The organism is Labrys miyagiensis, assembly GCF_030160835.1.
Lineage (GTDB): Bacteria > Pseudomonadota > Alphaproteobacteria > Rhizobiales > Labraceae > Labrys > Labrys miyagiensis.
In genome coordinates this window covers 115344-172626 of record NZ_BSPC01000028.1, presented here as the reverse complement: position 1 = coordinate 172626, position 57283 = coordinate 115344, and the positions used below count along the sequence as shown (strand labels likewise).

General features: G+C 63.2%; 53 protein-coding genes and 1 tRNA gene (2 of these 54 only partly in view). 29 read left to right on the top strand and 25 right to left on the bottom strand.

Annotated elements, in window-relative coordinates; all coding sequences use genetic code 11:
• On the bottom strand, positions 1-483 hold the start of the coding sequence (gene gnd, locus QQL24_RS17040; RefSeq protein ID WP_284313484.1) for a phosphogluconate dehydrogenase (NAD(+)-dependent, decarboxylating). Its footprint begins 510 nt before the window's first position; only the first 483 of its 993 coding nucleotides appear in the window; the start codon lies at positions 481-483; the stop codon falls past the left edge of the window.
• Between the two features lie 216 nt (positions 484-699).
• Between gnd and QQL24_RS17035 the strand changes: the two genes are divergently transcribed.
• Together QQL24_RS17035 and QQL24_RS17030 are read left to right on the top strand one after the other, a co-directional pair.
• Positions 700-775, top strand: a tRNA-Lys gene (locus QQL24_RS17035).
• Positions 776-1362: 587 nt separating this feature from the next.
• On the top strand, positions 1363-2046 hold the full coding sequence (locus QQL24_RS17030) for an outer membrane protein (protein ID WP_284313483.1): 684 nt from the start codon (positions 1363-1365) through the stop codon (positions 2044-2046).
• Positions 2047-2320: 274 nt separating this feature from the next.
• On the opposite strand, the gene QQL24_RS17025 is transcribed toward QQL24_RS17030, so the two are convergent.
• The 3 genes from QQL24_RS17025 to QQL24_RS17015 form a co-directional block, all read right to left on the bottom strand.
• On the bottom strand, positions 2321-2479 hold the full coding sequence (locus QQL24_RS17025; RefSeq protein ID WP_284313482.1) for a hypothetical protein: 159 nt from the start codon (positions 2477-2479) through the stop codon (positions 2321-2323).
• Between the two features lie 352 nt (positions 2480-2831).
• A complete protein-coding gene (locus QQL24_RS17020; RefSeq protein ID WP_284313481.1) occupies positions 2832-5684 on the bottom strand; it encodes a phosphoenolpyruvate carboxylase in 2853 nt (950 codons plus the stop codon).
• Between the two features lie 151 nt (positions 5685-5835).
• The gene (locus tag QQL24_RS17015; RefSeq protein WP_284313480.1) at positions 5836-6747 is read right to left on the bottom strand and encodes a LysR family transcriptional regulator; all 912 of its coding nucleotides are present in this window, start codon (positions 6745-6747) and stop codon (positions 5836-5838) included.
• A 95-nt stretch (positions 6748-6842) separates the two neighbouring features.
• Between QQL24_RS17015 and QQL24_RS17010 the strand changes: the two genes are divergently transcribed.
• Positions 6843-7712 carry an NmrA family NAD(P)-binding protein gene (locus tag QQL24_RS17010; protein ID WP_284313479.1) on the top strand — a complete coding sequence of 290 codons (870 nt, stop codon included), beginning with the start codon at positions 6843-6845 and terminating at the stop codon, positions 7710-7712.
• A 129-nt stretch (positions 7713-7841) separates the two neighbouring features.
• Here QQL24_RS17010 and mntR read toward each other — a convergent pair whose 3' ends face one another.
• Positions 7842-8297 carry a manganese-binding transcriptional regulator MntR gene (gene mntR / locus QQL24_RS17005; protein ID WP_284313478.1) on the bottom strand — a complete coding sequence of 152 codons (456 nt, stop codon included), beginning with the start codon at positions 8295-8297 and terminating at the stop codon, positions 7842-7844.
• A gap of 178 nt (positions 8298-8475) precedes the next feature.
• Between mntR and QQL24_RS17000 the strand changes: the two genes are divergently transcribed.
• Entirely contained in the window at positions 8476-9846 is a 1371-nt protein-coding gene (locus QQL24_RS17000; protein ID WP_284313477.1) for an Nramp family divalent metal transporter, read from the top strand.
• A 233-nt stretch (positions 9847-10079) separates the two neighbouring features.
• Here the strand turns inward: QQL24_RS17000 and QQL24_RS16995 are convergent, their stop codons facing one another.
• The gene (locus QQL24_RS16995) at positions 10080-11093 is read right to left on the bottom strand and encodes a zinc-binding alcohol dehydrogenase family protein (RefSeq protein WP_284313476.1); all 1014 of its coding nucleotides are present in this window, start codon (positions 11091-11093) and stop codon (positions 10080-10082) included.
• Positions 11094-11240: 147 nt separating this feature from the next.
• On the opposite strand from QQL24_RS16995, the gene QQL24_RS16990 reads away from it, so the two are divergent.
• Entirely contained in the window at positions 11241-12119 is an 879-nt protein-coding gene (locus tag QQL24_RS16990; RefSeq protein ID WP_284313475.1) for a LysR substrate-binding domain-containing protein, read from the top strand.
• Between the two features lie 198 nt (positions 12120-12317).
• Here the strand turns inward: QQL24_RS16990 and QQL24_RS16985 are convergent, their stop codons facing one another.
• Positions 12318-13808 carry a hypothetical protein gene (locus tag QQL24_RS16985; protein ID WP_284313474.1) on the bottom strand — a complete coding sequence of 497 codons (1491 nt, stop codon included), beginning with the start codon at positions 13806-13808 and terminating at the stop codon, positions 12318-12320.
• A 15-nt stretch (positions 13809-13823) separates the two neighbouring features.
• Here QQL24_RS16985 and QQL24_RS16980 point away from each other — a divergent pair, with 15 nt between their 5' ends.
• Positions 13824-14255 (top strand): hypothetical protein, encoded by a 432-nt coding sequence (locus QQL24_RS16980; protein ID WP_284313473.1) that lies wholly within the window; start codon positions 13824-13826, stop codon positions 14253-14255.
• A gap of 27 nt (positions 14256-14282) precedes the next feature.
• Positions 14283-15104: a 3-methyl-2-oxobutanoate hydroxymethyltransferase gene (panB, locus tag QQL24_RS16975; protein ID WP_284313472.1), complete on the top strand. Its 822-nt coding sequence runs from the start codon at positions 14283-14285 to the stop codon at positions 15102-15104.
• 334 nt (positions 15105-15438) lie between these two features.
• Here panB and QQL24_RS16970 read toward each other — a convergent pair whose 3' ends face one another.
• Positions 15439-16917: an AMP nucleosidase gene (locus QQL24_RS16970; protein ID WP_284313471.1), complete on the bottom strand. Its 1479-nt coding sequence runs from the start codon at positions 16915-16917 to the stop codon at positions 15439-15441.
• A 175-nt stretch (positions 16918-17092) separates the two neighbouring features.
• On the opposite strand from QQL24_RS16970, the gene QQL24_RS16965 reads away from it, so the two are divergent.
• The 3 genes from QQL24_RS16965 (at position 17093) to der (ending at position 20230) form a co-directional block, all read left to right on the top strand.
• The gene (locus QQL24_RS16965) at positions 17093-18004 is read left to right on the top strand and encodes a DUF2167 domain-containing protein (protein WP_284313470.1); all 912 of its coding nucleotides are present in this window, start codon (positions 17093-17095) and stop codon (positions 18002-18004) included.
• 156 nt (positions 18005-18160) lie between these two features.
• Positions 18161-18823: a tetratricopeptide repeat protein gene (locus tag QQL24_RS16960; RefSeq protein ID WP_284313469.1), complete on the top strand. Its 663-nt coding sequence runs from the start codon at positions 18161-18163 to the stop codon at positions 18821-18823.
• 3 nt (positions 18824-18826) lie between these two features.
• Positions 18827-20230: a ribosome biogenesis GTPase Der gene (gene der / locus QQL24_RS16955; RefSeq protein ID WP_284313468.1), complete on the top strand. Its 1404-nt coding sequence runs from the start codon at positions 18827-18829 to the stop codon at positions 20228-20230.
• A gap of 3 nt (positions 20231-20233) precedes the next feature.
• On the opposite strand, the gene QQL24_RS16950 is transcribed toward der, so the two are convergent.
• The 5 genes from QQL24_RS16950 to radA all read right to left on the bottom strand — a co-directional run bounded on the left by QQL24_RS16950 (position 20234) and on the right by radA (position 26536).
• Positions 20234-21598, bottom strand: a complete 1365-nt coding sequence (locus QQL24_RS16950) for a CoA transferase (protein ID WP_284313467.1) — start codon at positions 21596-21598, stop codon at positions 20234-20236.
• A gap of 99 nt (positions 21599-21697) precedes the next feature.
• Positions 21698-22438, bottom strand: a complete 741-nt coding sequence (locus QQL24_RS16945; protein ID WP_284313466.1) for an SDR family NAD(P)-dependent oxidoreductase — start codon at positions 22436-22438, stop codon at positions 21698-21700.
• 278 nt (positions 22439-22716) lie between these two features.
• Positions 22717-24207 carry an amidophosphoribosyltransferase gene (gene purF / locus QQL24_RS16940; RefSeq protein ID WP_431310702.1) on the bottom strand — a complete coding sequence of 497 codons (1491 nt, stop codon included), beginning with the start codon at positions 24205-24207 and terminating at the stop codon, positions 22717-22719.
• A 146-nt stretch (positions 24208-24353) separates the two neighbouring features.
• Positions 24354-24986 (bottom strand): CvpA family protein, encoded by a 633-nt coding sequence (locus QQL24_RS16935; RefSeq protein ID WP_284313465.1) that lies wholly within the window; start codon positions 24984-24986, stop codon positions 24354-24356.
• Positions 24987-25126: 140 nt separating this feature from the next.
• Positions 25127-26536 carry a DNA repair protein RadA gene (radA, locus tag QQL24_RS16930; RefSeq protein ID WP_284313464.1) on the bottom strand — a complete coding sequence of 470 codons (1410 nt, stop codon included), beginning with the start codon at positions 26534-26536 and terminating at the stop codon, positions 25127-25129.
• A 197-nt stretch (positions 26537-26733) separates the two neighbouring features.
• Between radA and QQL24_RS16925 the strand changes: the two genes are divergently transcribed.
• The 4 genes from QQL24_RS16925 (at position 26734) to QQL24_RS16910 (ending at position 30921) form a co-directional block, all read left to right on the top strand.
• On the top strand, positions 26734-27045 hold the full coding sequence (locus QQL24_RS16925; RefSeq protein WP_284313463.1) for a polyhydroxyalkanoic acid system family protein: 312 nt from the start codon (positions 26734-26736) through the stop codon (positions 27043-27045).
• Positions 27046-27322: 277 nt separating this feature from the next.
• Positions 27323-28273, top strand: a complete 951-nt coding sequence (locus QQL24_RS16920) for a sugar-binding protein (protein ID WP_284313462.1) — start codon at positions 27323-27325, stop codon at positions 28271-28273.
• 126 nt (positions 28274-28399) lie between these two features.
• Positions 28400-29905, top strand: coding sequence for a sugar ABC transporter ATP-binding protein (locus QQL24_RS16915; protein WP_284313461.1), 1506 nt, complete (start codon positions 28400-28402; stop codon positions 29903-29905).
• Positions 29906-29916: 11 nt separating this feature from the next.
• Positions 29917-30921 (top strand): ABC transporter permease, encoded by a 1005-nt coding sequence (locus QQL24_RS16910; RefSeq protein WP_284313460.1) that lies wholly within the window; start codon positions 29917-29919, stop codon positions 30919-30921.
• Between the two features lie 3 nt (positions 30922-30924).
• Here the strand turns inward: QQL24_RS16910 and QQL24_RS16905 are convergent, their stop codons facing one another.
• From QQL24_RS16905 to QQL24_RS16865, 9 genes are all read right to left on the bottom strand, one after another.
• Complete coding sequence (locus QQL24_RS16905) at positions 30925-31311, bottom strand: VOC family protein (protein WP_284313459.1); 387 nt, start codon at positions 31309-31311, stop codon at positions 30925-30927.
• A complete protein-coding gene (gene alr / locus QQL24_RS16900; RefSeq protein WP_284313458.1) occupies positions 31311-32429 on the bottom strand; it encodes an alanine racemase in 1119 nt (372 codons plus the stop codon). Before alr ends, QQL24_RS16905 begins: the two co-directional genes overlap by 1 nt.
• A 161-nt stretch (positions 32430-32590) precedes the next feature.
• On the bottom strand, positions 32591-34099 hold the full coding sequence (locus QQL24_RS16895; protein WP_284313457.1) for a replicative DNA helicase: 1509 nt from the start codon (positions 34097-34099) through the stop codon (positions 32591-32593).
• A 173-nt stretch (positions 34100-34272) separates the two neighbouring features.
• A complete protein-coding gene (gene rplI / locus QQL24_RS16890) occupies positions 34273-34851 on the bottom strand; it encodes a 50S ribosomal protein L9 (RefSeq protein ID WP_284313456.1) in 579 nt (192 codons plus the stop codon).
• Between the two features lie 23 nt (positions 34852-34874).
• A complete protein-coding gene (locus tag QQL24_RS16885; RefSeq protein WP_284313455.1) occupies positions 34875-35840 on the bottom strand; it encodes a DUF2232 domain-containing protein in 966 nt (321 codons plus the stop codon).
• A 136-nt stretch (positions 35841-35976) separates the two neighbouring features.
• Positions 35977-36216, bottom strand: coding sequence for a 30S ribosomal protein S18 (gene rpsR, locus QQL24_RS16880; protein ID WP_284313454.1), 240 nt, complete (start codon positions 36214-36216; stop codon positions 35977-35979).
• Between the two features lie 2 nt (positions 36217-36218).
• On the bottom strand, positions 36219-36689 hold the full coding sequence (rpsF, locus tag QQL24_RS16875; RefSeq protein WP_284313603.1) for a 30S ribosomal protein S6: 471 nt from the start codon (positions 36687-36689) through the stop codon (positions 36219-36221).
• A gap of 295 nt (positions 36690-36984) precedes the next feature.
• Positions 36985-37944, bottom strand: a complete 960-nt coding sequence (locus QQL24_RS16870) for a TerC/Alx family metal homeostasis membrane protein (RefSeq protein ID WP_284313453.1) — start codon at positions 37942-37944, stop codon at positions 36985-36987.
• A gap of 257 nt (positions 37945-38201) precedes the next feature.
• The gene (locus QQL24_RS16865) at positions 38202-38759 is read right to left on the bottom strand and encodes a DUF4347 domain-containing protein (protein WP_284313452.1); all 558 of its coding nucleotides are present in this window, start codon (positions 38757-38759) and stop codon (positions 38202-38204) included.
• 346 nt (positions 38760-39105) lie between these two features.
• On the opposite strand from QQL24_RS16865, the gene QQL24_RS16860 reads away from it, so the two are divergent.
• Genes QQL24_RS16860 through QQL24_RS16850 form a run of 3 tightly spaced genes read left to right on the top strand, consistent with a single transcriptional unit; the run spans position 39106 to position 41607 of the window.
• Entirely contained in the window at positions 39106-39876 is a 771-nt protein-coding gene (locus QQL24_RS16860; protein ID WP_284313451.1) for a CDP-alcohol phosphatidyltransferase family protein, read from the top strand.
• Complete coding sequence (locus QQL24_RS16855) at positions 39857-40588, top strand: TerC family protein (protein WP_284313450.1); 732 nt, start codon at positions 39857-39859, stop codon at positions 40586-40588. Before QQL24_RS16860 ends, QQL24_RS16855 begins: the two co-directional genes overlap by 20 nt.
• Positions 40589-40632: 44 nt before the next feature.
• Entirely contained in the window at positions 40633-41607 is a 975-nt protein-coding gene (locus QQL24_RS16850; RefSeq protein WP_284313449.1) for a quinone oxidoreductase family protein, read from the top strand.
• Between the two features lie 16 nt (positions 41608-41623).
• Here the strand turns inward: QQL24_RS16850 and QQL24_RS16845 are convergent, their stop codons facing one another.
• Positions 41624-42856 carry an amidohydrolase family protein gene (locus QQL24_RS16845; protein WP_284313448.1) on the bottom strand — a complete coding sequence of 411 codons (1233 nt, stop codon included), beginning with the start codon at positions 42854-42856 and terminating at the stop codon, positions 41624-41626.
• Positions 42857-43245: 389 nt separating this feature from the next.
• On the opposite strand from QQL24_RS16845, the gene gyrA reads away from it, so the two are divergent.
• On the top strand, positions 43246-45900 hold the full coding sequence (gene gyrA, locus QQL24_RS16840) for a DNA gyrase subunit A (protein WP_431310701.1): 2655 nt from the start codon (positions 43246-43248) through the stop codon (positions 45898-45900).
• Between the two features lie 339 nt (positions 45901-46239).
• Here gyrA and QQL24_RS16835 read toward each other — a convergent pair whose 3' ends face one another.
• A complete protein-coding gene (locus QQL24_RS16835) occupies positions 46240-46527 on the bottom strand; it encodes a hypothetical protein (RefSeq protein WP_284313446.1) in 288 nt (95 codons plus the stop codon).
• A gap of 384 nt (positions 46528-46911) precedes the next feature.
• Here QQL24_RS16835 and coaD point away from each other — a divergent pair, with 384 nt between their 5' ends.
• The 11 genes from coaD (at position 46912) to QQL24_RS16780 (ending at position 57096) form a co-directional block, all read left to right on the top strand.
• The gene (coaD, locus tag QQL24_RS16830; RefSeq protein ID WP_284313445.1) at positions 46912-47430 is read left to right on the top strand and encodes a pantetheine-phosphate adenylyltransferase; all 519 of its coding nucleotides are present in this window, start codon (positions 46912-46914) and stop codon (positions 47428-47430) included.
• Positions 47431-47479: 49 nt separating this feature from the next.
• Entirely contained in the window at positions 47480-48031 is a 552-nt protein-coding gene (locus tag QQL24_RS16825) for a peptidylprolyl isomerase (RefSeq protein ID WP_431310696.1), read from the top strand.
• 51 nt (positions 48032-48082) lie between these two features.
• On the top strand, positions 48083-48553 hold the full coding sequence (locus QQL24_RS16820; protein ID WP_284313444.1) for a peptidylprolyl isomerase: 471 nt from the start codon (positions 48083-48085) through the stop codon (positions 48551-48553).
• A 138-nt stretch (positions 48554-48691) separates the two neighbouring features.
• A complete protein-coding gene (queA, locus tag QQL24_RS16815; protein WP_284313601.1) occupies positions 48692-49753 on the top strand; it encodes a tRNA preQ1(34) S-adenosylmethionine ribosyltransferase-isomerase QueA in 1062 nt (353 codons plus the stop codon).
• Positions 49747-50895: a tRNA guanosine(34) transglycosylase Tgt gene (gene tgt / locus QQL24_RS16810; protein WP_284313443.1), complete on the top strand. Its 1149-nt coding sequence runs from the start codon at positions 49747-49749 to the stop codon at positions 50893-50895. Before queA ends, tgt begins: the two co-directional genes overlap by 7 nt.
• Positions 50896-51074: 179 nt before the next feature.
• The gene (locus tag QQL24_RS16805; RefSeq protein WP_284313442.1) at positions 51075-51350 is read left to right on the top strand and encodes a metal/formaldehyde-sensitive transcriptional repressor; all 276 of its coding nucleotides are present in this window, start codon (positions 51075-51077) and stop codon (positions 51348-51350) included.
• Entirely contained in the window at positions 51347-52576 is a 1230-nt protein-coding gene (gene dmeF / locus QQL24_RS16800) for a CDF family Co(II)/Ni(II) efflux transporter DmeF (RefSeq protein ID WP_284313441.1), read from the top strand. Before QQL24_RS16805 ends, dmeF begins: the two co-directional genes overlap by 4 nt.
• A gap of 116 nt (positions 52577-52692) precedes the next feature.
• Positions 52693-53637: a protein-methionine-sulfoxide reductase catalytic subunit MsrP gene (msrP, locus tag QQL24_RS16795; RefSeq protein WP_284313440.1), complete on the top strand. Its 945-nt coding sequence runs from the start codon at positions 52693-52695 to the stop codon at positions 53635-53637.
• Complete coding sequence (msrQ, locus tag QQL24_RS16790) at positions 53637-54281, top strand: protein-methionine-sulfoxide reductase heme-binding subunit MsrQ (protein WP_284313439.1); 645 nt, start codon at positions 53637-53639, stop codon at positions 54279-54281. The genes msrP and msrQ overlap by 1 nt, the downstream gene beginning before the upstream one ends.
• A gap of 423 nt (positions 54282-54704) precedes the next feature.
• Positions 54705-56498 carry an ABC transporter ATP-binding protein gene (locus QQL24_RS16785; protein ID WP_284313438.1) on the top strand — a complete coding sequence of 598 codons (1794 nt, stop codon included), beginning with the start codon at positions 54705-54707 and terminating at the stop codon, positions 56496-56498.
• A 244-nt stretch (positions 56499-56742) separates the two neighbouring features.
• Positions 56743-57096, top strand: coding sequence for a COG4315 family predicted lipoprotein (locus QQL24_RS16780; protein WP_284313437.1), 354 nt, complete (start codon positions 56743-56745; stop codon positions 57094-57096).
• 56 nt (positions 57097-57152) lie between these two features.
• Here QQL24_RS16780 and QQL24_RS16775 read toward each other — a convergent pair whose 3' ends face one another.
• Positions 57153-57283 carry the 3' portion of an alanyl-tRNA editing protein gene (locus QQL24_RS16775; RefSeq protein ID WP_284313436.1) on the bottom strand. 583 nt of this gene lie beyond the right edge of the window, so the window shows 131 of its 714 coding nt (coding positions 584-714); its start codon lies beyond the right edge, outside the window — the gene reads right to left on this strand; its stop codon occupies positions 57153-57155.

Sequence of the window (57283 nt, the reverse complement as noted above, 5' to 3'; positions counted from 1 at the left end):
ACGCGGTACATCGCCCATGCCGGGGGCAAGGGTGGCGAAGATCGGGTCGAGGCGGGTGACGGTTTCGGCCTTGCCGCCGATCATCATGCAATAGCCGCGCTCCAGGCCCCAGACACCGCCGGAGGTGCCGACATCGATATAGTCGAGGCCCTTGGCAGCCAGGCTCTTGGCGCGGCGTACATCGTCCTTCCAGTTGGTATTGCCGCCATCGATGATGACGTCGCCCGGCGACATCAGGCCGGCAAGGGTGTTGATCGTGCCCTCGGTGATGGCGCCGGCCGGCAGCATCACCCAGATGGCGCGCGGCGCGGCAAGCTTGCTGACGAGGTCGGCAAGGTCTGCGGCGCCCACGGAACCATCGGCGGTGAGGGCTTGGACGGCCTGTTGCGCCCGGTCATAGACGACCGTGCCGTGGCCATTCTTCATCAGGCGGCGCGCAATGTTGCCGCCCATGCGCCCAAGGCCGATAATTCCCAATTGCATTGGCTGATCTCCTCTTGCCGCTCCACAGCAGCTGGTTGACAGCTACGTGCTTAGCACCCTTTTCGACGCTCGCAAGCTCATGTAATCAACAGCGCGTGAGGATGACACGGCTATGACGCTATGTTTTTGCATGGCGGATCGCCATTGTTGGCTTGACCCACCCGCGCGAGGCGCTTAGAGACACCGCACTCGCGGGTGCAACCACCCGATTGGTGAGAGCTCGTAGCTCAGTCGGTAGAGCACGTGACTTTTAATCATGGGGTCATGGGTTCGAATCCCATCGAGCTCACCAAAAACATCGATAAATTACAATCAGTTACGAGCGACTGAGGGCGCAAGCGTGGCGCCGTGGCCATCGAATATTGTATCGGGATGACGCAAGGGTAACGAAAGCGGGCCTTGTGCGCCGTTACCCTGGCCTGATTTGTTACCCCGACTGTCACCCCGCTTGATCAGCGCCCGCAATTCCCTGTTCGGCACCCTCACGTCTCTCCGTGCCGCCGGATCCGCTATCAACCATCGCCGACTACGATCTTGAACAGCGCGTGACCTACAATGGCGGCTCCAGGTACTAGACACTGCGCCAGGCCGTTGATGGCTATAGGCACGAGAGGTCGCAGCTAATCGCCCACGGATTATGTCGAGCTCCATACCGACGGTCATGGCGAAGACAGCATCACCACCGAGGACGAGCTGCAAGTGCTTATCGATCGCCCGGACTGCTCAGATCCGGACGATACCGCAGGCCAAGCAGTCGCTTCGGCGTGATATTCGACGCCCGGAACGGCGAAATTGAATCTAAGTGTTGCTTAACTGTGACATCAATTTCCTGCAACTTCTGGTAGGTATACGTTACCCTTTCATTGGATGATCGATATCATGAAGTCCCTTTTGATCGCCTGCTCCTTTTTCGCGCTTCTTGCTCCGAGTGCATTCGCTGCGGATCTTGCCCCTCAGCCTGTCGAGCCGGCTGTTCCTGTCGTGTTGCCGTACAGCTGGACCGGTTTTTATGTAGGCTTGCATGCGGGCGCTGTCTTCACCAATTCCTCGGCAAGGGTCGGGGCTGTCAACTTTAATGATCTTGATGATACCGGCTTTATCGGCGGTGCACATGCCGGCTACAACTACCAGTTCGATGGTGGCTTCGTTGTTGGTGTTGAGGGCGACATTGACTACACGAGCCTGGACAAGAGTACGAATACTGTTCTGGGCGGCGTCCTTTTCAAGGCCAATATCAAGAGCGAATGGCAGGGCTCCGTCCGTGCGCGCGTTGGCTATGCGTTTGACCGCTTCCTGCCTTACATCACCGGCGGCGTAGCGTTCGGTGACGAGAAGTTCAGCGCCATTCAGACAGTTCCGTTCGCCCGTGTGTCGAACAGTGATACTCGGACTGGCTGGACCATAGGTGGTGGCCTTGAATACGCTGTTACCGACAATTGGCTGGTGCGCGGCGAGGTTCGCTACACCGACTTTGGGCACAATTCGTTCACTGCCTCGGGCGTCCCAGGACGTGTGAAATTGGACGAAGTGTCGACGACAGTGGGCGTCAGCTACAAGTTCTGACATGTGGGTGCGTGACACTAAGGGCCCCGCTTCGGCGGGGCATTTATTTTGGCGGATAGATCGCTTGCGTTCACTACACCTTGCTATCCCTGATAATCCGACCGCCTTGCTGTAGCCTGATGCGATTGTTCTTCGGCCATTGCTCGACCAGGACTTCGTAGGTGGTAATCCAGCCCGCGCGGTGGATGCGTCGGCCGTCTTGGGCGCATCGTCGAGGGCAAGCCCTTGAGGAAACCTAGAGCAAAACGCGTTTAGGCGTAAACGCTGCTTTGCTCTAACTCTCTGTTTCGACGCGTCTTTGCGATTCTTGCCGAACCGTCGCCCGTCCTGTTGCCGGAATCGACAGCACCTCGCCTGAGGCATTCGCGACATAGGCCTCCTTCTGATTCTTGCCGAGCGTGCCTTTCGCCGCGCGCCCGGAAACATTGGCCACATCCGGCGCACCAATCAGCTTACGGATCTGCCGTAGGGCATATACGTGGGTATATGGACGCTATACGTGATCACGCTTGAGAGAGGCCCGGAGGGCTTCTACCGTCACAGGGCTTCATCGTAGATGAAGCAGGAGGCCCGGCACCTCAAGCCCCCCAGCCCAGCCGGGCCTCCCCAATCATTTTTCCGACTGTTCCCGCCACGCCTACATGGTGAGCAGATCAGAGGTTGGGCGGGAGCAGCGTAGCGGCGAATATCGATTGATCCGTCGCCCACGAGCGGAGTTCGGCCACTGGTCGGATCTCGGGCCTGGACGAGAAGGCGGGAGACAAGGCCGCTCCCGCCCTTGCCAGTTACCCATGCGCCCCGCATTCCAGCGCAATCGCCGTGCCGATAGCCAGGATCGTCTTGTACGTCTTCTCGATCGGATCGATCAGCGTGCGCGTCAGCGCGGCGTAGTTCGAGGGCGCGTCGCCTGGATAGGTGAAGGGCTCGGCCAGCGCGTAGCCTTCCATGTTCAGGGCGTTCACCGGATAGGCGTCGCGCAGCAGCGCCACGGCTTCGGAGATGCGCAGGCTGAAGATCAGCTCCATGATGTCTTCGCGCGAGATGTCGTTGCGGGTCGAGAATTTCGGCACGCGGGCGGCCATCAGGATGATGTGCTGCAAGAGAGCCAGGCGTACCGCCTGCAGCATGTCGAGACGCTCGCGGTTGTCGGAGACCGACTTGCCGAGTTCGAGGCCGGCGAGGTCCAGCACCCGGTGCAGGGTGATGGCGTCGAGGCGCAGCTTCACGGCCAGCTCGTTGAGCGAAGCGGCGCGGTCGTCCTCCTCCAGCAACTGGGTGATGAACAGGCAGGGCTCGGCCAGATGCGGCTCGGCGCCGGCATAGGGCCGCGTCGACCAGAAGGCGCGGTCGAACAGCGTCGAGAAGGCAGCCAGCGCCTTGATCGAGGAGCGGCGCTTCATATGGACGACATGCGAGGTCAGCCGGCGCAGGCGGTCCGACTTGGCGAAGGTTTCGATGAAGCGGTCCTCGTCGCCACGCAGCGCCGTGCCGAAGCCGGCGATCACCGTGGAGGGATGGCCGAGCTGCTGCAGGATGGCGTTGTGCGGAATGGCGCGGATGCGGCGCACCTGGTGCACCTCGCCGCCCGAGACGTCGAACTGGCGTCGCGATTTGCGCGAGCCGGTCTCGTTCAGCAGGCCCTGGGCGAAAGAGCCGAGCGCCCTATGATATGAGTGATCGTCGAGCAGCTTGCTATGAAAAGAGGCAAGCCGGCGGAAGAAGTCGAAGGAAAAGGTTGTGTTGGAATAGAAGGGATCGTTGGCCGATTGGTCGCGCCAGGCCACCTCCGCTTCCAAGAGCCGCGTGATGCAGGCGAGCGCCAGCTCCGGCGTCTCGAAATAGGTGAAGCCGTCGCCGCCCTGGAAGCTGATCTCGTGCTTGAGCGCGATGCCGCGGCTCTCGAATTGCCGCCGCGCCCAAGGGCTCATCACATAGAAGGCGCGATCCTCGAAATGGCCCTGGTGGGCGCCGCGGCCGGCGGACTCGCCATGGGTGTCGAAGATCAGCACCTCGACATCAGTGAGCTTGTGGCGCTCGGCGGCGCGGGCAAGCTGGCCGTGCAGGCGCTCGATGGCCAGCGCGGCCGTGATCTGGCCCATGAAGCGGCCGGAATCCGAAAAGCCGGTCTGGATCGCCAGCCTTCCGCGCCGGCGTACCGCCTGGCGATACTCCTCGATGCCGAAGAGCACGTCGAAGAAGCGCGAGGCGCTTTCGAGCGCGGTCGGCGTCTCGAACAGGGGCGAGACGTCGAGCTTGTCGTCCACGCCGAACAGGCGGGAGAAGTATACGGCCGCCATCACCGTGGCCGGCGCCTCGCATTCGGCGATGAGCAGGCGGATGGTGGAGTCGCGGTCGACATGCTTGAGGATCTGCGCCGCCAGCACGAACTGGCGCAGTGCCGTCTTCTGCTCGATGTCGACGGAACCGAAATTCACCGAAACCGGCTGCGCCTCGCGGATGAAGGTCGCCAGACGCTCCAGCATTGAACGGCTGGAAATGCTTTCTTCGGCCTCGATATCGAGGTGCTGGCGGATGGCATTGTGGAGCTGCGTGGAATTTATACGCATGTGGACTTCGCCGGCGCTGAAGCCGAGCGTCAGCATCTCGCTGCGCAGCGCGACGAGGTCGAGCGCGACTTCCTGCGGGGCATCGGCGATGGCGATGTCGATCAGGGCGATGTAGGGCCGCACGCTGGTGGCCGCATCAGGATGCGGTACCGTCAGCATGTCGGCGGCGTCCTTGAGCGCCGGCCGGTCGAGCGGATCCTTGCGGAAAGCGTCCAGGATGGCGGCATTCCAGGCACGGGTGCGCTCGATGCGGGCGGTCAGCTCGCCGAGGCGCTGGGCGGTCGGCGTATCGGTCTCGACCTTGGCGGCGATCCTGGCGATTTCGCCGAGATAGCGGTTGATCTGGTGATCCTTCTCGGCCAGGCGGAAGCGGAACGTGTCGATCCAGCGGATATCGGTGCGCCCGTCGAGGTCATAGCCGATCCAGGTACCGAGACCGGCATAGCCCACCGCGACCGAGCGCCACTCGGAGGAGCGGCGCTCGCGCAGCACGTCGGCGGCCGCGCGGGCGAATTCGGCAATCGCTGTCTTGGCGGCATCGAGAGCCGAGAGGGCGGCGGCGTGCTCGACGGCGAGGGTGATCGGGCTGTCCGGCGCCATCAGCGCGTCGGGCGGCGCCACGTCTTCGCCGCCGGCCATGCGAGCGAGCTTGTTGCGGTTCACGCTCGACAGGAGAAAGGTTGGATGGCCCGTGAAGACGATGCCGAGCTGGGTGCGGGCGAGGGGCGTTGCGCCGGAAAAGCCGCGGCGGCCGTCGGCGAGCAGGCGCTCGACCACGCGGCGCAGCGAGGCGCGGTTCCCGGCCATGTCCACCGGGCCGACATAGTCGTGCAAGGCCCGGGCGCGGGCCGCGAAGGTCTCCTGACCCAGCCGCAGCGCGAGCGCATCGAGATCGGCCCTGGTGATGCGGCCGGCTTCCAGATCGCGGGACAGTTCGAAGGCGAGCTGTGCCACCGGATTGTAGCGGGGCTCGTCGACGAGGCGGCCACGCGAACTGTCGAGCTTGGCGCGGCAGAGCGCTTCGAGTTCGGCAGCCCGGTCGACGCCATGATCCGGCAAGGTGGAATCCATCCGTTATACTCGTTCGTAGGGTTCTTCTTCAGGTCGTGCTTAGACCAAGTGTGCCTCCATATGGAGCAATTTTCGTGCCGCTTATTGTCGCTGCAGGTGGGTAATCTGTCTTAGCAGCGACGCAGCGCTTTGCATTTCAATCTCTGTGCGCTCAGGCCGGGCCATGACCGAGAGCCGCCAGCACGAAATCGAGGAAGGCGCGTACCTTGGCCGGTGGATGATGGCGGGATGGATAGAGGGCGTAGAGCGGATAGACCTCGTCCGGCCAGTCGGGAAAGAGATCCACCAGACGCCCGTCATCGATGAAGGATTGCGTGCCCAGGCCCAGGATCTGCGCGATGCCGGCGCCGGAAACGCAGGCGGTGAGCAGCGTGCCGGCATCGGACAGCAGCAGACGGCCCTTGGCGTTGACCGGCAGCACTTCCTTTCCCCGATGAAACTCCCACTCGAAAGGGCGGCCGGTGACCGGATCTCGGTATAGTATACACTCGTGTTCTTCGGTCTCGCGCGGATGTTTGGGCCTGCCGGCCTTCGCCAGATAGGCAGGCGAGGCCACCGTCACGATCCGTGTCTCCAGCAGTTTGCGCGCAACCACCGAAGATACCGAGAGTTCGCCGAAGCGCACGGCGACATCGATGCCATCGGCCACCAGATCGTCGGCCTGGCCCCGCGTGACCACATCGAGCTCCATCTCGGGATAGGTCCCCAGGAAGGCGTGGTAGTGCTGGGCCAGCAGCAGCCGGGAGAAATAGGGGTCGATATTGACGCGCAGCCGGCCGCGTACAGCGTGGGAGGCGCCTGCAACCAGGCTCGCGGCTTCCTCCATATCCGCCAGCAACGGCATGACCCGCTCGTAGAATTGCCGCCCCTCGTCGGTGAGGGAAACCGAACGCGTGGTGCGATCGAGGAGACGCACGCCGAGCCTGGTCTCCAGCCGGGCGATGGCGCGGCTGACCGCCGGCTGGGTCAGGCCGAGAGCCTCGGCGGCGCGGACGAAATTGCCCGTCTCGACCACGGACGCCAACACGCCGACGCCATTCACCAGACGCGTATCGAAGCTCATTGATAAATCCAGATCATTGATGTTCTGATATCTATGCATTCGAGTTATGATCTGTCCAGGCGCATACCCTCCTCATTCAATCGAGGAGACAGATGATGTTTGCCATCACAGGTATTTCGGGCCGCGTCGGCGGCACCACGGCGCAGGCCTTGCTGGACGCCGGCCACCCAGTCCGCGCCATCCTGCGCGACAACGCCAAGGCGCCGGCCTGGCGGGGGAGAGGCGCCGAAATCGCACTCGCCACCTTCGATGACGCGGATGCCCTGGCGGCGGCCTTCACAGGCGCCGAGGGCGTCTATGTCATGGTGCCGCCGGATTTCGATCCGGATGCGAATTTCTCCGGCGCCAGGGCAGCGGCCTCGGCCATCGCCGAAGCCGTGAAGCGCGCGCGCCCTGGCAAGGTCGTGGCGCTGTCTTCTATCGGTGGCCAGCACCCGCACGACACAGGCCTGATCGGCCAGACCCATATCCTGGAGCAGGCGCTGGCCGACAGCCCGGTGCCGCTGGCAATCCTGCGGCCGACCTGGTTCATGGAGAACTCGCTCTGGGACGTTGCTCCGGCACGCGAGACCGGCTGGATGCCGAGCTTCCTGTCACCGCTCGACAGGCAGGTGCCGATGATCGCCACCGCCGATATCGGCAGCGTTGCCGGCAAGACCCTGCTGGAGAGCTGGAGCGGACGGCGGGTGATCGAGATCGAGGGGCCGAGGCGCTACAGCCAGAACGAGATCGCCATGCTGCTTGGGCAGGCCCTCGGCCGCAAGGTCGAGGCCCGGCCGGTGCCGCGCGAGCAATGGGAAGCACTGTTCCGGAGCCAGGGCATGCAGCGGCCCCAGCCCCGCATCGAGATGCTCGACGGCTTCAATTCCAGCTGGATCGATTTCGAACAGAATGCGAGGGAGCACCTTATCGGGTCGACCAGCTTCGAGACCGTACTCGCCGGGCTAGTGAAGCAGGCGGCTTGAGGCGTGGAATTGGAGTGGCGGTCTCCGACCGCCATTCATGGTAACGAGATATCTTATATAAAGGGAAGGTGGCGGTCGGAGACCGCCACTCCGCGCTTGGCGCGCCTTGTTCGCTAAGCTCGCGATACTTTACCGCTTCGACTTCACGAAGCGCGCGAAGGCGTCGAGCGTTGCCTTGCTGACATGATGCTCGATGCCTTCCGCGTCGCGTCGTGCGGTATTCGCGTCGACGCCCAAGGCCAGCAGGAAAGCCTCGACGAGATGGTGGCGCTCGCGGCTCGCGTCGGCCAAAGCCTGGCCGGCTTCGGTGAGGAAGACGCCGCGATAGGGGCGCTGTGCCACGAAACCTTCGTCGGCCAGCCGCTTCAGCATCTTGGCGACGGTAGGCTGGGCGACGCCGAGGCGGGCGGCGATATCGACCTGGCGGGCTTCGCCGCCATCCTTGATCAGGTCGGCGATCAACTCGACATAGTCTTCGACAAGCTCGAGCCTGCGAGCCTCGCGCGCCTGCCGGAAACTTTCGACATGCACGACGGCATCGACCAGCCCGGCCTCTCCGATTGAAAGCGCAGCGGAACGTTTCATGCCGGCTCTCCTCGTCTCTCCGGTATTGCCCATTGGATATGCCTGAATCGGGGCGCCTTATCAATGCCAGCGATAAAATGCAGCCCAGGCGGTTCTCTATTGACTGAACTTTATATTATAGCATAAGCTATATTTATTGAATCGGTTCGAGAATGGAAGACCTGCGTTGGAGGATGGTATGAGCGGCGATGCGGCCGGCGCGGCGCAGGCAAATGGTGCGGCCTGGAGGGTGCTCCCCGACAGAGAGCTGCGGCCGAGCCTGGGCTCGATGAATGCCAGCGTGCCCGTGCCGAAGACCGGGCTGTGGTTGCGTCGTTTCCTCGCCTTTGTCGGGCCAGGCTATATGGTCTCGGTCGGCTATATGGATCCCGGCAACTGGGCGACCGATATCGCCGGCGGCTCCAAGTTCGGCTACACGCTGCTCTCTGTGATCCTGCTGTCCAATCTGATGGCGATCGTCCTGCAGGCGCTCGCGGCCCGGCTGGGCATCGTCACCGGCCGCGATCTCGCCCAGGCTTGCCGCGACCATTATTCCCGGCCAGTCAACATCATGCTGTGGCTCGCCTGCGAGCTTGCGATCATCGCCTGCGACCTCGCTGAGGTGATCGGCACTGCCATCGCCCTCAATCTGCTGTTCGGCATTCCCCTGATCTGGGGCGCCATCATCACGGCCGTGGACGTCTTCCTGGTGCTGATGCTGATGCAGCGCGGTTTTCGTGTGCTTGAGGCTTTCGTCATCGCGTTGCTGGTGGTGATCTTCTCCTGCTTCATCATCCAGATCGTACTGGCGGCACCGGCGGTCAAGGATATCGTCGGAGGCTTCCTGCCTCAGGCATCCGTGGTCACCAATCCGGAGGCGCTCTACCTCGCCATCGGCATCATTGGCGCGACGGTAATGCCCCATAATCTCTATCTGCACTCGTCCATCGTGCAGACGCGGGCCTATGAGCGGACCGAGGAAGGCAAACGCGCCGCCATCCGCTGGGCTGTCACCGACAGCACCATCGCCCTGATGCTGGCGCTGTTCGTCAACGCCGCCATTCTCGTCATGGCGGCTTCGGTGTTCTACAACAATGGCCGCACCGATGTGGAGGAGATCGGGCAGGCCTACCAGCTGCTGTCGCCGATGCTCGGCGTCGGCATCGCCTCGACGCTCTTTGCCATCGCATTGCTTGCCTCCGGCGTGAACTCGACGGTGACGGCGACGCTGGCCGGCCAGATCGTGATGGAAGGCTTCCTCCATCTGCGCATCCCGGACTGGGCGCGCCGGCTGATCACGCGCGGCCTTGCCATCCTGCCGGTGGTGGTGGTGACGGCGGTTTATGGCGACCGGGGCACCAACGACCTCCTGGTGCTCAGCCAGGTGGTGCTGTCGATGCAACTGCCCTTCGCCATCATCCCGCTCGTGCGCTTCGTCTCCGACCGTCGCAAGATGGGCGTCTTCGTGACGCCCACCTGGCTGACGCTGCTCTCCTGGGCGATCGCCAGCGTGATCCTGGTGCTGGACGTCAAGCTGGTGATCGATACGTTCACCGGGGCAGGGGGATAGGACGCCCCGGGGATCGCAGGCGTCTCGTCCAGAGGCACTAACCTTGCGGGGTGAGGCGGGGGTGGAGTGGCGATCTCTGATCGCCATTCTTGGAAACGAGGTGTTTTATACCGAAGGAAGATGGCAGTCAGAGACTGCCACTCCGTGTTTGGCGCAGCTCTGCCAGCAAAGTTAATTCCTGTGGGCGAGACGCCGGCGGTCCCGGGAGCGATACCCGGCGTGCCAGTCCTATTTCAAAACCCCGCCAACACCGACTTGCCGATCGCCTTGCCGCTCTCCACGCTCGCATGCGCGGCCTTGAGATTGGCGGCGTTGATCGTGCCGAAATTCTCCTTCAGCGTGGTGCGCAGCACGCCCTGGTCGACCAGCTCGGACACCCGATTCAGGATCTCGTGCTGGGCGATCATGTCGGACGTTTGGTAGATCGAGCGCGTGAACATCAGCTCCCAATGCACGCTCAGGCTCTTGCGTTTGAAGGGCGCGATGTCGAGCGTCTCGGGATCGTCGATCAGGCCCAGCCTGCCCTGGGGCCTGAGAATCTCGACGATGGCAGGCAGGTTCTGCTGCGTGGCGGTAAGGCCGGCGACATAGTCCACCTCAGGGATACCGAGAGCCTTCAGGCTCTCAGGCAGCGGCTTGTGGTGGTCGATGACGTGATGGGCGCCCATTTCCTTGACCCAGGCGGTCGTCTCCGGTCGCGAGGCGGTGGCAATCACGGTCAGGCCCGTGAGCTGGCGGGCGATCTGCGTGAGGATCGAGCCGACGCCCCCAGCGCCGTTGATGATCAGCAGCGTACCCTTGTCGGTCTTGTCCTCCGGCGGAATACCGAGGCGGTCGAACAGCAATTCCCAGGCGGTCACGGCTGTCAGCGGCAGGGCGGCCGCCTGTTCGAAGGAGAGGGAAGCGGGCTTGCGGCCGACAAGGCGCTCATCCACGGCCTGCAATTCGGCATTGCTGCCGGGGCGGTTCAGCGTGCCGGAATAGAAGATTTCGTCGCCGACCTTGAACAACTCGACATCCGGCCCGACCGCTTCCACCACGCCCGCAGCATCCCAGCCGATGACGCGCGCCTGTCCATCGGCGGGCTTTACGCCGGCGCGCACCTTTACGTCGACCGGATTGACCGAGATTGCCTTGACGCGCACCAGGAGATCACGCGGACCGGGCGCGGGGGCGGGAATGTCGAGATCGACCAGAGAGTCGGCTGCCGTAATCGGTAGCGGGTTGTAGTATCCGATGGCTTTCACAAGGCTTCTCCAGATTTCACAAGGCTTCTCCAAAATGCTCTTCTTGGAATGCATTCGGGTTGGAATGCCCGCACCCTGTTGTCTTGAACAGCAGAAGGAAAGCGAATAGTTCTTATTCAAGTCAGAAGATTTATGATTGGATGCGCGATGGCCTTGCCGGATATCGAGATCGATCTGCTGCGCGCCTTCGTGGCCGTCGCCGAGGCCGGCAGCATGACCGGTGGAGCCGAGATCGTCGGGCGGACGCAGTCGGCAGTCAGCCAGAAAATCATTCGATTGGAAGACCTTATAGGCAGACGCGTATTCGAACGTTCAAGTCGCTCGCTCTCGCTGACCGACGATGGCGAACGCCTGCTCGGCGCGGCCCGGCGCATGATCGAGTTCAATGACGAGACGATGCGGCAATTCATTTCGCCCTCGGTCAGCGGGCAGCTTCGTCTCGGCGTCACCGAGGATTTCATTCCCCAGCAATTGCCACGTCTCCTGGCGCGCTTCGCGCGGACCTATCCCGATGTCACGCTGGAACTGACGACGGGGATGAGCTGCGGCCTCTTGGCGCTGCTCGATAAGGGCGAACTCGACCTAGCCCTCGCCAAGAAGGACGGCGCTATGCAGCGAGGTCGTATCATCTGGCGTGAGCCGCTGGAATGGATCGCGGCCGAAAGCTTCGAAATCCCTGCCGACAAGCCGGTGCCGCTGGTGCTGCTGCCTCATCCCTGCAGTTATCGCGGCCTTGCTCTCGATACGCTCGAGGCCGCCGGCCGTTCCAGCACGATTTCCTGTACCGCGAGCAGCCTCACGGGCGTGCAGGCGGCAGTGGCGGGCGGCCTTGGCATCACGCTGCTCGGTCGTTCCTTCCTGCAGCCGGGTCTCAGAGTGTTCGCCGCTAGCGAAGGCTGGCCGCCGCTTCCGATGACCGAGATCGTGCTGCTTGGCGAGGAGCGCGCGCAGGATCATCTCGCCAAGGCGCTGGTGTCGTTCTTGACCGAGAGCCTGACGCGGTCAACGCTGCAGATAGCGGCGTAATCCTGGGAGCGCGGACATCCTGTCCGCTCTTGGAACCGCGGCGTTTTTAGTACTGGCGAAGCGTTTCCGAGATGCCGATCTGGAGATCGGCACACCGATAAGCGGCAAGCGCGGTGCAAACTGGTGTGCCGATCTCCAGATCGGCATGGAAACTCGGCATTGCAATTAATGCGAGCGGCCGTTGTCGCACTCCCAGGATCAGTTCGTATGCGCCAGCGCGAGCCTGGCGATACGGTCGGCCGTGTTGTCCTGTGAGCCGGCCTTGGCGGCGGCTTCGTAGAGGGCCTTGGCCTGGGCCGGATCAGCCTTGGAGGGATCCTTCACGATCAAAGGATCATAGGTCTCCGCCAGTGCGAACAGGGCGCGCGGATCGCTGCCGTTCCTGTAGGAGTCGAGCGCCTGGCGGGCGCCAATGATATCGCCCATCGTCGTCATCTCGCGCGCCGACTGCACGGCCTCGTCCACCTCATCGAGGGTAATGGCGACCGTGCTCACGCTCCGCGTCGCGGCAGGCGGGGTGGGATCCGGCAGCGACATCGGGGCGATGGCGCTCGGCGGCGGCGTTGGAGCAGAAGCAACCTGCGTGGAAGGAGCCGAGGCAGGCTGTGTCGGTGGCAGCGAGGCGTCAATCTTGGCATCCGCCGCGGGTGGCTTGGCCTCCGGCGTGGCGACGGCGACCTTGCTCTCAGGCGGAGCGGGCGGAGCGACGAGAGCACTCAGGGCCTGCAGCTTCTGCGGGTTCGACCAGACATAACTGCCGACACCGGCGATGCCGAGCGCGAGTGCAACCGAAGCGACCAGGGCCGCCGGGATCTTGAATTTGCCGCGACTGCCGAAACGGCCGCGCTTGTTGGCATTCGCGGCGGCGGGCTTGGCCGGCGTGGCCACACCGAAACGGGTGGTCGGCTTGCTGGTGGCTGCCGGAGCTGGCAGATCCACGACCCTGTCCTCTTTCACCACCGGCAACTTCATCCCGGCCGGCACGGCCTGGCTGGCATCCGGCGCCCTGGCGAGCAGGTCGAGGTCCTGGGGCGGCGCTGCGCCGGGGCTCGCCGTCGACATGCGCGGGCGTTCACGCAGCGGCGGCTGGCGGAATTCGAGATCATCGGCGCCGCTCTGGCTGAGCGGCTCACGCAAGGGCGTGTCCAGCGATGCGGCCTTCGGCATCTTGGGCAGCTCGGTCGGGGCCGTCTTGTCCAGTTCGGGCGCGATCTCGATGAAAAGCGCTTCGCCGAAATCGAGGCCGGTGTCACTGGAAGGCGGTTGAGGCTTGGATTCGGCTGCGGGATCTGCAGCCGGCAGGGAGATCGCCGGAAGCTCGGCCTTGGCGCTCTCGACAACGGCTACAGGCGTTTCCTCGACAGCCTCGGCAACCGGCTCCTCGATCGCTTCGACCGCAGGCTTGGGCGTCTCGACGGCAGGGGCCCTGGGCGGGCTTGTCTCCGCGACTTTCTGCGGGGAAGCAATGGCAACCAGCCGGCTGAGCGTCGCGGATTCCTGGGCTGGCTTCGGCTGGGGCGCGACGGGTTTGATGGCTACAGGGGCTGTCTCCGAGGCCGTTGGCGCATCATTTGCCGGCGTGGGAACGGCAAGACGCGGATCGCGCGCAGGGGCAGGCGAGGCAGAAAGCGATGGCAGCGACGCTGAAGGAGCAGCGGCCGGCTTCTCCTTCGAAGCCTGGGCGGCCAAACGAGCCGCCTCCATATGACGTTGAAAAGCCTCGCGAACTGCTGCCGCGAGCGCTACGTCTTTCTTCAGGGGTTCAGCCATTTCGTTCCCATCAAACGCTACCCTGGCACCCACTCGCGCGCCAAAAAACTGGTATCCCAGCCCCAGGGCCGGGAGAATAACGTCCCGGGGAGTGCCTGCGCAAACAATTTCTTTAACCATTTGTTAACGATTGTGGAGACGGGCGCTACCTCTTCGCCCCTGGAGTTCATGAATATGGTTAAGAAGCAGGGTCGGGACTTCTTTTCAAGGCTCCGGTCCTCGCCAGCTATGCTTGGCGCGAAGACGAGATGTGCGTTTGCAGGCGCGGGAATTTTTATGTTGCCGCTTTACCGTATGACGCTTTTGAACGATTGCTATGTCGCCTTTCGGCCAGAGCGCAACATGACGTTCGACCGGAAGCCCTGATCTCAGGGGTGTTCAGGAGGAAAGTCAGTGTCTCTTCAAAACCAGTTGCAGCGTATCACCGCTCCCCAGATCCGAGCCCGCAAGGGTGGAGAGCCTATCGTCACCCTCACTTCCTATCACACCCACACCACGCGCATCATCGATCCCTATGTCGACTGCATCCTGGTAGGCGACAGTCTGGGCATGGTGATGCACGGCATGGAAACGACCCTGTCGGTGACGCTCGACATGATGATCCTGCAGGGCCTGGCGGTCATGCGCGGCTCCGAGCATGCGCTCGTCGTCGTCGACATGCCGTTCGGTTCCTATGAAGAATCCCCGCAGCAGGCCTTTCGCAATGCCGTGCGTGTCCTCAAGGAGACCGGCTGCGGCGCCATCAAGCTCGAGGGCGGCGAGCGCATGGCCGAGACGATCCGCTTCCTCACGGGCCGCGGCGTGCCGGTGATGGCCCATATCGGCCTCACGCCGCAATCGATCATGGCGCTCGGTTCCTTCAAGGCGCAGGGGCGCGACGAGGCCGATTGGGCGCCGATCGAGAAGGACGCCCAGCTGGTTTCGGAAGCGGGCGCCTTTGCCGTCGTTATCGAGGCGGTGGCCGAACCGCTGGCGGCCAAGATCACCAAGGACATCCCCATTCCCACCATCGGCATCGGGGCTTCGCCGGCCTGCGACGGCCAGGTGCTGGTGCTGGAGGATATGCTCGGCCTCTCCGAGCGCGTGCCGAAATTCGTCAAGCGCTTCGGTTCGCTCGGCGATCACATCCGCGGCGCGGTGCAGGGCTATGTCGATGCCGTCCGGGACCGCAGCTTCCCCGCGCCCGAAAACACCTATGGCATGAGGAAGAAGTAAGGGGCGGCTGCTGCATCAGGAGCCTGTCTGAGGATCGCCAGCTGGTCGAAAGAGGCTAGGGCTTTGTCATGCCCGGGCTTGTCCCGGGCATCCAGCTACCTACCCGTCATGGCGCCACCCTGGATCACCGGGACAAGCCCGGTGATGACAAAAAGCCGAGGTTCTCGAGCTTCTTCCTGCCAGTTTGTTAGATTCGCTAAAGCGTTTTGCGATTTGACGGAATCGGCAAGAATCGCAAAGACGCGTCGAAACAAAGAGTTAGAGCAAAGCAGCGTTTGCGCCTAAACGCGCTTTGCTCTAGGGAAACAGGGGCGACCTGGAGGTCGACCCACCGCTACTGGAACGCCACTTCGTTGAAGCTGCGCAGCTTGCGCGAATGAAGCTGGCGCTTGTCCGTGTCGCGCAGCAGCGCCATGGTCTCCAGCCCGATGGCAAGGTGCTGGAACACCCGCTCCCGATAGAAGGAATCCGCCATGCCTGGCAGCTTCAGCTGGCCGTGCAGCGGCTTGTCGGAGACGCAGAGCAGCGTGCCATAGGGCACGCGGAAGCGGAAACCATTGGCGGCGATGGTCGAGGATTCCATATCCAGTGCGATGGCGCGGCTCTGGATGAAGGGCAGGTTCTGCACCGTGGAAGGACGCAGCTCCCAGTTCCGATCATCTACCGTCGCCACGGTGCCGGTGCGCATTACGCGCTTGAGGTCGTAGCCGGTGAGTCCGGTCACGCGGCCGACAGCCCGCTCGATGGCGATCTGGATCTCGGCCAGCGCCGGCACGGGCACCTCGCGCGGCAGGTCGGCGTCGAGCACCTGGTCCTGGCGCAGATAGGCGTGGGCCAGCACGTAATCGCCCAGCATCTGCGAGTTGCGCAGGCCCGCGCAATGGCCGAGCATCAGCCAGGCGTGCGGGCGCAGCACCGCGACATGGTCCGAGATGTTCTTGGCGTTGGACGGGCCGACGCCGATATTGATCATGGTGATGCCGGAATCATCGGCCCGCTTGAGGTGGTAGGCCGGCATTTGGGGCAGGCGCGGCGGGTGACGGCCGGGGGGTTCAGTCTGCGAGGTCTGTCCTTCGACTTCGGTGACGACATTGCCGGGCTCGACGAAGGCCGTGTAACCCGAGCCGAGCGAGCCGCCGTCCCCCTTGGCGAGGATGGTCTGGGCCAGGCGGACGAACTCGTCGATATAGAACTGGTAGTTCGTGAAGATCACGAAGTTCTGGAAATGCCGGGCCGAGGTGCCCGTATAATGCTTGAGGCGCATCAGCGAGAGGTCGATGCGCGGGGCCGTGAACAGCGCTAGCGGCCTGGCGCCGTCAGCCGAACGCACATCGCTGCCATTGGCGATGCGATCATCCAGGATGGTGAGATCGGGCACGTCGAAGATTTGTGGCATCACGGCGAGGCGCCCGTAATCGAGGCCGCCTTCGGCGTGATAATCCTCGCCCAGCGCGAAGTGGATGGGGATGGGGGTCGCGCTCTCGCCGACCTCGACCTCGGCTCCGGTGTTCTTGATAAGCAGTGCAATCTGCTCCTCAAGATAGCGACTGAAAATGTCAGGCCGCGTCAGCGTCGTCATGTAGGTGCCGGTATCGGCGACGAAGCCGAAGGGCGTGCGGGCATCGAGTTCCGGCAAAGTGTCCGTACCGACGCTGAGGAAAGGATAGTAGGCGCGCACGCGGTGCTGGAAATCCTTGCCTTTGGTGAAGGCGTCGAAGGCTTCTCGCAGTCGGGTGGTGCTGGATTCGTAAAGCTGCGTGATTGCCGCAACAGCCGCTTTTGCGTTGTCAAAGCGGCGGGGCTCAGTTGTCATTTCAGTTTTTAAGCCGCGAGGCGGCTCTCCCTTTTCGACCTTCTAGAGCAGCCTTCGTGACATCGCAACGACATCGCGCGGGAAATTAAGAAGACACGTTCGTGTCTTCGACACGGATTGCTAGGAATTTCGCGATATTGGGCTGAGGACAGCGCCATCGCCCCGGAGAACGGCCATGAATGCCAGACGAATCCTAGCCGCCATGCTGGCAGCGGCCCTTTTATTCGTCGGGATCACCGCTCTCCAGGCCCAGGAGACGGACGGCCAGAAGCAGGCCGTGGCGCTCCAGGCCGCGGTCGATGCCATGCAGAAGGTGCTGCAGCCTGGGCCGGTCGAGGTGAAGCTTGCAGGCCGGGCGAGCCTGCAGGTGCCGACAGGCGCCGGTTTCGTGCGCCAGCCCGAGGCCGGTGCATGGGCGAAGGTGGTGGGTTACGACAAGGATGTGAGCCTGCTCAATCCTGATCTGATGGGCATTGCGATCCCGATGTCCGAGGAAAACTGGGTTGTATTCATCAACTATCACGCCGGCACGCGCGTGGTGGACGACAGCGCGAAGGACTGGGACCCCGACGCCCTGCTGAATGCCCTGAAGGCAAGCAACGAGGCGGGCAACGTACCAAGGCAGCAGCGGGGAGAACCACAGATCGAGGTCCGCGGCTGGCTGGAAGCGCCGAAATATGACAGCGCTGCGCACAAGCTAATCTGGGCAACGAGCACTATCGAAAAGGGTGGCGATGCCGACGAGGGGACGGCCAATGTCCACGCCTATGCGCTGGGCAAGGACAGCTATTTCGAGCTCACCATGGTGTCTCCCGCCAATGAGGTCGTGTCGCATTTGACCATGGCGGAGGCTCTGCTTTCGGGCCTGCAATTCGGCGGTGGCCAGCAATATGGGGATGCCGTGTCTGGTGGAGACATCAAGGAGCGCAGCCTCACCAGCCTGATTGCAACGCTGCCTTCGAGCTTCATGGACAAGGCCACTGCCTTCGCTGCCGCCTATTGGCTGTGGCTGGCGATCGGCCTGGTGATCCTGATCATTGTTCTCGTCGGCCTGCCGCGTTTGCTGCGCCGCGGGGATGCGATGTGAGCAAGTCGACGGATCTCTCCCAAAAATGCCGCCATACCGCGATTTAATGGACGCAAATCGCTACCAAGTCTCTGTTTGCTTGACGGGACACCCCCCGTCCTCTAGGCCGATGGCGACAAATCGCGACATACGCGAGCAAGGGTACGAGCCGGGTCTATGACCGATATTTTCCAGGAAGTCAGTGAGGATATGCGCCGCGAGCGGGCGCAGAAACTCTGGGCGAAATATGGCAATTACGTCGTCGGCGCCGCAACCGCGGTCGTGCTCGGCGTGGCTGCCTTTGTGGCCTATCAGCGCTACGAGCAGCAGCAGGCCGATGCCCAGGGCGCTCGCTTCCAATCGGCGATCGCGCTTTCCCAAGCCGGCAAGACGGCTGACGCGGCCTCGGCCCTGAGCGCCCTGGCGAAAGACGGCAATGCCGGCTACCAGACCTTGGCACGCTTCCGCCTTGCCGCCGAAACCGCCACCGACAAGGTTGCCGACGGCATCAAGGCGTATGACGCCATCGCGGCCGATCCTTCCGTCGAGCCGCTGCTGCAGGGGCTCGCCAAGATCCGCGCCGGCTATCTGATGGTCGACACCGCTTCCTATGCCGACATCGCCGCCAAGATCGAGCCGCTCGCCGCGGCCGGCCAGCCCTGGCGCCATTCGGCTCGCGAGGTTCTCGGTCTCGCCGCCTGGAAGGCGAAGGACCTCACCAATGCCACCAAATGGTACCAGGCTGCGATCACCGACAAGGATGTCCCCGGCGGCCTGCGCCAGCGCGCCGACATGATGCTGCAGCTCATCGCAGCCGACCAGCCTTTCAAAGCTTCCTGAGTCATGCCGGTTTCCATCGCCATTGTCGGCCGACCCAATGTCGGCAAGTCGACGCTTTTCAACCGCCTGGTCGGTCGCAAGCTGGCGATCGTCGACGACCGGCCGGGGGTGACGCGCGACCGGCGTGAGGGCGATGCCCAACTGGGCAATCTCAATTTCAAGGTGATCGATACCGCCGGCCTCGAGGTCGCGGATGACGCGTCGCTCGCCGGCCGCATGCGGGCGCAGACCGAGGCGGCGATCGCCGAATGCGATCTCATCCTCTTCATGTTCGATGCGCGCATCGGCGTGACGCCGGCGGACGAGCATTTCGCCGAAGTCGCCCGACGCTCGGGCAAGCCGGTCATCCTCGTTGCCAACAAGACCGAGAGCCGCACCGGATTCCAGGGCGCCTATGAGGCCTATGCGCTCGGCCTCGGCGATCCCGTGCCGATCTCCGCCGAGCATGGCGAAGGCATGGCCGATCTTGCCGAGGCGATCGTCGAGATCGCACCGGCCACGGGCTACGAGCCGGTGCCGGAAGAGGCCGAGACCGATGCCGTGGTCAGCGGCGAGGAAGGCGAGGAAGAGGCGGTGACGCTCGATGCCGGCATCGCCAGGCCGCTGCGCGTCGCCATCATCGGCCGTCCGAACGCCGGCAAATCCACGCTGGTCAACGCCCTCATCGGCCACGACCGCATGCTTACCGGACCGGAGGCGGGCATCACCCGCGATACGATCTCGGTGGACTGGACCTGGCGCGACAAGACCATCAAGCTGTTCGACACCGCCGGTATGCGCAAGAAGGCGCGCATCGAGGACAAGCTCGAAAAGCTTTCGGTCTCCGATGGTCTGAGGGCCGTGCGCTTTGCCGAAGTCGTGGTGCTGCTGCTCGACAGCGAGACGCCCTTCGAGAAGCAGGATCTGCAGATCGCCGATCTCGTCGAGCGTGAGGGGCGGGCTCTCGTCATCGGCCTGAACAAATGGGACCTGGTCGAGAATCGCAACAAGGCGCTGGCCGATGCCCGCGAGATGTTCGAGCGCCTGCTGCCGCAATTGCGCGGCGCGCCGATCGTGACGCTCTCGGGCCTGTCGGAACAGGGGCTCGACCGCCTGATGGAGGGCTGCTTCCGCGCCTACACCACCTGGAATCGTCGCGTTCCCACCGCCAAGCTCAATCGCTGGCTCGGTGGCGTGCTTGAACACCATCCGCCGCCGGCCGTCTCGGGCCGCCGCATCAAGATACGCTACATGACACAGGTGAAGACGCGCCCGCCGCATTTCGCCGTGTTCGGCAACCAGCTCGACGCCTTGCCCGACAGCTTCCAGCGCTATCTTGTCAACGGCCTACGCGAGACCTTCGAAATGCCGGGCGTACCGATCCGCCTCAGCCTGCGCTCGCCGAAGAACCCCTTCGACAGGAAATAGCGTTCAAGCCCATCGGGCCGGCGCGCTGCCAAGGGGCGTGGCCGGCTTGTCCCAGGCCATGTCGATACCGTCAATCGCGATAGGTGGCCTGAGGCGCTTGGCCTCGCCCCAGAATGTCTTCTCGATCGCCGCCGCCTGATCGTCCTCCGTCTCGGGGGCGAGCGTCAACTGATCCTCGGCCGGGCCTGCATCGGCCAGGAGCTTCGCCATTCGCGCGAGGGACAAGCGGCTGCGCACGACCTCCCGCCTCGTGAGGCGTTCAGTGATGCCGCGAATGGCGGCGGCGGCCATCAGATAGCCGGTTGCATGGTCGAGGGCCTGGGCGGGCAGGGGAACCGGCCTGTCCGCCTGCTTCCACGCCATCCCGGCATCGGCGATGCCGCCGCTCATCTGGACCAGGCTGTCGAAGCCTCGGCGATCACGCCAGGGTCCGGACCAGCCATAGGCATCGAGGCTGACGTCGATCAGGCCCGGCGAGAGCGATTGGCGCCGTGCCTCGTCATAGCCGAGTGCCGCCAGCGCGTCGGCCCGGTAGCCATGCACCAGGATATCGGCGCCGGACAGCAATTCCTCGAAGACGGCACGGTCCTGCGGCCGCATCAGGTCGAGACGGGCGCACTGTTTGCCGAGCGTGACTTCCGGCACGACGGCCGGCTCGTCCCAATCCGGCGGATCGATACGCAAGACCTCGGCGCCGAAGCCCGCCAGGAAGCGCGTCGCCACAGGACCCGCCAGCACCCGGGTGAGATCGAGCACGCGCAGCCCCTTCAAGGGACGGCCGGGCTCGGGCCGCCAGTCGAGTTCGCTCCCTCGCAGGCAGGTGTCGCGCAGCACCAGCGGCTCGCTCGCGACCGCACTGCCTTGCTCGTGTTGCTGCCATTGCGGGAGCGAGCGCATCTCCGCGGCGCATCCGCCGGCCGCGACGATGGCCTGTTCGAGCGCGCCTTTGGCCCAGCCTCTGACAGCCGCCGCCATGGTGTCCTTGTCGTTGTGCTCCCCAAGAACCCGCTGGGCCGCCTCTCGATGCTGCGGGGCGTTGGTATGAAGGCGGATCCAGCCATCTTTCGCCTCGTAATCGCCAGCGATCGGATCCCAGGGCGCTGGCATGGTCCAGCCGACCGGACGCAGCGACCATAGGAACCAGAAGGAGGCGAGGCGGCGATCCACCGTTACCCTGGCAGGAGCACCCGTCGCGTTCCCGCTGAGTTCGGCCAGGGCCAGGCCGCTCGCGGCGATGGCGGCAGTAGCAAAGTCACTCACTTTGAAGGCCGATGGCAACTGGCCGCGGCCAGTCACGGTCACACTATCAAGCAGCGCTTCGCTGCCGCCGACGGCCTGCCACATCTCATTGAGGAACGACTGCGCCATCCCCCAAATTAGCGCCAAAGCAGAGGAAAGGCAGCGCAAAGCCGGTATGGCAGGCTTGCGTCAGGGGCACGGCTCGACGCCGTGGCAAGCCGGGACGCCTTATTCCGGCGAGCGGAAGCTGATGAACTTGCCCTCGCGCATGTCATAGATCTGGCCGGTCTCGGTCAACTCGGGGCTGGCGAGCAGCAGGATCGAGGGGGCGATCGTGGTCGGGTGGGGCAGGGTGTTGGCGTCTTCGCCCGGCATGGCGGCCGCACGCATATGGGTGCGGACCGGCCCCGGCGAGAAGAGGTTGGCGCGGACGGCGGAGTTCACCGTCTCGGCGGCGTAGGTCGCGACCAGGCTGTTGAGGGCGGCCTTGGTGGTGGCATAGAGGCCCCAATAGGCGGTCGATTTCCAGGCGGCGCCCGAGGTGATGAAGATGGCGCGTCCGGCATCGGATTTGCGCAGCAGCGGATCGAAAGAGCGGATCAAGCGCCAGTTCGCCGTGACGTTCACCGCGAAGACATTGTCCCAGTCCTTGGGCTCGAGATGGCCCAGCGGCGAAATCGAGCCGAGTGCACCGGCATTGCCGATCAGGATGTCGAGCTTGCCGTAGCGTTCGAACAGCGTGTAGCCAAGCCTGTCGATACCCTCGCCATCCTTGATGTCGAGGGGCACTAGACTGGCCGTGCCTCCCTTGGCGCGGATCTCGTCGTCGAGATCCTCGAGCGCGCCGACGGTGCGGGCCAAGGCGATGACATGGGCGCCGGCCTCGGCCAGCGCGACCGCGGTGGCGCGGCCGATACCGCGCGAGGCTCCGGTGACGAGCGCCAGGCGGCCTTTGAGAAGATCAGACATCGAGAACTCTTTGGAGGGGGTGATTTAATTGGCATGTACGATTGCGATTGCGAAGGTCACGCAGCCCCTCACCTCTATCCCTAGTCCACTCCGAAGGAGTGGACGATACCCGCGAGCGGGGCGAGGAGACTTCGAAGGCGCGCCTCATTATCAAAGCACCTCATCTCGCACAGCGGCTGGGCGAGACGAACGGCCAACGATCCAATCTCAACGATTGCGCCCCCTTCCTACGGGGAGAGGAGAGAGGAGAAGGGCAGCGCGACCTCTTACGCGAAGCCTCAGCTCGCCTCGGCCAACAGCGAGAATTGCTGCTTGGCGCCTTCGCCGACCACATCGGTGAGGAAGGTCGGATAGTCGCCGGTGAAACAGTGGTCGGTGAATTGCGGGCGGATCGGATCGCGCTGCTCATAGCCGCACGCCTTGTAGACGCCCTGCACCGAGAGGAAGGACAGCGTGTCGGCGCCCATATATTGGCGCATGGCTTCGAGATCCATGCGGGCCGCGAGCAGGTTCTCCTTGTCCGGCGTATCAATGCCGTAATAGTCGGGATGGGTGATGGGCGGGCTGGAGATGCGGAAATGCACTTCCTTGGCGCCGGCCTCGCGCATCATGCGCACGATCTTCACCGAGGTGGTGCCGCGCACGATCGAATCATCGATCAGCACGACGCGCTTGCCCTCGATCACGGCGCGGTTGGCGCTGTGCTTCATGCGCACGCCGAGCTCCCGGATCGACTGCGTCGGCTGAATGAAGGTGCGGCCGACATAGTGGTTGCGGATGATGCCGAGTTCGTAAGGCAGGCCGGCCGCCTGAGCATAGCCGATCGCCGCGGGGACGCCCGAATCCGGCACGGGCACCACGACATCGGCCTCGATGCCCGCCTCGGCGGCGAGCTGCGCGCCGAAGGCCTTGCGAACGTCATAGACGCTGCGGCCATGGACGATCGAGTCGGGTCGGGCGAAGTAGATATATTCGAAGATGCAGGGGCGCGGGGGAACGCGCGGGAAAGGCTTGATCGATTCCACGCCGTCCTTGGTGATGACGACGACCTCGCCATTCTCGATGTCGCGCACGAAATGGGCGCCGATGATGTCTAGAGCGCAGGTCTCGGAGGCCAGGATGTAACAGCCGTCGAGTTCGCCGAGCACGAGCGGGCGGATGCCGAGCGGATCGCGCGCGCCCACCAGCGTCTGGTTGGTGAGGCCGACAAAGGCGTAAGCGCCCTCGATCTGGAAGAGTGCGTCGATGAAGCGGTCGATGAACCTCTCGCGGGTCGAGCGAGCGACGAGATGGAGGATCACCTCGCTGTCGGAGGTCGCCTGGAAGATCGAGCCCTTGGAAATCAGCTCGCGACGCAGCGTCAGGCCATTGGTGAGGTTGCCATTATGGGCCACGGCGAAACCGCCGCCCTCAAGCTCGGCAAAAAGCGGCTGCACATTGCGCAGGATGGTGCCGCCCGTGGTGGAATAACGCGTATGGCCGATGGCTTGCGAACCCGGCAGGCGCTCGATCACGTCTCGCTTGGAGAAGGTATCGCCGACGAGGCCGAGGCGGCGCTCTGAATTGTAGCGGGCACCATCGAAGGTGACGATGCCGCAGGCTTCCTGGCCGCGATGCTGCAGGGCATGCAGGCCGAGCGCCGTGATCGCCGCCGCCTCGCTGTGTCCGAAGATACCGAACACCCCGCACTCTTCACGCAACCGATCGGCATCGAGATCGAGTTCGTCGGTTTCTGAGGCGGGTGTGGTCCCTGGGGCCTTAGCATTCACGGCATTGGCGTTCACTTGGGCTGCTCTCCAAACAGGGCGAGCGGCCCGGAGGTGATTTCCGGCCGCTCCGTATAAGGTCTAGATAGTATCATCGATCGGTATTTCTACCATGCAGGCGACTGTTCTGCAGGCATTAATGCAACACATTATTGTGCGGGCTGGGCCGGAGCGGCAGGCGCCGGGGCGGCAGGCTGGGTTTGCGGCGGAGTGGCACCTGCGGCATCCGGATCCGGCTCTTGCGTCGTGGTGTCGGGGCCGATCACCTCATTGGCGCGCAATTGCTTGAGGATGACGTTCTCCGGATCGTTCGGCAGCAAGGAGAGGATCCAGTCGCGCCCGGAAACCAGAATCTGGCGGGACTTGGCGTCCTGCACCCAGACCGGCTCGGACTTCGGCGGCACGAGATAGCTGAAGAAGATGAAGGCCACGATGGCCAGCAGCAGGCCGCGCGCCGCGCCGAACAGGAAACCGAAGGTGCGATCGACCGCGCCGATGCGACTGTCGAGGATCATGTCCGAGATGCGGATCGTGATGAAGGAGGCAATCAAAAGGATGATGACGAAGATGCCGGCGCCGGTGGCGATGCGGGCGATGGTATCGTTCTTGATATAGGGCGTGACGAAGGGCAGCACGCGAGAGAACAACAGCAGCGTCGCGACGGCAGCCGCGGCCCAGGCGGCGATCGCCAGGATCTCGCGGGTAAAGCCACGAACCATTGCAAGAAGGGCCGAGATCAGCATGACGCCAATGACGATCAGATCAAGCAAGGTTACGGGCATTGGCAATCGATCCTGATGTGAACAAGGCAGCACGAACCTTCAGGGCGTGTCGACACGCCCCAGGCCCGCGCGCCCCTCTATAACGACGCTTGCTTGCGGCGTCACCCTTTTGCTGCGGCGCAACGGGGAGTAATCACCGCTTATTGCGAGACCTTCGCGGGTTTTCGCTTCTGGCCTTCGCCGGAGGCGGCAATATCCGCAACAAGTGTCGCAAGTGAGGCAACCCCGTTGATGCGCATGCCGCTGTCGCTGCCCGACTCATTGCCGGGGACCGGGCAGACCGCGCGCTTGAAACCGAGCTTGGCAGCCTCCTTGAGGCGGGCGCCCATATGGGCCACGGGCCTGACGGAGCCGGAGAGGGAGACTTCCCCGAAATAGACGGCATCCGCGGGCAGGGGAGCGCCGGTGAGGGAAGAGATCAGCGCGGCGGCCACGGCGAGATCGGCGGCCGGCTCCTGGATGCGCAGGCCTCCGGCGACGTTGAGATAGACATCGTGCCCGCCGAGCCGCACGCCGCAATGGGCTTCCAGCACCGCCAGCACCATGGAAAGGCGGCTCGAATCCCAGCCCACCACGGCGCGGCGCGGCGTGCCCAGGCTGGTGGGAGCGACCAGAGCCTGGATCTCCACCAGCAAGGGGCGAGTGCCCTCCATGCCACCGAAGACCGCGGTGCCGGGAGAGCCGAGATCGCGCTCCGACAGGAAAAGTGCGGAAGGATTGGCCACTTCCTGAAGGCCGAGGCCGGTCATCTCGAACACGCCGATCTCGTCCGTGGCGCCGAAGCGGTTCTTGACGCCGCGCAGGATACGAAAATCGCGGCCGCCATCGCCTTCGAAGGACAGCACCGCATCGACCATGTGCTCGACCACGCGCGGGCCGGCGATCTGGCCGTCCTTGGTGACATGGCCGACGAGGATCACCGTGCTGCCCGAGCGCTTGGCATGGCGAATCAGGGCCTGCGCCGAGCCGCGGACCTGCGTGACCGTACCGGGCGCCGATTCCACCGTATCCGTCCACATGGTCTGGATGGAATCGATAATGACGAGGCGGGGAGGGACACCATGCTGGAGCGTGGCAAGGATATCCTCCACCGAGGTCTCGGAAGCCAGCTCGACTGGCGCCTCGGCGAGGCCCAGGCGTTCGGCGCGCAGGCGCACCTGCGCCGCTGCTTCTTCGCCGGAGATGTAGATGACGCGCGCCTTCTGCCGGGCAAGGGCGGCGCAGGCCTGGATCAGCAGGGTGGACTTGCCGATGCCGGGATCCCCGCCCAGCAGCAGGACCGACCCCTTTACGAAACCGCCGCCGGTGACCCGGTCGAGCTCGTTGATGCCGGAGACGAGACGGGGCGCTTCATCGGTGGTGCCTGTCAGGCTCTCAAGGGCGAAGACGCGTCCACGCCCGCGCGGGCGCTGCGAGGCCGGCACGGCGGCCACCGCGCTGGTTTCCTCGGCGATGGTATTCCATTCGCCGCAGGCGTCGCATTTGCCCTGCCAGCGTTGATAGACGGCGCCGCAGTTCTGGCAGATATAGGAGGAGGAGCGTTTAGCCATGCCCCTTCTTAGCGGTTGCGCCGAGTCTGATCAAACCTCACAAGTGGGATAAGGCAAATTATGTTATCTATTGAAATCTAAAGAGTTTACGAAAAATCCTGTTCGCGGGATCCGTGTCGAAGCAAGTGCACCGCTTGTCGTCGGCATTCGGCGCTCCCAATATCAGGTCATCGACAGTCCCTCGGATCAACCGCGCCATGTCCCGACCGCTCACCGTCACCATCCCGCATAATCTCGGCCGAGAGGTTGCGCTCAAGCGCATAAAGGATGGTATCGTCCAGCTGCGTTCCACCTATGCCGGGCAGTTCACCGTGCTGGACGAGACCTGGACCGGCGACAAGCTCGATTTCCGCATCTCCGCTTTGAAGCAGACCGTAAGCGGCAGCATCGAGGTGGCGGAGACCACCGTTACTGTGAGCGTCATGCTGCCGCTTTTTCTCGCCATGCTCGCCGAGAAGGCCAAGGCCGCCATCCAGCATCGCGGTCAGCTCATGCTCGAAAAGAAGTAGTCGCCGTCACGATACTCCTCATGGTTGTATCGGGGGCAAGCACGCGCCCTGCGTGTTTGAGGTACGTTCCGCATTTTTCGCGCTCATTCGCTCATCAATGATTGCAAATCGGTAATGTCTGGATAATAGTAAGACAAATGGCGGCAGCCCCTAAATGGGTTGCCGAAAGCGATCGGGGCGGCACCAAGAGAGGAGGACGGCGAGCTCGGATTGCCGATAACAGGCCAGAATGCGGCCGTGAAGACGTCACCGAAAACAAGATCCTAGGGAGGTACTCATGAAGAACATCATCGTTGCGGGCGCTGTTGCAGCCCTTCTCGCCTCGACCGCCATCGGTGCACAAGCCGCCGACAAGAAGGCCCTGGTCTTCGTCCCCAATGGCACTTCGGAATTCTGGAAGGCCGCCGAAGCCGGCGTGAAGAAGGCGCAGGAGGAACTGCCCAATTACGACCTGCAGTTCAAATATCCGGAGCAATCCGCTGCCGCCGTGCAGGAGCGGCTGATGGACGATCTCGTCTCCGCCGGTGCCGCCGGCATCATGGTTTCCGCCGTCGATCCCAAGACCGAGACGGATGCTCTCGCCCGCGTCGCCTCTCACACGCTGCTGCTCACCACCGACAGCGACGCCGCCAAGAGCGGGCGCGTGGCCTATATCGGCTCGAGCAACGTGCTTGCCGGCAAGCAGGTCGGCGAGATCCTGAAGCAGGCTCGCCCAGATGGCGCCAAGTGCATGGCCTATGTCGGTCTGCCGGGCGCCGATAATGCCCGCGAGCGCATGGAAGGCATCAAGGAAGCGATCGCCGGCACCAAGATCACCATTGTCGACGTCCGCGCTGACGACATCGACCAGTCGCGCGCCAAGCGCAATGTTGAGGACACGCTCACCGCCAATCCCGACGTCGACTGCATGTTGGGCATCTACTCCTACAACATCCCGCAGATCTATCAGGCCCTGAAGGAAGCGGGCGCTCTCGGCAAGATCACCGTGACCGGCTTCGACGATGATCCGATCACCCTAGGCGGGGTCAAGGAAGGCACGGTCGCCGGCACCGTGGTGCAGCAGCCTTATGAGTGGGGCTATCAGGGCATGAAGGCGATGGCCAAGATCCTTGAAGGCGACAAGTCCTTCGTTCCCCCGGACGGCCTGATGATCGTCCCGACCAAGACGATCACGAAGGATAATGTCGATGATTATGCTGCCCAGCTGAAGAAGCTGCAGGGCAAATAATTATCGCCTACTTCGATTGGTGAGCTTCAAATGAAACCGGCGGCAGGTTACCCTGCCGCCGTTGTCTTCCCACATCGTGATGCTACCCACGAGCGGGCACGGACCCGTTCCGAATGGAGGTCGAGAATGGCGCAACCCTTTCTTGAGCTGGTCGGCATCGGGAAAGCCTATCCCGGTGTCCAGGCGCTTGCCGGGGTCAGCCTTTCAGTTTCTCCAGGTGAAGTCATCGGCCTGATTGGCGAAAACGGCGCCGGCAAGTCGACCTTGATGAAGGTGCTGGGCGGCGTGGTGGCCCCAAGTACCGGCACGATCCAGCTGGATGGCAAGGATTATCCGGCGCTGACCGTGAAGGATGCTCTCGCGGCTGGTATCGCCTTCGTGCACCAGGAACTCAACCTCTTCGAGAATCTCGACGCCGCCGCCAATGTGTTCATCGGGCGCGAGCCGCGGTATGGCGGCCTGCTCAACTTGGTGAACAAGCGCAAGCTTCATGAGGATACAGGCCCGTTGCTGGAGCGCCTCGGCTGCGATTTCAAGCCGGACACGCTGGTCGCGGAGCTTTCGATCGCGCAACGCCAGCAGCTCGAGATCGCCAAGGCGCTCTCGCTCGGCGCACGTGTCGTCATCATGGACGAGCCGACATCGAGCCTCACCATCTCCGAGACCAACCGGCTGCTCGACATCATCAGGGATCTCAAGGCGAGCGGCGTGGCGGTGATCTTCATTTCCCATCGCCTCAATGAGGTGAAGCAATGCGTCGACCGTGTGGTGGTGCTGCGCGACGGCCGTCTCGTCGGCGCGCTCGACCGGGACCAGATCTCCCATGAGGCGATGATCCGCCTGATGATCGGTCGCGATCTCAAGGAACTCTACACGCCGCCTCTGTCGAGGGCCCGGGACGCCGTGCTCGACCTTGTCGAACTGCGCACCACGACCTATCCAAGTCAGCCGGTCAATCTGTCGTTGCGCCGGGGCGAGATCCTGGGCCTTGCCGGTCTCATCGGCGCGGGGCGGACCGAGCTGGCTCGCGCGGTGTTCGGCATCGACCAGCCGGTCAGCGGCGGCGTGCGGCTCGAGGGCAGGGCGATCCGGATCACCAATCCGCGCGACGCCATCAATCACGGCATCTATCTGGTGCCTGAGGACCGCAAGCAGTCCGGCCTGATCCTCGATCACAGCATCGCCAACAACATTTCGCTGCCCGACATGATGTCCTATGCAAGCTTCGCCCTGATCAGCCGGCGCAAGGAGATCAAGAACGCCGAGCAGCAGCGCCGAGCCCTCAGCATCAAGGCCGAAAGCGTTGCCCGGCAGGTCAACACGCTGTCGGGCGGCAACCAGCAGAAGGTCGTGCTGGCGAAATGGCTGTCGATGCGGCCCAGTGTGTTGATCTTCGACGAGCCGACGAGAGGCGTGGACGTGGGCGCCAAGACCGAAATCTATGACCTCATGCGGGGACTGGCGGATAGCGGCGTTGCCATCCTGATGATCTCCAGCGATCTTGAGGAGGTCATCGGGGTCAGCGACCGCATGGCGGTGATGCATGAAGGCGCGATTGCTGGCATTCTCGCCCGCAAGGATTTCAGCGAAGAGACCATCATGCAACTTGCCGTCGGCCACAGCGTTCACTGAGAAAGTCTGTCATGCTCAAGAAAGATATCAGTCTGTTTGTGCTGATCCTCGTCATCGGGGTTGTGACGGCCTATCTCAATCCGCGCTTCATCTCGCCGATCAACGTGTCGAACACGGCCAACCTGATCGGCCTGTTCGGCCTTTATTCGATTGGTGCCGGCTTCGTCATCATCACCGGCGGCATCGATCTTTCGGTGGGTTCACTTTTTGCCCTGCTGGGTGTGGTTTTCATCGACCTGCTCACCAACCACCAGCTCAACTGGGGCGTTGCGCTGTTGTTGATGGTGCTGGCCGGCATGGCGATCGGCGCTATCCATGCCTTCCTGATCTTGCGTATGCGGGTTCAACCTTTCATCGTGACCCTGTGCGGCCTGCTGCTCTATCGCGGCATTGCGCGCTGGTACACGGGCGACAGCACTGCCGGCTTCGAGTTCGGCCAGAGCTTCCCCTCGCTGGAATGGCTCACCACCGGCCGCACCTATGGCGTACCGCATAGCTTCGTGATGTTCATTGTCGTTGCCGTCATCATGGGCGTCGTGCTGCATCGTTCGGTGTTCGGCCGCTATCTGTGCGCCGTTGGCAAGAATGAGGAGGCCGCGCGCTATTCCGGCATTCCCACGGGCCGGGTCGTCGCCGCGGCCTATATCATCGCCAGCGGCCTTGCCGGGCTCTCGGCCGTCTATTTCGTGATGTATACGCGCTCGGTTTCGCCGGCCTCGCACGGCAATTTCTACGAGCTCTACGGCATTGCCGCCGCGGTGCTCGGCGGCTGCTCCCTGCGCGGCGGCGAGGGTTCGATCTTCGGTATCGTGCTCGGGGCCATCCTGCTGCAGATCCTGCAGAACCTCGTCAACCTCCTGGGTATCCCAAGTTCGCTGAACTTCGCGGTGATGGGCGCCGTCATCCTGATCGGCGTCTTGGCCGACCAGCAGTTCAGCGTCTATCGCAACTGGCTGGGCGGCAGGAGACGCGATGCGGAACTCGCCCGCAACGCGGCCAAGGAGAGCGGCTCCTGAAGCCTATTCCGGCAGGTGGCAGACGGCCTCGATATTGTGGCCGTCTGGATCGAGCACATAGGCGCCGTAGTAGTTCGGATGGTAGTGCTCGCGGATGCCGGGCGGGCCGTTGTCCGTGCCGCCCGACGCCATGGCAGCCTTGTAGAAGGCATCGACCGTGGCACGATCCTTGGCCACGAAAGCGACATGTACGCGGTCACCCTTGACCTCGCCATCGCCGATCCAGAATTGAGGCCGGCCGTCGGCGCCATAGCCCGCATGGGCATCACCGCCCGTCTGCTCGGCCGTGACTTCCATCTGCACGGAATAGCCGAGCGGGGCGAGCGCCTGGTCGTAGAAGGCGCGCGAGCGGCCAAAATCGCGCACGGGAAAACCGATATGGTCGAACATCAGGACATTCCTTCTCCGACGATGCGGCGCTCATAGCGGGCACCCAGGCTGGTGAGAATCTCGTAGCTGATCGTACCGGCTCTGCGTGCCACCTCGTCAACGGGCAGGTGGGCGCCGATCAGTTCCACCCAGTCGCCGCGTTTCACGCCGCCCTCAGGCAGGGCCGTGACATCGATTGCCGTCATGTCCATCGAGATACGGCCGGCAATCAGGCAATGGTGTCCACCGACATAGGCAATGGCGCTGTCGAAATCCTCGGAAGACGAACCCGAGCGCAGATAGCCGTCGGCATAGCCGATGCCGACCACGGCGATGCGGGCGGGCGTACGCGTGGTCCAGGTCGCGCCATAACCCACATGCTCGCCGGGCATCACGGTGCGCACCTGCAGCACCTGCGCCTCCAGGGTGACGACCGGCTTCATTGGGTTGGGCTTGTCGAGCACGGGATTGGAGCCATAGAGGGCGACACCGGGGCGCAGCAGATCATAGCCGATCTCCGCCGGATGGAAGACGCCATAGGAGTTGCACAGCGAGGCAGGCACCTCGGGATAGAGCTTGTTCGCGCTCGCGAAGGCCTGGAATTGCCGGGCGTTGAGCGGGTGGTGATGCACGTCGGCACAGGCCAGATGGCTCATCAACAGCGATGGCTTGAAGAGGTCGCCCTCCGCCACGAGCGCCTGCGCCTGCTCCACCCGCAAGCCAAGGCGGGACATGCCGGTATCGACATGCAGCGCCCCACCGCCCTGCCACCCCGTGGTGGCGCAGAAGGACGACCATTCCCGTATCTCCTCGAGCGAGCCGAGGACGGGACGCAGGTCGTGTCGAGCGTAGTCGTCGCCCCGGCCCGGCACCAGGCCGCAGAGTACGTAGATCGTCGCCGTTCGGTCGAGGCGCCGGACATACTCGCCTTCGCCGATATGGGCGACGAAGAAGGTACGGCAACCGGCCTGGCTGAGGGCGGGCACCACATTGTCGAGGCCGAGCCCATAGCCGTCGGCCTTCACCACTGCCGCGCATTCGGCGTCAGGGCGCCGCTGGCCGCACAAGCGCCAATTGGCGACGAGCGCGTCGGTGTCGATGGTCAGGCGGGCATAGGCGGGAGGTGTGGAATCGGTCATGCCGGGACCATAAGGCGGTACGACGATAGGCGGAAGACCCAGGAAGTGGCAGGCTCGGCACAAATGGTGTGCCGGTCTTCAGACCGGCATCTTTCGACTTTGATGGTGGCCTCGGGCATGCCGGTCTGAAGACCGGCACACCGAAATTGTCTCGCCGCGGGTCATTCCCCCGTCTGGATCGGCAGGTGATCCGTTCGCGCCAGGTTGCCGAAGCGGGTCACGTCGGCGTCGAATTGCACCTTGACGGTGCCGGTGGGGCCATGGCGCTGCTTGCCGATGATCACCTCGGCGACGCCGGCGAGGCTTTCCATCTCGGCCTGCCATTTGAAGAACTCTTCCGTGCCTTCCTTCGGCATCTTGTTCTTCACGTAATATTCCTCGCGGAAAACGAACATCACCACGTCGGCGTCCTGCTCGATCGAGCCGGATTCACGCAGGTCCGAGAGTTGCGGACGTTTGTCGTCGCGCGATTCGACCTGGCGCGAAAGCTGGGACAAACCGATGATCGGAACATTAAGTTCCTTCGCCAAGGCCTTGAGGCCCGTCGTGATTTCGGTGATTTCCTGCACGCGGTTCTCGTTGCCCTTCTTGCCCGAGCCGGTGAGGAGTTGGATGTAGTCGACGATCAGGAGGTCGAGGCCGCGCTGGCGCTTCAGCCGGCGGGCGCGCGCCACGAGCTGGGCGATGGAGATGCCGCCGGTGTCGTCGATATAGAGGGGCGTCGCCTGCATGTCCTGGCTGGCGGTGACGAGGCGGCTGAACTCCTCTTCCGAGAGATCACCGCGGCGGATCTTGTAGGAGGGCACGTTGGCCTGCTCGGCCACCACGCGGGTAGCGAGCTGCTCGGACGACATTTCCAGCGAGAAGAAGCCGACCGAACCGCCGTCGAGCGTCTTGCGCGTACCGTCGGGCTGGACCTCGACCTTGTAGTTCTTGGCGATGTTGTAGGCGATGTTGGTGGCGAGCGACGTCTTGCCCATGCCCGGGCGGCCTGCCAGGATGATCAGGTCGGACGGCTGCAGGCCGCCCATCACCCGGTCGAGATCATCGAGCCCGGTGGCAAGACCGGACAGGTGTCCGTCGCGCTGATAGGCGGCGGAGGCCATGTCGATGGCGTCCCGCAATGCATCGGCGAAGCTGGAGAAGCCGCCGTCGGAACGGCCCGTCTCGGCGAGGGCAAAGAGCCGCCGCTCGGCCTCTTCGATCTGGTCGCCCGGCGCCATGTCGACAGGCGCGTCATAGGCGAGGTTGACCATCTCCTCGCCGACCTGGATGAGCGAGCGCCGGAGCGCAAGATCGTAGATGATCTGGCCATAATCGGCTGCGTTGATGACGGTGGTGGCCTCCGTCGCGAGGCGGACGAGATATTGGGAGACGGTGAGGCCGCTCCCGATGTCCTGGTCTGAGCCGACAAAGGTCTTCAGCGTGACGGGCGTCGCCATCTTGCCGGCCCGCACCAGGCTGGCGGCGATCTCGAAGATCTTGCGATGGAAGGGGTCGAAGAAGTGTTCCTGCAAAAGGAAGTCCGAGACTCGGTAGAAGGCCTCGTTGTTGACGAGGATCGCTCCCAGCAATGCCTGCTCCGCCTCGACATTGTGCGGTGCCTGCCGGTAGGCGGCCGCCTGGCCGGTTTCGAGCTTGTGGACGGTGGCTTCGACGGGTGCGGGCATGGGCAGGTTCGGTCCTCGAATCGGGGAACGAGTCTATCACGCAAGGCACGGCGAAAGCCCGGCTTCTTGACGAGGCCTTGTCCGATGAAAGCTTTCCCCCGCCATCCACAGCACCCAAAATAAAAGCCGGGTGGCGGACCACCCGGCTTTGACTTTTGAAAAGCTGAACGGGATCAGACTTCCGGCTGTTCGCCGGTGCCGGGAACGCCGGGGATCTCGACCTCTTCCGGGTTCTCGTAGGCAACGTCCTCGTCGTCCTCGACGTGGGCGAGCACGTTCTCGCCGCGGACCTGGCGCTCGGCCTCTTCGGGCGAACGGGCGATGTTGGCGGTGACGGTGACTTCCACTTCCGGATGAAGGTGGACGAGCACTTTGTGCAGGCCGATGGTCTTGATCGGCGTGTTCAGCACGAACTGCGAGCGCGCAACCGTGAAGCCGCCGGCGGTGGCAGCGTCGGCGAGGTCGCGGGCACTGACGGAACCGTAGAGCTGGCCGGTCTCGCCAGCCTGGCGGATCAGGGTGAAGGTCTGGCCGTCGAGCTTGGTGGAGACTGCTTCGGCTTCCTTCTTCAGCTCGAGGTTACGGGCTTCGAGCTGCACGCGCTCCTTCTCGAAGCGCTCCTTGTTCGCCTTGGTGGCGCGCAGGGCCTTGTTGTTGGGCAGAAGGAAGTTACGGGCATAGCCGTCCTTGACCTTCACCGTCTCGCCCATCTGGCCGAGCTTGGAAACGCGTTCCAGCAAAATCACTTCCATGGTGGTTCTCCTTTGTTTGCTATTTACGAATGAGGGGGTAGGGGGCGAGCGGTGTTTTTCGACCGATCGCGAAAGACGAAAATCTGTTCGGCAAGACCCAGCAGGGCGACCAGCGGCATGGTGATCGAGCCGAGGATGATGCAGAGCGGGTAGGTCATGCTCAGAATGAAGGTTCGCCCAGCCATCCCGCGAGTCATGAAGTGCAGCACTGCGAGCCCTTGCACGAAAAGGGCCGTGAACAGGGCCGCGAGCAGGAATTGGCCGACGACGCCGGCAAGGTCGGGCAGGAAGAGCAGGGCCAGGCCGGCAATCGCCACGATGGCCAGGCCCATGCCGGGCAAGCGCAACGCTGCGATATCCGGCCAAGGGCGCGACAGCCGGCCGGAGACCCGCATGATCCGCGCCGACAGCCACAGCCCGCAGAGGCTGAAGATTGCGAAGAGCATGGTCTGGAAGGGCACGGCAAACCTGGCGACGGAGCGCACAAAGCTGGCCGTATCGGGGACATCGGGCAGGGCGAGCGGCTGATCCTGTGGCTGGTTCAGATAGATATGAAGCAGCGTGGTCAGACTGCTCACGAACTGATCCAAGGCCGCCTCATAGGAACCCAAGGTCGCATACATCGTGAACAGGAAGCCGAAGGCGGCCAGCACGCAGGCCACCAGGACAATGGCGCCGAGCGGCAGCCATTTGACGGGCGCGCCCGTATTTCTCTCAGTCGCCAGATAGGCAAGCGCCCAGGCGGGAAGCGCGGTGGCGACACCGAAGGTCAGGCCCAGCCGAAGGGAGACGACGACGCAGATGACGGCGACAGCGCTCGCCGCAGCGGTGAGACCTGCGCGATAGCTCCAACCCAGCGATACCAGAGTAATCGGAAGTGCCGCAAAAATGCCAAGCAGGAGGCCAAACAACGAATCCGTTGTTTGCACCACCATCAGGAGGGCGGCGGCCAGGCCGGCACAAAGCCCTATGGGAATTTCGCGTTGCATCGTCGAGCTGTCCCGCTATCGCGGTTAGAGGCCTCAAGTCTCTATGCTTGGGCCCCAGCCATGGCCGGCTTACCGGCTGACTGTCGTTTCAGGGAAGGCGAGACGCCAAAAAAGCGTCTCGCTCAGATCGTTGGTCTTAGCCGATCACGTAGGGCAGCAGGCCCAGGAAGCGCGAACGCTTGATGGCCTGGGCCAGCTCGCGCTGCTTCTTGGCCGAGACGGCCGTGATGCGGGAGGGGACGATCTTGCCGCGCTCGGAAATGTAGCGCTGCAGGAGCTTGACGTCCTTGTAGTCGATCTTCGGCGCATTCGGGCCCGAGAAGGGGCAGGTCTTGCGGCGGCGGAAAAAGGGACGGCGTCCAGGTGTGGTAGCCATGATTATTCTTCTCCCTGCTCTTCAGGAGCGGCGCCTTCGAAACGGTCACGGCGAGGCGGACGATCACGATCGCCGCCAAAGCGGCCCGGGCCGCCACGACCGCCACCACCGAAGCCGAAGCCACGATCGTCATCACGCCGGTCATCGCGATCAGACTTGCGGAGCATGGCCGACTGGCCTTCCTCGAGCTCGTCGACCGAGAGGGTGAGGAAGCGGATCACGTCTTCGGAGAGCGACTGCTGACGCCCCACCTCTGCCAGCGCAGCGCTGGGAGCGGTGATGTTGAGCAGCGTGAAGTGAGCCTTGCGGTTCTTCTTGATGCGGTACTGAAGCGACTTGACGCCCCAATATTCGGTCTTGCTGACGGTGCCGCCATGGGCTTCGATGACGCTCTTGAACTGAGCGGTCAGCGCGTCGACCTGCTGGGAGGTGACGTCCTGGCGGGTCAGGAAGACATGCTCGTAATTCGGCATATTCGGCCTGTCCTTAGAGGTTACAACATATCGCCCGGCGCGAAGCCCCTCGTGACCCTGCAGGCCGTCGAGGAATGTCCCAGAGGGCGAAGACACGGGATGACGGAACCAATCGAGTTCCCACTGCGCAAGCGCAGCCATCCGTTCAGCCTCCGGCCAAAGCGAAGCCGGGTGCATACACAGGATGCCGTCCCGGCGCAAGGAATAAGTTGTCCAGGGCGTTTGCGATGGGAGGGAATCGTCAGAAATCGCAAGGGCGCTCAGGTGAAGCGTTGGTTTGCCAACGCAAGTCTGCCTAGACGCGCTTCGGCACTATGGCTGAGGCGAGAATGGCGACGATCAACACCGCGAAGGTGATCACCATGGTGAGCACGTTGTCGAACTCGCCGATCAGGCGCTCATAGAAGATCACGAAGCCGATGAAGATCAGCAGGCAAGCGAGGGCGGGCTTGAGATAACGGAACTTGGCGATGAGGGCGTCGATGACGAAATAGAGGGCGCGCAGGCCCAGAATGGCGAAGATGTTGGAGGTGTAGACGATGAACGGGTCCTGCGTCTGCGAGAGCACGGCCGGCACGCTGTCAACGGCGAAGACGATGTCGGCGACATTGATCACCATGAAAGCGGCAAACAAAGGTGTGGCATAGCGGATGAGGGCGCCCGTCCGGCGGTCGGGGCGATGGATGAAGAAGCGCTCCCCTTCGAACTCCCGCGTCATGCGCAGATGGTGCATCAGCCATCGTACCGCCCTGTTGTGACCGATATCGACGGGCTCCTCGCCGTGGAACAGCATGCGCACGCCGGTGACGATCAGGAAGATGCCGAAGATATAGAGCAGCCACGTGAATTTTCCGATCATCGCCGCGCCAAGGCCGACGAAGATGGCGCGCAGCAGGATGGCGGCGACGATGCCCCAGAACAACACGCGGTGCTGATATTCTCGTGGCACGGCGAAAAAGCCGAAGATCACCGACATCACGAAGACATTATCGACCGACAGCGACTGTTCGAGCACATAGGCGGTGAAGAACAGGGAGCCCTTTTCTGCGCCGAAATAGAGCCATGCGCCGAGGCCGAACAATGCCGCGAGCAGGGTGTAGCCGGTCGTGAGGGCGAGCGACTGGCCGAGGGAGAGCACGCGCACGCGGCGATTTAGATAACCGAGGTCGAAGATCAGCACCGCCGCGATGGCAGTGGCGAAGATCGCCCAGAACCACAGGGGAGCACCCAGAACATCGCGGGCGACAGGAAACATTCTCGACTATTCCGTTGACCGGGAGGCGGGGCCGCGGAATCTGGTGCTCCCGTCGCGGCACCGTGTCAACGTTTGAGCGCCGGGTACTTGCGGGCCGAGTCAGACACAAAAATTACGTGCGGTGATAGGGTAGTTCTTTCGCGGAACCTTCGGTTGGCAACTCCAGCGGCCCGGCGCCGGGCCGCAAAGCCTTCCCCCTCCCAACTCGATCGCGCTGTCGTCGCATGGCTTGCTACACCGGACCGACAGCCCCTGCATCACACTTTGATCGTGTAGATATCCTCTTGGGGGTCGATGACCCTGGCGCCGCCAACCGGCGTGAAGGAATAGACATTGCCTTCGAATTCATCGATTTGCCCATGTGTGCTCGTCAGGAGGCGGATCGTTCCCCAGACGCCGACGTCCTGGTAGTCATCGGCCGCGACAACCTGGCAGCCGGACACTGTCGCAAGTTGCTGACAGAGTTGCCTTCCATCCGTGCCCTTGGCGGCATTGCAGGCAACAAGCCAGATTGTGCCGATATTGAGGCCCTTCAGTATCGAGAAATGGCCGACATTGTCCATGGTGATACGACCGCCGTCACGGCCGTCGCCGCCGACCAACAATGCGCCCGGTTCACCATGGCAATTGATGACGACGTTCAGCAACTGGGACTTCTTGAACGACCAGGCCGCCTCGTTGTCGACGACGATCTGGTTTGCGGTCCAGATTGCCGTCGAGCCTCGCGGCGCATCCCGGGTCCGCCACATGATGTATTTTGGCCCGGGAACATCGTCCGAGTTTATTGCCAGGGCCGGTTGCTGCATCATGATCATCGAGCTACCTCGCTCCGTTGGATGAAGCTGAAGCCGCCGGCACATGAATGCGACAGGCCGAAAATGACGCTCAACCTGCCTGATACCAGAGCCCGCGTCTTACAGATGCAGCAATATGGCCGCTTTCCTGCGCGAAATAATCCTCCAGAAAGGGGAGCCTGCCTTCACGCCGCAATCTCCGGATGAACTGAATGTATGGTCGCCCCGGCTTGCCCGGACAGACGCGTTGCATCGAGACCGAAGCCGCGCCTTTTATGGGTGTAAATCGGAAGCGGACGAAAATGTTCTAGCGCCGACGGTATGTGGCGATATGATGACGGCCCCGCAGTAAAGAATCTGACCCGCGTTGCCTGCTTCTCCCCCCCAACCATCCGGCGAACCGATAAGCCCCGAACGCAGATGGCTGGCCTTCGGTGTCCATGTCTTCACCGCAAGCGGCGTGTTCTGGGGTTTCCTGGCGTTGATCGCGGCGGCGCATCAGGATTGGCGCACCATGTTCGGATGGCTGGCGCTCGCGCTTTTCGTCGACGGCATCGACGGCACGATCGCCCGCAAGATCAATGTGGTGGAAGCCGCCCCGCGCTGGTCCGGCACCGCGCTGGACCTGATCATCGACTACCTGACCTATGTGATCGTGCCGGCCTATGCGCTCTACTCCTCTGGCATATTGGGGGATGCCAACAACCCGCTGAACCTCATCTCGATGGCGGTGATCCTGCTCAGCAGCGCCATGTATTTCGCCGACAACGAGATGAAGACCGAGGATGCCTGGTTCAAGGGCTTTCCGGCGGTGTGGAACCTGATCATCTTCTATTACTTCCTGCTGAGCCCGGCGCAGCCGACCGCCACATCCATGGCGGTCATCTTCGTGGTCACGCTCTTGCTCGGCCTGTTGACCTTCGCCTCCTTTGTCTTCGTGCATCCTCTACGTGTGTCCAAGCTGAGGGTACCAACTCTCAGTCTGCTCGTGGTATGGTCGCTCCTGGCGATCAAGGCGATCTGGGAGAATATGTCCCCGGCGCCCTGGGTGGTCTGGGGCCTGTGCATCCTCGGTCTGTATTTCCTCATCCTCGGCTATTTCCGGACGGCACCGACGCATGATCGAGCTCCTCAGTGATCCGCAGACCTGGGCCGCTCTCGTCACGCTGACGGCCATGGAAATCATCCTGGGAGTCGACAACATCGTCTTCATTTCGGTCCTGGTCTCCAAGCTGCCTCCAGCGGAAGCGCGTCGAGCCCGTTCGCTCGGTCTGCTGATGGCGCTGGTCTTCCGCCTCCTGCTGCTGTTCTGTCTGACTTGGCTGATCGGGCTGACGGAACCGGTGCTGGAGATCTTCGGCAAGGGCCTGTCCTGGCGCGATCTCATCCTGATCGCCGGTGGCCTGTTCCTGCTGTTCAAGGCCACGCACGAGATCCACAACGAGTTCGAGCATGACGGCGGCGGCCCGCCCCAGGCGGCGGCAGGTGGCGCCTTTACCGGCATCATCCTGCAGGTGACGCTGATCGACATCGTCTTCTCGATCGACTCCATCGTCACCGCCATCGGCATGGCGCAGCATCTGCCGGTGATGATCGCCGCGGTGATCATCGCCATGGGCTTCATGTATGCGGCTTCCGGGCCGATCGGCGGCTTTATTCACCGCCACCCCACGACCAAGGTGCTGGCTCTCGCCTTTTTGCTGCTGATCGGCGTTTCGCTTGTCGCCGACGGTGTCGGCATGCATATTCCGCGCGGCTACATCTACTTTGCCATGGCGTTCGCAGCCGGTGTGGAGACCGTCAACGTCCTGGCCAAGCAACGGCGCGCCCGGGCGAAGGCCCAGGCGTAGTCTCAATCGCAGTCATCCTGATTTCATTATTGATAGGTAGTGCCATGCCCGAAGCGATCCGCGTTCATCAAACCGGCGGCCCCGAAGTCCTGACCTTCGAGGATGTTCCCACAGCGTCTCCAGGGCCGGGCGAGGCGCTGATCCGCCAGCATGCCTGCGGTGTCAATTACATCGATACCTATTATCGCAGCGGCCTCTACAAGGCGCCTTCGATACCCTTCACCCTCGGTGCCGAGGGCGCGGGCGAGGTGATCGCTCTCGGCGAGGGCGTCACGCAGGTCAAGGTGGGCGACAGGGTGGCCTATTCCGGCGCCATCGGCAGTTATGCCGCCGAGCGCACCTATCCAGCCGAGCGCCTGATTCCGCTTCCGGAAGCGATTTCCTACGAGCAGGCGGCCGGCATGATGCTGAAGGGCATGACAGCCCAGTATCTGGTGCGGCGTACCTTCACGGTCGAAAGCGGCCAGACGGTGCTGGTGCATGCCGCCGCCGGCGGCGTCGGCCTCATCCTGTGCCAATGGATCAAGTCGCTTGGCGCCACGGTGATCGGCACGGTGGGTTCGGAAGAAAAGGCCGAACTCGCGCGGGCCAATGGCGCCGATCACACCATCCTCTACCGCAAGGAGGATTGGGTGAAGCGCGTGGCCGAGATCACGGACGGCAAGAAATGTGAAGTGGTCTATGACGGCGTTGGCAAGGATACCTTTCCCGGCTCGCTCGACTGCATCAAGCCCCGGGGCATGTGGGTCTCCTTCGGCAACGCCTCCGGCCCCGTCGAGCCCTTCTCGATCCTGACCCTGGCCCAGAAGGGTTCGCTCTTCGCAACGCGCCCGACGCTCGCCAGCTATGTCGCGGAGCGCAAGGATTTGCTCGCTACCGCCTACGACCTCTTCGACGTGGTCGCCTCGGGCAAGGTCGCGATCCCGGTCAACCAGCGCTATGCCCTCAAGGATGCCCGCAAGGCGCATGAGGACCTCGAAGGGCGGGGCACTACGGGATCGTCCATCCTGCTGCCCTAACCGGCTGCCGCGACGGTCACAGGGGCTCCGGGCGGTGGAGCGTAGGGCGGGGCCGGGAGAAGGTCTTCCTCCCCCGTTTCCATCCGGCGACAGCCGGGCGGATTTCGCGAACGACCGACACGGGATCTGCCGCGTCGAGCAGGACGATATCGGCCGCCTTGCCTACATCCAGTCCTTGCGGGTGGCCAATCAAGCTTCCGGCCGCCTCGCTCACCATGGCGAAGACCGCCAGGATATCGTCATCGCGGGACAAGTGCGCCGTATTGGCGAGCAGATTGGCCATTCGCACCAATGAGGCGTCGCCGAAGGGCGTGAATGGATTGAGAATATTGTTGGTCGCCGCGCTGGTGGTGACGCCGGCGCGGGACAGAAGGAGGGCAGGCGCGATGCCGCGCGGAACGAGGCGATCGTGACCCCGACCGAGCAGGAAAAGATCGGTCGCCGGCAGCACGGTGACGCCGATGCCGGCTTCGGCAAGCTCGCCGGCGATTGTCCGAACATCGTCAGGCGCCATCGCCGATAGCTTGGTCGCATGCCCGATCGAGACACGGCCATCATAGCCACGTCGCCTTGTTTCAGCGATCACGCAAGGGAGGTTCGATCCGGACGGGTCGAGATCGAAATCCAGATGGAAATCGATGGCAACGGCGTGTTGCTCCGCGAGATCGAAGATGTCACGGATGTGCGCAGCTGGATCGGGATCGGTATAGGGACAGCCGCCGATGAGATCGGCGCCATGCCGCAGCGCCTGTGCCAGCATCGCTAGTGTTTGCGGCTCCTGGGTGGTGCCTTCCTGGGCGAAGGCGCAGACCTGCACGTCGATGGCCCAGGCATAGTCTCGCTTGATCGCCATGATGGCTTCGAACGAGCGAAAGCCCGCCCTTGGATCGATCTCGACAAAGGTTCGCAGCGCCATAGTGCCGTGCAAGATGGCAGCTTCGATCACACGCGCCGCCCGGGCATAGACATCCTCGACCGTGAAGGCGGCCTTGGCCCTTGCGCTCTCGCGCACAGCCTCATGGAGCGTGCCCTCGCAGATGATGCAGCGATCGAGGATGCAGGCCTTGTCGAGGTGGATGTGGGAATCGACGAAGCCGCCGAAAACGAAGCAGCCACAGGCCTCTTCGCGGGGCGCATCGGACGTCAATTCCGCTTCGATGGCAAGGATCTGCCCGTGCTTGATGCCGATATCAACGAGACCGGCCCGTCTTCCGATACGGGCCCCAGCGAGGACGAGGTCGAAGGTCATGAAGGCTCGGCCGCGCATTGGCGCGCTGGTTGCAGTTGGATGAAGGGTAGGGCCCAGCCGGCGGAAATCAAATCGAAATTCGGCTTCCGGGCTCGTTTTCGGGGAATCGGAAAAATCAGCAGCGGCATAGGAGGCGGCTTGCGCGCAATTCGGCATGGACGAGGCGGTTTTCGGGCCGCGACACTTTCTCGCCAAAATCGAATAAGCCTTTGAAAAATAAATCGAAGAATGCTGTTGGCACCCTGTCGGCAAAGGTGGTGTTGCAGGGCGGAATGGGCTAGAAGAACGCACCAGAATCGGTTTGAGGCCGTGCATTGACTGACGAAAACGACAAGAAGCCGGGTGACGGTGAACCGTCCGACATCCGGTCGACTTCCATCACCGATGAAATGAAGCGCAGCTACCTCGATTACGCCATGAGCGTGATCGTGAGCCGCGCTTTGCCCGACGTGCGCGACGGCCTAAAGCCGGTGCATCGGCGCATCGTTCACTCGATGTATGAGAACAATCACACGCCGGACCGCAAATACGTCAAGTCGGCCAATATCGTGGGCGCGGTGATGGGTCAGTACCATCCCCATGGCGACCAGTCGATCTATGACGCCCTGGTGCGTATGGCGCAAACCTTCTCCATGCGGCTGCTGCTGGTGGATGGGCAGGGCAATTTCGGCTCGGTGGACGGTGATCCGCCAGCGGCCATGCGCTACACGGAATCGCGCATGTCCAAGGCGGCCGTGGCGATGATCGACGATATCGACAAGAATACCGTCGACTTCCAGGAGAACTATGACGGCACCAGGGAAGAGCCGACCGTCTTGCCGGCGCGTTTCCCGAACCTGCTGGTCAATGGCGCCGGCGGCATTGCTGTCGGCATGGCCACCAACATCCCGCCGCACAATCTCGGCGAAGTGATCGACGGGTGCCTGGCCTATATCGAAAATCCCGCCGTCTCCGTCGACGATCTGATGGAGTTCATTCCCGGCCCGGACTTCCCGACGGGAGCCACCATCGTCGGGCGCTCGGGCATCCGCTCGGCCTATAATACCGGCCGCGGCTCGATCATCATGCGCGCCAGCGCCACGATCGAGGAGATCCGCAAGGATCGCGATGCCATTGTCGTCACGGCGATTCCCTACCAGGTGAACAAGGCGACGCTGCAGGAGCGCATCGCCGAACTGGTGCGCGAGAAGAAGATCGAGGGCATCGCCGAAGTCCGTGACGAGTCGGACCGCCAGGGCATGCGCCTCGTCATCGAGCTGAAGCGTGATGCGGTGGGCGAGGTGGTGTTGAACCAGCTCTACCGTTTCACCGCACTGCAGACGAGCTTCGGCGCCAATATGGTCGCGTTGAACGGCGGCAAGCCCGAACTCCTCAATCTTCGGGACATGATTTCTGCCTTCGTCGACTTCCGTGAGGAGGTCATCAGCCGCCGTACGAAATATCTGCTCGGCAAGGCACGCGACCGCGCCCATATCCTGTGCGGTCTTGCCACCGCCGTCGCGAATATCGACGAGGTCATCCGCATCATCCGCACCAGCCCGGATCCGAACTCGGCCCGCGAGTCCCTGATGGGGCGCGACTGGCCGGTCGGCGACATCGCGCCGCTGATCCTGCTGGTCGACGACCCCAAGCATCCGATGAACGAGGACGGCACCTACCGCCTCTCGGATGCCCAGGCGCGCGCCATCCTCGAATTGCGCCTGGCCCGCCTCACGGCCTTGGGTCGCGACGAGATTGGGGACGAGTTGCAGACGCTGGCTGACCAGATCCGCGACTATCTCGACATCCTGCGTTCACGCGCGCGCATCATGGCGATCGCCCGCACGGAACTCGAGCAGGTCAAGGCCGCCCATGCCACACCGCGCATGACCGAGATCCTCGATTCCGACGCCGATTTCGAGGATGAGGACCTGATCCAGCGGGAGGACATGGTGGTGACCGTGTCCCACGCCGGCTATGTCAAGCGCGTGCCGCTCTCGACCTACCGGGCGCAGCGCCGTGGCGGCAAGGGGCGTTCGGGCATGCAGACGAAGGACGAGGATTTCGTCACCTCGCTGTTCGTCGCCAACACGCACACGCCGGTGCTGTTCTTCTCTTCCAAGGGCCGGGTCTACAAGGAGAAGGTCTGGCGCCTGCCCCTGGCGGCGCCCCAGGCACGCGGCAAGGCCTTCATCAACCTGCTGCCGATCGAATCCGACGAACGCATCACCTCGATCATGCCGTTGCCCGAGGACGTGAACCAGTGGGCGACGCTGCACATCATGTTCGCCACCACGTCGGGCACGGTGCGCCGCAATGATCTCTCCGATTTCGTCCAGGTCAATCGCGCCGGCAAGATCGCCATGAAGCTGGAGGAAGGCGAGCAGATCCGCGACGTCTCGATCTGCACCGAGGCTGACGATGTGCTGCTCACCACGGCGCTCGGCCAGTGCATCCGCTTCCCCGTCTCGGATGTGCGCGTGTTCAAGGGGCGCGATTCCATGGGCGTGCGCGGCATCCGTCTCGATAGCGACGATGTCGTCATCGCCATGGACATCATCGCCCATCGCGAGATCTCGCCGGAAGAGCGCGCCGCCTATTTCAAGATGCGCCGCGCCGTGGCTGGTGAAATCGAGAATGGCGAGGCCGTCGCCGACGATGCCGAAGAGGCGGCGGAGGGATCGGTGGAGATCTCGACCGGACGCTATGCCGAATTGTCGGCCGGGGAGGAGTTCATCCTTACCATCTCCGAAAACGGCTACGGCAAGCGCAGTTCCTCCTATGAGTACCGCATCACCGGGCGCGGTGGTAAGGGCATCGTCGCCATGGCGGTCAACCAGCGCAACGGCAAGCTGGTCTCCTCCTATGCGGTCGAGCATTCCGACCAGATCATGCTGGTCACGGATGGCGGCCAGCTCATCCGCTGCCCGGTCGACGGCATCCGCATCGTTGGCCGTGGCTCGCAGGGCGTCATCGTCTTCAACACGGCCGACGGCGAGAAGGTCGTCTCTGTGGAGCGCGTGAGCGATGAAGGCGGCGAGGAGGACGAGGGCGGCGAGGAGTAAGCCGACCTCTCAACTCCAATGATCAGATGCACCCCTGAGCAAAGCGCGTTTACACGTAAACGCTCATTGCTATAACTCCTTGTTTTAACGCGTCTTTGCGATTCTTGCCGATCCCGTCAAATCGCAAAACGCTATAACGGGGCGCATTTTCGTATGCGGCAAGGCTATTTCGGCCTTTCTGATTTCGCGAAGAAAAAACGCGGCACCCATAACAGGATGCCGCGTTGCGAAGTTCCGGTCATGCTTCCGATGCGCACGAAGACCGGGGTCTTGGAGATGGAATACCATCGCAGTGTCAGCCCATCGGCTGGATCACATCGATGGTAAGTTCGAGAAATCTCAGTGAACGCTGACCTTGACCAGCGTGGTCTTGCCGGAATCCTGGAAGACCTGCAGTGTGGTGACGGGCGGCATAGCTTCCGAGGAGTCGCTGGAGCCGCTCGCGCAGGCTGCCATCAAACTGTTCCTGCCGCAGTCGCCAGCCAGCGAGGCGACGGTCTGCCGGTCGCCGCGGACGGCCGCCATCTGTTGCGGCTGCATACGGGCGACATCGAGCAGCGAAGCTGCAGCGAGAGCGAAGAGGCTGGCGCCAATTGCCACAACGGGGCGAATACGAACGGATGTCATTGCCGTGCATCCTTCCAAATTCAGGGGGTCAATGTCTGTTGCATTGCTTATGATCTAATTAACCAAACTTGAGCGTGACACGCCGTGCGTTTTCGCACACGCCAGTTCGAGCAAGGTGGGTCGAGATCGATGGGCGGGGGTGGTGAGGTGGGGCCGATGGTCATGTCTGCGAACCCAATCCTGGTGTTTTGGGCCGTTGGCGTTTCCAATTTCGCGGATGCGCTTTCCGGCTTGTTCCGCTAGGCAATGCGCGAACCGATAAAAGGTTCCACATGAGCGCGAACAAAGCGGGAAGATGGAAGCCCCGGCTGTTGATTGAAGTGTATCAGAATGGGATTTTCTGAGATCCTATACGTTGGGTTTAAGCCTTTAGACGAGAGTATGATGACCTCAGCCATTCAGGGGCCCCGAACAGCCTTTTATGCCGGTTCCTTCGACCCATTGACGAATGGCCATGTGGATGTCATCCGTCATGCGGCTGCTGTCGCAGACCGCCTTGTCGTGGCGATCGGCGTGCATCCGGGCAAGACGCCGCTCTTCTCCGCCGAAGAACGCGTGGAGATGATCCGCGAGGACTGTGGCCCCGTGATCGGGCTCGACCGGCTCGAAGTCGTTACCTTCGCCGACCTCGCCGTGGACGCGGCGCGCCGAGTGGGAGCCACCCTCTTGATTCGCGGTCTCAGGGACGGCACCGACCTCGATTACGAAATGCAGATGGCCGGCATGAACGCAGCCCTTGCGCCGACGGTACAAACCGTGTTTCTCCCTTCATCGCCGATCGTGCGCCCTATCACCGCCACGCTTGTGCGTCAGATCGCGGCAATGGGCGGCGATGTTTCCGGATTCGTACCGGCCGGCGCCCTGCGACGTCTCAAAGCCCGGTTTGCCAAGCTGGCCCCATAACGGCGGCTCCTGCTTGCAGGCCGCCGCAGATCCTCGAGGGAGAAACTCCTTGATACGCCTTCTTTCCGTTCTGGCCGTGCTGTTCGGCCTCTTCGTTGTTGCGCCCGCTCAGGCGGCGCAGGCCGATGCCAACACCATCTATCTCGACACTGCCTATGGCCGTGCCGTGATCAAGCTGCGGCCGGACCTTGCTCCGCATCATGTCGAGCAGATCAAGACGCTGGTGAAGCGCGGCTTCTATAACGGCATCGTCTTTCACCGCGTGATCGACGGCTTCATGGCCCAGACTGGTGACCCGACCGGCACCGGTACAGGCGGCTCGGACCTGCCCGACCTCAAGGCCGAGTTCACCAACAAGGCCAAGTTCGTGCGCGGCGTCGTCGGCATGGCCCGCTCGTCCGATCCGGATTCGGCCAATTCCCAGTTCTTCATCATGTATGCGCCGCAGTCGAGCCTGGACGGCCAGTACACCATCGTGGGTGAAGTCACCTCGGGCATGGAAGCTATCGACAAGCTGAAGAAGGGCGACGAGGCCGACAACGGCATGGTCACCAATCCCGACAAGATCATCAAGATGCAGCTGGCGCCGGGCGCCAAGTAACACTATCTACGCTGCATTCCACTTTGCTTTTACCGAGAAAGGAGCGTGCCTATGGCCGCCGATCCCGAAAACACGATCGTCATGGAAACCACGAAGGGCCGCGTCGTCATCGAGCTGCGTCCGGACCTTGCGCCCAAGCATGTCGAGCGCATCAAGCTGCTCGCCCGCGAGAAGTTCTATGACGGCATCGTCTTCCATCGTGTGATCGATGGCTTCATGGCGCAGGTCGGCTGCCCGCATGGCACCGGCACCGGCGGCTCTTCGCATCCGAACCTGCCGGCTGAGTTCAACGGTGAGTCGCACACGCGCGGCATCTGCTCGATGGCCCGCTCCTCGATGCCGAATTCGGCCAATTCGCAGTTCTTCATCGTCTTCGACAACGCCAAGTTCCTCGATCGCCAGTACACGGTCTGGGGTAAGGTCGTCGAAGGCATGGAGAACGTCGACAAGATTAAGCGCGGCGAGCCTGTGCAGAACCCCGACAAGATCATCTCGATGCGCGTTCAGGCCGACGCGGCGTAAGTCGTCATCCCGGACAAGAGGCGGCACATCGTGCCGCTTCGCAGATCCGGGATCGTAAAGTGATCTATCCTGATGACGGTCCCGGATCTGCGAAGCAACATTTCATGTTGCATCGCGTCCGGGATGACCAGACCCCAAATGCGCGTTTCGGATTTCGATTTTCATTTGCCGCAGGAGAATATCGCGCTGCGTCCCGCCGAGCCGCGCGACAGCGCGAAGCTGCTCCTGGTCGATCCGAGCCAGGCTGGGCGCTTTTCGAACCATATCGTGCGTGACCTGCCCTTGCTGTTGCGCGAGGGCGATGCCCTTGTCTTCAACGATACCAAAGTGATCCCGGCGCGCCTTGATGGCATGCGACGGCGGCCGGGCGGGGCAGGGGCCTCGATCGAGGCGATGTTGCATCAGCGCATCGGTCCCGAACGCTGGAAGGCCTTCGCCCGGCCGGGCAAGCGGCTAGCCGTGGGCGACACGATCGCCTTCGGGGACGCGCTGTCTGCCGAGGTCGAGGCCAAAGGCGAGGGCGGCGAGGTCACGCTCCGTTTCGGCCTGGCTGGACCGCAGCTCGACATCGCCATTGCGACGGTTGGGCATATCCCGCTGCCGCCCTATATCGCCTCCAAGCGCGCCGACGACCAGCGCGATCGGCAGGACTACCAGACCGTCTATGCCCGGGCCGATGGCGCCGTCGCCGCGCCGACGGCAGGCCTGCATTTCACACCCGAACTGCTGCAAAGGCTCGATGCGGCTGGGATCTCCCGCCACTTCGTCACGCTGCATGTCGGCGCCGGCACCTTCCTGCCTGTGAAGGGCGAGGAGATCGCCGAGCACAAGATGCATGCCGAGTTCGGCGTCATCACGGGCGAGACGGCTGCTGCCTTCAATGAGACGCGGGCACGGGGAGGGCGATTGATCGCCGTCGGCACCACCTCGCTGCGCCTGCTCGAAAGCGCGGCGGACGAGGATGGCATCATCCAGCCTTTCGCCGACGAGACCGCGATCTTCATCACGCCAGGCTATCGTTTCCGGACGGCCGATGCATTGATGACCAATTTCCACCTGCCGCGTTCGACCTTGATGATGCTGGTCTCAGCCTTCGCCGGCTATGAGGTTATGCAGGCAGCCTATGCCTATGCCATCGCGCAGGGCTACCGTTTCTATTCCTATGGCGATTCCAGTCTGCTATGGCGGGCGCCATGCTGAAGACCCCGACCGACACTGCCGCCGTCTCGTTCTCGATCCACGCCACCGAAGGCACCGCCCGCACGGGTGCGCTGCATCTGGGGCGCGGCTCCGTGCGCACGCCCGCCTTCATGCCTGTCGGCACCGCCGGCACAGTGAAGGCGATGTATGTCGACCAGGTGAAGGACCTCGGCGCCGACATCATTCTCGGCAACACCTACCACCTGATGCTGCGGCCGGGCGCCGAGCGCGTGGCCGCCCTCGGCGGCCTGCATGAGTTCTCGCGCTGGCAGGGGCCGATCCTCACCGATTCCGGTGGCTTCCAGGTGATGTCGCTGTCCGGCCTGCGCAAGCTCGACAAGGATGGCGTGACCTTCAAGAGCCATATCGACGGTTCTTCGCACCGCCTGACGCCGGCGCGTTCGGTGGAGATCCAGACGCTGCTCGATTCAGACATCATCATGCAGCTCGACGAATGTGTGCGCCTGCCGTCGACGCGCGCCGATATCGAGCGCGCCATGCGCCTGTCTCTCGACTGGGCCGAGCGCTCCCAACGCGCCTTCGGCACGCAGCCAGGCAAGGCGATCTTCGGCATCGTGCAGGGCGGCGATATTCCGGACCTACGCATCGCCTCGGCCGGTGCGCTCGCCGAGATGGATTTCCCGGGCTACGCCATCGGCGGCTTGGCGGTCGGCGAACCGCAGGCGGTGATGCTCACCATGATCGAGACGGTCGAGCCGCATCTGCCCGCCGGCAAGCCGCGCTATCTCATGGGCGTGGGCACGCCGGACGATCTGATCGAAAGCGTCTCGCGCGGCATCGACATGTTCGATTGCGTGATGCCGACGCGGGCAGGGCGGCATGGCCTTGCCTATTCGCGCTTCGGCAAGATCAATCTCAAGAACGCCCGCCACGCCCAGGACCACCGCCCGCTCGATGAGATGTCGTCCTGCCCGGCGGCGCGCGATTACAGCCGCGCCTATCTGCATCATCTCACCCGCGCCAACGAGATCCTGGGCATGATGCTGCTGACCTGGATCAACCTTGCCTACTACCAGGACCTGATGGCTGGCATGCGCGCCGCCATCGCCGAAGGGCGTTTCGCCGACTTCAAGGCGCAGACCAAGGAAGGCTGGGTACGGGGCGACATCCCTGTGCGCTGAGAGGGGCGCCAGCGTTCCTGAGATCTGTTCCGTGCGACGCGACGGCATCGGACGCAATCAACGGCCACATGTGTTGAGGTAGCGAACTGTGACGTACGGTCCCGCTGCGCCGGGGCCCCCGGGGTTGCTTTCCTCGCTTTGTGATTATACCCTACCCCCCTATGCTATTGAGGGCGATCATGAGTCATACCATCAAGGAGAAGGCCAAGCTCCTGGCGCGCATCCGGCGTATACGGGGGCAGGTCGAGGCGATCGAACGGGCGCTGGAGAGCGAGCTCGGCTGCGATCCGGTCATGCATATGCTGGCCGGGGTGCGCGGCTCGGTGGCGGGCATGATGGCGGAGGTGATCGAGGACCACATCCGCGACCACATCATGGCGCCGGGGCAGGGGGAGGAAGCCGGCCGGGAAGCGGCCGAACATCTCATCGAAGTCGTCAGGAGCTATCTGAAATGACTTCACCAACCGGTACGCCCGCCTTCGGACACAGCCATGTCTTCTTGGGTGAGGATCACGAGAGCAACGAGCGGCGCACCTGGGCCGTGATCTGGCTCTGCCTCGCCATGATGGTCGTCGAAATCGTCGGCGGCGCGATTTATGGCTCGATCGCCCTGATAGCGGACGGCCTGCACATGTCGACCCATGCCGGCGCGCTGTTGCTGACCGCATTGGCCTATGGTTATGCGCGCCGGCACGCCGCCGACCAGCGTTTCACCTTCGGCACCGGCAAGCTTGGCGATCTCGCCGGCTATACCAGCGCCATCATCCTGGCGATGATCGCCGCTCTCATCGGCTATGAGGCGGTGATGCGGCTCGTCCACCCTGTGGCGATCGATTACGAACAGGCTATCGCCATCGCTGTGATCGGCCTTGCGGTCAATGTCGCCAGCGTCTGGCTGCTGGGCGGTGGACACCATCATCACGGCCATGGCCACGACGACAGTCACCATCATCATGACGAGACCCGCCTGCTGGCGACGGTTGAGGGGGCGGTCGAGCTCTCCATCTTCGAAGAGGGCGTGCCGCCCCGTTTCCGCCTTAAGGCGGAAGACGGCCATGCGCTCGTGGCGGGCGGGACGACGATCGAGACGGTCCGCGCCGACGGCCGGTCTCAACGCTTCGTCATGGCCGCGCGCGACGGCTTTCTGGAATCACTCGACGAGATTCCGGAGCCCCATGATTTCACGGCGCATGTGCGCATCGGCGCGGAGGAGCGCAGCACGGTCTTCACCGAGCACGCCCATACTGCCGGGCACGGCGACAACAATATGCGGTCGGCAGTCGCGCATGTTCTGGCCGATGCGGCCGTCTCGGTGCTGGTGATCGTCGGCCTGCTGTTCGGGCGCTTTCTCGGCTGGAGCTGGATGGATCCGGTGGCGGGCATTGTCGGCGCAGGGGTCATTCTCAGCTGGTCCTATACGCTGATCCGCGACACCAGCGGCATCCTGGTGGACATGATGCCCGACCGGCGGCTGGTCGAAGCGATCCGAGCCAGCATCGAGAAGGATGGCGACAGGGTGGCCGACCTGCATGTCTGGCGCCTCGGCCCAGGGCATCTCGGCGCCATCGTTTCGGTCGCCAGTCCGCAGCCGCATGAGCCGCGCTATTATCGCGACAAGCTAACGGGCTTTCCTTCGCTGTCTCACGTTACGGTAGAGGTGCAACCGCTGAAGGCGGCCTGATCACGCATTTCCTCACGCAAAACACGCCATCTTTGACATGATCGTGAGAAACAGAGCGCCTCTGGCTCACGTATAAGGTTGTGCAAGTTTACGGCCTGAGCCGCGAGAGGAAGATTATGCTTATCCGCCATGCCCCCGACCTCACCGAAGCACATGTCACGCCGAAGGAGGCCTATCTCAATCGCCGCAGTTTCCTGCTCGGCAGCGCGGGCGCCGCGATCGGCGCTGGCCTCATGTCGGGATCTGCCGGTGCCGCCGCCCTGTCCGGCGCCAAGAGCCCGTATTCCACGACGGACAAGCCGACGAGCCTCGATGACATCACCAGCTACAACAACTTCTACGAATTCGGCACCGACAAGGGCGATCCGGCCGCCTATGCCGACAAGCTGACGACCAGCCCCTGGAGCATGAAGGTCGACGGCCTCGTCAACAAGCCCGCTACCTATGCTCTGGAAGATTTCGTCAAGCCTTATGCCCTTGAGGAGCGCATCTACCGCCACCGCTGCGTCGAAGCCTGGTCGATGGTGATCCCCTGGCTCGGCTTCCAGCTCAGCGAAGTCCTGAAGAAGGCCGAACCGCAGGGCAGCGCCAAATACGTCGCCTTCGAGACGCTGGTGCGCCCCGCCGAAATGCCCGGACAGGCCGCCTATTTCCCGGCGCTCGACTGGCCCTATGTGGAGGGCTTGCGTCTCGATGAGGCAATGAACCCGCTCACCATCCTAGCCATCGGCCTCTACGGCCAGACCATGCCGAACCAGAACGGTGCACCCATCCGCCTCGTGGTTCCCTGGAAATATGGCTTCAAGGGCATCAAGTCGATCGTGCGCATCAGCCTGGTCGACAAGCAGCCACCAACCTCGTGGAACAAGGAGAATTCCAACGAATATGGCTTCTACTCCAACGTCAATCCGGAGGTCGACCATCCGCGCTGGAGCCAGGCGAGCGAGCGGCGCATCGGCGCGGGCCTGCTGGCGGGCCGTCAGCCGACGCTCATGTTCAACGGTTACGCCGACCAGGTCGCCTCGATGTATACGGGCATGGACTTGAAGGCGAATTTCTGATGAGCACGCCCGTCCAGGCCAGCTCCGACGCCGTCTTCTCCTGGCAACCGCTGATCCGGTGGCTTGTTTATGTCGTCGGCATGCTGCCGGCGGCGTGGCTGTTCTACCTCGCCTTCACCGACAGGATCGGCGCCGATCCGGTGGCCCAGCTCGAATGGGGGCTGGGCCTGTGGGCCCTGCGTTTCCTGATCATCACGCTCTCGATCACGCCACTGCGCCAGCTCTTCAGGATCAACCTGCTGCGCTATCGGCGGGCTTTCGGCCTCGTGGCGTTCTACTATGTGCTGCTGCATCTTAGCGTCTGGATCTGGCTCGACCGCGGTCTCGACCTGCATGCCGCGCTGATCGACATCCTGCGCCGGCCCTATATCACCATCGGCATGGCCGCCTTTGCGATCCTGGTGCCGCTGGCGCTCACCTCGAACAACTGGTCGATCCGCCGGATGGGCGGCAAGGCCTGGGCCAAGCTGCACAAAGCCGTCTATCTCGCCATCGCCCTCGGCGCGCTGCACTTCATCATGATCAAGAAGGTATGGCTGATGGAGCCGCTGGTTTATGCAGCGATCGTGCTGGTGCTGTTGGCCTTTCGGCTGGTCTGGCCGACGATCGGCGGCAGGAAGCCGAAGGGTCGGCGGGCAGCGTAGAACGGCGTCCTCCCGGACGCGCTGCGTCACGAAGTGGCGCTGCGCAGATCCGGGATCGAAAGACGAGTGGAGCACCCAAAGCCCATGGCGATCCCGTGTCAGCGACGCAGCATAGCATGCAGCATCGCGCACGGGATGATCCTTGCCGTTCATTTTTTCCTAAATTTCCAGTTGCCTTAGCGTAAAACCGTCTCTATCTTGCCCATCCCGGCCACACTCAGCGAGGGAGGATTGTATGACATCATCGATTAATCTCCGTCGCACGCCGCGCGTTCGACCCTACGAGAACATGGCACGCTGCTAGGCGGCGTTTCCTTCTCCCCGAACGGCCCCTTGGGCTTTTTTCCCCGAACCAAATAGGCACCGCGCTTTTGCGCGCGCTTTGCCATCCGGAGACGGTGCTGTGTGGCGCCGGATGTGATCATGACTCAAACGAGCCGACGAACGGGCCGACACCCGATGGCCGCCGTGCTTGCCTTCACCTTCAGGAACTGGCGAGGGCATCGGGCCATCGTCGCCGCCATCGTCTTCACCGTTGCGGTCGCCACAATCAGCGAGGTGGTGATCCCGATCTTTGCCGGACGCATGGTCGATGCCGTTACCGCCGGCGTTGACGAGGCCAGCGATGCCTGGTGGGCGCTGGGCGCCATGCTGTTGCTCGCCGCGCTGGCGGTCGGCTGCAGGCAGCTCTTTTTCTATGGCATAACCGTGCTGACCACGCGGGTGATGGCTTTTGTCGCCCGCGATGCCTTTGCACGCCTGCAGCGTTTCTCGACGGACTGGCACGCCAACAATTTTGCCGGTTCCACCGTGCGCCGCATCACGCGCGGCATGTGGGCGCTCGACATGTTGCACGACACGCTGCTCGTCGCCATCCTGCCGTCCATCCTCGTGCTGCTGGGCTCGACCTGGGTGCTCGGGACGGTCTGGCCGGCGCTGGGGCTCGTGGTGCTCGTCGGCGCGATCGGCTTCGTGGCGATGACGGTGCTGCTCTCGGTGAACTATGTCGCGCCGGCGGCCCGCCTCGCCAACAGCTGGGATACGCGCGTAGGCGGAGCCTTGGCCGATGCCATTACCTGCAACGCCGTGGTCAAGGCCTTCGGCGCCGAGACGCGTGAGGACGACAGGCTTGCCAAGGTGCTCGGCAAGTGGCGGTCTCGCACCACGCGCACCTGGATCCGCGGCACGAATGCCGGCACGGCGCAGAACGCCTTCCTGCTGCTGCTGCGCACGGCCGTGCTCGGCTTCGTCCTGCTGCTCTGGATGCGCGGCCAGGCCGATGCCGGCGATGTCGCGCTGGTGCTGACAAGCTATGCCATCGTGCACGGCTATCTGCGCGACATCGGCATGCACATCCACAACCTCCAGCGCTCGGTCAACGATATGGAGGAACTGGTGACCTTCTATGACCAGCCCATGGGCGTGAGGGATCAGGTGGGTGCGCCGGCCGCGGAGATCGGGGCAGGCCGTATCGCCTTCGAGCATGTCACCTTCCATTATGGAGGGCATGCCGAGCCGCTCTATCGCGACTTCTCGGTCGAGATCAGGGCAGGCGAGAAGATCGGCCTCGTCGGGCGTTCCGGTTCGGGCAAGACGACCTTCGTCAAGCTCATCCAGCGTCTCTACGATGTGAATGGTGGGCGGATCGTCATCGACGGGCAGGATATCGCCGAGGTCTCGCAGGCCAGCCTGCGCGCCAGCATCGCCATCGTGCAGCAAGAGCCGATCCTGTTCCACCGCTCGCTGGCCGAGAACATCGCCTATGGCCGGCCTGGCGCCAGCCTGGCCGAGATCGAGCAGGCGGCCCGGCTCGCCAATGCGCATGACTTCATTTCGGCTCTGCCGAAGGGCTATGCGACAATGGTGGGCGAGCGCGGCGTGAAGCTGTCGGGCGGCGAACGCCAGCGCGTGGCGCTTGCCCGGGCCTTCCTGGCCGATGCGCCGATCCTGATCTTGGACGAGGCCACCTCGAGCCTGGATTCGGAATCCGAGCATCTGATCCAGGAGGCGATGGAGCGCCTGATGGCGGATCGTACCACCATCGTCATCGCTCACCGCCTCTCGACCGTGCAGGCGATGGACCGCATCCTCGTCTTCGATAAGGGGCGGATCGTGGAGGAGGGGGATCACGCCAGCCTGATCCGCCACGCCGACGGCATCTATCGCGGCCTGTTCGAGCGCCAGGCGCTGGAACTGGCCAAGGGCTGGGCGGCGTAACAGTGTGCCGGTCTTCGGACCGGCACACTTCTTCCCCATCGGGTCTAACCGGATTACACTATCAAATGAGCCTGAAGCTCCAGCCTCTTATCGCGGAGGCTCACGCGCTCTTTCCTGCAGCCGAACGGCAGCTGAGATCTGTTCGTCATCGCGAATAAAATGTGAGTTGGCTTGTTTATGCGTCGTCCGGAAATCGAAAGGGCATCAGCACGCGGTGCGGGCTGCTCAAGGGAGGGACCATGCTATGATCAAGGCCTTGACGATACGCCTGTCTCTAGTTCTCGTTGGCGCTGCACTGCCCCTCGCGGCAAGTGCCGCGACGATGGTCACTGCCCGGAACGGCATGACGTTGTATGTCTTCGACAAGGATGCCGGCGGCAAACCCTCCTGCTATGGAGGGTGCGCGGCGAAATGGCCGCCTTATGCGGCGAAGGCCAGCGAGAAAATGGGAGAAGGCTGGGCAACCGTGAAGCGCACGGATGGCGCGCTGCAATGGACCTATGACGGCAAGCCGGTCTACTTCTACGCTTCCGACAAGAAGAAGGGTGACAAGACCGGCGACGGCGTTGGCGGTGTGTGGCACATCATCAGCGAGTAGCGGCAGGATTTCGGCGGGCGCGGCCGACAAGTTGCCGCGTTCCGCGCCCCACTCGATCAAGCCAGCGCGATCCGCACGCGGCGGTTCTGCTTGCCCTTCTTCTCGATCTGCGTGACCACGACGCGGCCGATCTCCTGCGTGTTCTTCACATGCGTGCCGCCGCAGGGCTGCAGGTCGAGGTCTTCGA

Coding starts and splice junctions, on each gene's coding strand:
- QQL24_RS17000 (WP_284313477.1), top strand. CDS start 8,476: ATGAGCGGCGATGCGGCCGGCGCGGCGCAGGCAAATGGTGCGGCCTGG.
- der (WP_284313468.1), top strand. CDS start 18,827: ATGCCGGTTTCCATCGCCATTGTCGGCCGACCCAATGTCGGCAAGTCG.
- QQL24_RS17030 (WP_284313483.1), top strand. CDS start 1,363: ATGAAGTCCCTTTTGATCGCCTGCTCCTTTTTCGCGCTTCTTGCTCCG.
- QQL24_RS16855 (WP_284313450.1), top strand. CDS start 39,857: ATGATCGAGCTCCTCAGTGATCCGCAGACCTGGGCCGCTCTCGTCACG.
- QQL24_RS17010 (WP_284313479.1), top strand. CDS start 6,843: ATGTTTGCCATCACAGGTATTTCGGGCCGCGTCGGCGGCACCACGGCG.
- QQL24_RS16915 (WP_284313461.1), top strand. CDS start 28,400: ATGGCGCAACCCTTTCTTGAGCTGGTCGGCATCGGGAAAGCCTATCCC.
- QQL24_RS16895 (WP_284313457.1), bottom strand. CDS start 34,099: ATGCCCGCACCCGTCGAAGCCACCGTCCACAAGCTCGAAACCGGCCAG.
- mntR (WP_284313478.1), bottom strand. CDS start 8,297: ATGAAACGTTCCGCTGCGCTTTCAATCGGAGAGGCCGGGCTGGTCGAT.
- QQL24_RS16835 (WP_284313446.1), bottom strand. CDS start 46,527: ATGACATCCGTTCGTATTCGCCCCGTTGTGGCAATTGGCGCCAGCCTC.
- QQL24_RS16945 (WP_284313466.1), bottom strand. CDS start 22,438: ATGTCTGATCTTCTCAAAGGCCGCCTGGCGCTCGTCACCGGAGCCTCG.
- QQL24_RS16965 (WP_284313470.1), top strand. CDS start 17,093: ATGAATGCCAGACGAATCCTAGCCGCCATGCTGGCAGCGGCCCTTTTA.
- rpsR (WP_284313454.1), bottom strand. CDS start 36,216: ATGGCTACCACACCTGGACGCCGTCCCTTTTTCCGCCGCCGCAAGACC.
- QQL24_RS16970 (WP_284313471.1), bottom strand. CDS start 16,917: ATGACAACTGAGCCCCGCCGCTTTGACAACGCAAAAGCGGCTGTTGCG.
- rpsF (WP_284313603.1), bottom strand. CDS start 36,689: ATGCCGAATTACGAGCATGTCTTCCTGACCCGCCAGGACGTCACCTCC.
- QQL24_RS16780 (WP_284313437.1), top strand. CDS start 56,743: ATGATCAAGGCCTTGACGATACGCCTGTCTCTAGTTCTCGTTGGCGCT.
- QQL24_RS16870 (WP_284313453.1), bottom strand. CDS start 37,944: ATGTTTCCTGTCGCCCGCGATGTTCTGGGTGCTCCCCTGTGGTTCTGG.
- QQL24_RS16960 (WP_284313469.1), top strand. CDS start 18,161: ATGACCGATATTTTCCAGGAAGTCAGTGAGGATATGCGCCGCGAGCGG.
- QQL24_RS16905 (WP_284313459.1), bottom strand. CDS start 31,311: ATGTTCGACCATATCGGTTTTCCCGTGCGCGATTTTGGCCGCTCGCGC.
- QQL24_RS16925 (WP_284313463.1), top strand. CDS start 26,734: ATGTCCCGACCGCTCACCGTCACCATCCCGCATAATCTCGGCCGAGAG.
- QQL24_RS17015 (WP_284313480.1), bottom strand. CDS start 6,747: ATGAGCTTCGATACGCGTCTGGTGAATGGCGTCGGCGTGTTGGCGTCC.
- QQL24_RS16805 (WP_284313442.1), top strand. CDS start 51,075: ATGAGTCATACCATCAAGGAGAAGGCCAAGCTCCTGGCGCGCATCCGG.
- QQL24_RS16950 (WP_284313467.1), bottom strand. CDS start 21,598: ATGGCGCAGTCGTTCCTCAATGAGATGTGGCAGGCCGTCGGCGGCAGC.
- QQL24_RS16935 (WP_284313465.1), bottom strand. CDS start 24,986: ATGCCCGTAACCTTGCTTGATCTGATCGTCATTGGCGTCATGCTGATC.
- coaD (WP_284313445.1), top strand. CDS start 46,912: ATGACCTCAGCCATTCAGGGGCCCCGAACAGCCTTTTATGCCGGTTCC.
- queA (WP_284313601.1), top strand. CDS start 48,692: ATGCGCGTTTCGGATTTCGATTTTCATTTGCCGCAGGAGAATATCGCG.
- QQL24_RS16850 (WP_284313449.1), top strand. CDS start 40,633: ATGCCCGAAGCGATCCGCGTTCATCAAACCGGCGGCCCCGAAGTCCTG.
- QQL24_RS16910 (WP_284313460.1), top strand. CDS start 29,917: ATGCTCAAGAAAGATATCAGTCTGTTTGTGCTGATCCTCGTCATCGGG.
- QQL24_RS16990 (WP_284313475.1), top strand. CDS start 11,241: ATGGCCTTGCCGGATATCGAGATCGATCTGCTGCGCGCCTTCGTGGCC.
- gyrA (WP_431310701.1), top strand. CDS start 43,246: ATGAAGCGCAGCTACCTCGATTACGCCATGAGCGTGATCGTGAGCCGC.
- QQL24_RS16980 (WP_284313473.1), top strand. CDS start 13,824: ATGACGTTGAAAAGCCTCGCGAACTGCTGCCGCGAGCGCTACGTCTTT.
- QQL24_RS16785 (WP_284313438.1), top strand. CDS start 54,705: ATGACTCAAACGAGCCGACGAACGGGCCGACACCCGATGGCCGCCGTG.
- msrP (WP_284313440.1), top strand. CDS start 52,693: ATGCTTATCCGCCATGCCCCCGACCTCACCGAAGCACATGTCACGCCG.
- QQL24_RS16865 (WP_284313452.1), bottom strand. CDS start 38,759: ATGATCATGATGCAGCAACCGGCCCTGGCAATAAACTCGGACGATGTT.
- msrQ (WP_284313439.1), top strand. CDS start 53,637: ATGAGCACGCCCGTCCAGGCCAGCTCCGACGCCGTCTTCTCCTGGCAA.
- QQL24_RS17020 (WP_284313481.1), bottom strand. CDS start 5,684: ATGGATTCCACCTTGCCGGATCATGGCGTCGACCGGGCTGCCGAACTC.
- radA (WP_284313464.1), bottom strand. CDS start 26,536: ATGGCTAAACGCTCCTCCTCCTATATCTGCCAGAACTGCGGCGCCGTC.
- QQL24_RS16920 (WP_284313462.1), top strand. CDS start 27,323: ATGAAGAACATCATCGTTGCGGGCGCTGTTGCAGCCCTTCTCGCCTCG.
- dmeF (WP_284313441.1), top strand. CDS start 51,347: ATGACTTCACCAACCGGTACGCCCGCCTTCGGACACAGCCATGTCTTC.
- rplI (WP_284313456.1), bottom strand. CDS start 34,851: ATGGAAGTGATTTTGCTGGAACGCGTTTCCAAGCTCGGCCAGATGGGC.
- QQL24_RS16820 (WP_284313444.1), top strand. CDS start 48,083: ATGGCCGCCGATCCCGAAAACACGATCGTCATGGAAACCACGAAGGGC.
- QQL24_RS16885 (WP_284313455.1), bottom strand. CDS start 35,840: ATGCAACGCGAAATTCCCATAGGGCTTTGTGCCGGCCTGGCCGCCGCC.
- alr (WP_284313458.1), bottom strand. CDS start 32,429: ATGACCGATTCCACACCTCCCGCCTATGCCCGCCTGACCATCGACACC.
- QQL24_RS16845 (WP_284313448.1), bottom strand. CDS start 42,856: ATGACCTTCGACCTCGTCCTCGCTGGGGCCCGTATCGGAAGACGGGCC.
- tgt (WP_284313443.1), top strand. CDS start 49,747: ATGCTGAAGACCCCGACCGACACTGCCGCCGTCTCGTTCTCGATCCAC.